The organism is Nocardia sp. NPDC051832 (genome assembly GCF_040681285.1).
Taxonomy (GTDB): Bacteria; Actinomycetota; Actinomycetes; order Mycobacteriales; family Mycobacteriaceae; genus Nocardia.
This window is the reverse complement of the sequence record NZ_JBFAYL010000001.1, coordinates 1832216-1889886: the sequence shown is the minus strand read 5'-3', so window position 1 is coordinate 1889886 and position 57671 is coordinate 1832216. Positions and strand designations below refer to the sequence as shown.

Annotated in this window: 50 protein-coding genes and 1 tRNA gene (2 of these 51 running past the window's edge); 24 read left to right on the top strand and 27 right to left on the bottom strand. The window is 67.4% G+C overall.

Annotated elements, in window-relative coordinates; translation table 11 throughout:
* A protein-coding gene (locus AB0M14_RS08450; protein ID WP_364991418.1) for an SCO2521 family protein crosses the window boundary here: on the top strand, window positions 1-879 show its 3' portion. The gene continues 195 nt to the left of window position 1, outside the view; 879 of the gene's 1074 nt are visible here — the last part of the coding sequence; its start codon lies off the left edge, out of view; it ends in the stop codon at window positions 877-879.
* An 11-nt stretch (window positions 880-890) separates the two neighbouring features.
* Here AB0M14_RS08450 and AB0M14_RS08445 read toward each other — a convergent pair whose 3' ends face one another.
* The 4 genes from AB0M14_RS08445 to AB0M14_RS08430 form a co-directional block, all read right to left on the bottom strand.
* Window positions 891-1724, bottom strand: a complete 834-nt coding sequence (locus AB0M14_RS08445) for a hypothetical protein (RefSeq protein WP_364990498.1) — start codon at window positions 1722-1724, stop codon at window positions 891-893.
* Between the two features lie 144 nt (window positions 1725-1868).
* A complete protein-coding gene (locus tag AB0M14_RS08440) occupies window positions 1869-2882 on the bottom strand; it encodes a YdcF family protein (protein ID WP_364990495.1) in 1014 nt (337 codons plus the stop codon).
* A gap of 168 nt (window positions 2883-3050) precedes the next feature.
* On the bottom strand, window positions 3051-3509 hold the full coding sequence (locus tag AB0M14_RS08435) for a GNAT family N-acetyltransferase (protein ID WP_364990492.1): 459 nt from the start codon (window positions 3507-3509) through the stop codon (window positions 3051-3053).
* 75 nt (window positions 3510-3584) lie between these two features.
* A complete protein-coding gene (locus AB0M14_RS08430) occupies window positions 3585-4304 on the bottom strand; it encodes an alpha/beta hydrolase (RefSeq protein WP_364990490.1) in 720 nt (239 codons plus the stop codon).
* Window positions 4305-4460: 156 nt separating this feature from the next.
* On the opposite strand from AB0M14_RS08430, the gene AB0M14_RS08425 reads away from it, so the two are divergent.
* Entirely contained in the window at window positions 4461-4856 is a 396-nt protein-coding gene (locus AB0M14_RS08425; protein WP_364990487.1) for a hypothetical protein, read from the top strand.
* A 6-nt stretch (window positions 4857-4862) separates the two neighbouring features.
* Here the strand turns inward: AB0M14_RS08425 and AB0M14_RS08420 are convergent, their stop codons facing one another.
* Entirely contained in the window at window positions 4863-5498 is a 636-nt protein-coding gene (locus AB0M14_RS08420) for an HD domain-containing protein (RefSeq protein ID WP_364990484.1), read from the bottom strand.
* Between the two features lie 94 nt (window positions 5499-5592).
* On the opposite strand from AB0M14_RS08420, the gene AB0M14_RS08415 reads away from it, so the two are divergent.
* The 6 genes from AB0M14_RS08415 (at window position 5593) to AB0M14_RS08390 (ending at window position 14555) form a co-directional block, all read left to right on the top strand.
* Complete coding sequence (locus AB0M14_RS08415) at window positions 5593-6543, top strand: GlxA family transcriptional regulator (RefSeq protein ID WP_364991415.1); 951 nt, start codon at window positions 5593-5595, stop codon at window positions 6541-6543.
* Between the two features lie 169 nt (window positions 6544-6712).
* Window positions 6713-8242 carry an NAD(P)/FAD-dependent oxidoreductase gene (locus tag AB0M14_RS08410; protein ID WP_364990481.1) on the top strand — a complete coding sequence of 510 codons (1530 nt, stop codon included), beginning with the start codon at window positions 6713-6715 and terminating at the stop codon, window positions 8240-8242.
* A complete protein-coding gene (locus AB0M14_RS08405) occupies window positions 8239-9801 on the top strand; it encodes an aldehyde dehydrogenase family protein (protein ID WP_364990479.1) in 1563 nt (520 codons plus the stop codon). Before AB0M14_RS08410 ends, AB0M14_RS08405 begins: the two co-directional genes overlap by 4 nt.
* A complete protein-coding gene (locus AB0M14_RS08400) occupies window positions 9798-11474 on the top strand; it encodes a GMC family oxidoreductase (RefSeq protein WP_364990476.1) in 1677 nt (558 codons plus the stop codon). Before AB0M14_RS08405 ends, AB0M14_RS08400 begins: the two co-directional genes overlap by 4 nt.
* Window positions 11471-13225: a long-chain fatty acid--CoA ligase gene (locus AB0M14_RS08395; protein WP_364990473.1), complete on the top strand. Its 1755-nt coding sequence runs from the start codon at window positions 11471-11473 to the stop codon at window positions 13223-13225. Before AB0M14_RS08400 ends, AB0M14_RS08395 begins: the two co-directional genes overlap by 4 nt.
* Before the next feature lie 55 nt (window positions 13226-13280).
* Entirely contained in the window at window positions 13281-14555 is a 1275-nt protein-coding gene (locus AB0M14_RS08390) for a VCBS repeat-containing protein (RefSeq protein WP_364991412.1), read from the top strand.
* Between the two features lie 65 nt (window positions 14556-14620).
* Here the strand turns inward: AB0M14_RS08390 and AB0M14_RS08385 are convergent, their stop codons facing one another.
* From AB0M14_RS08385 to AB0M14_RS08340, 10 genes are all read right to left on the bottom strand, one after another.
* A complete protein-coding gene (locus AB0M14_RS08385) occupies window positions 14621-15214 on the bottom strand; it encodes a hypothetical protein (protein WP_364990470.1) in 594 nt (197 codons plus the stop codon).
* An 18-nt stretch (window positions 15215-15232) separates the two neighbouring features.
* Window positions 15233-16180, bottom strand: coding sequence for an MlaD family protein (locus tag AB0M14_RS08380; RefSeq protein WP_364990466.1), 948 nt, complete (start codon window positions 16178-16180; stop codon window positions 15233-15235).
* A 20-nt stretch (window positions 16181-16200) separates the two neighbouring features.
* A complete protein-coding gene (locus tag AB0M14_RS08375; protein WP_364990464.1) occupies window positions 16201-17265 on the bottom strand; it encodes an MlaD family protein in 1065 nt (354 codons plus the stop codon).
* A complete protein-coding gene (locus tag AB0M14_RS08370; RefSeq protein WP_364990461.1) occupies window positions 17262-18362 on the bottom strand; it encodes an MlaD family protein in 1101 nt (366 codons plus the stop codon). The genes AB0M14_RS08375 and AB0M14_RS08370 overlap by 4 nt, the downstream gene beginning before the upstream one ends.
* The gene (locus tag AB0M14_RS08365; protein WP_364990458.1) at window positions 18359-19357 is read right to left on the bottom strand and encodes an MlaD family protein; all 999 of its coding nucleotides are present in this window, start codon (window positions 19355-19357) and stop codon (window positions 18359-18361) included. The genes AB0M14_RS08370 and AB0M14_RS08365 overlap by 4 nt, the downstream gene beginning before the upstream one ends.
* Window positions 19345-20370 carry an MlaD family protein gene (locus AB0M14_RS08360; RefSeq protein WP_364990455.1) on the bottom strand — a complete coding sequence of 342 codons (1026 nt, stop codon included), beginning with the start codon at window positions 20368-20370 and terminating at the stop codon, window positions 19345-19347. Before AB0M14_RS08360 ends, AB0M14_RS08365 begins: the two co-directional genes overlap by 13 nt.
* A complete protein-coding gene (locus tag AB0M14_RS08355; RefSeq protein WP_364990453.1) occupies window positions 20367-21398 on the bottom strand; it encodes an MlaD family protein in 1032 nt (343 codons plus the stop codon). The genes AB0M14_RS08360 and AB0M14_RS08355 overlap by 4 nt, the downstream gene beginning before the upstream one ends.
* Window positions 21399-21425: 27 nt before the next feature.
* Complete coding sequence (locus AB0M14_RS08350; RefSeq protein ID WP_364990450.1) at window positions 21426-22292, bottom strand: ABC transporter permease; 867 nt, start codon at window positions 22290-22292, stop codon at window positions 21426-21428.
* Window positions 22292-23146, bottom strand: a complete 855-nt coding sequence (locus AB0M14_RS08345; protein ID WP_364990448.1) for an ABC transporter permease — start codon at window positions 23144-23146, stop codon at window positions 22292-22294. The genes AB0M14_RS08350 and AB0M14_RS08345 overlap by 1 nt, the downstream gene beginning before the upstream one ends.
* Before the next feature lie 120 nt (window positions 23147-23266).
* Window positions 23267-24916, bottom strand: a complete 1650-nt coding sequence (locus AB0M14_RS08340) for a hypothetical protein (protein ID WP_364990446.1) — start codon at window positions 24914-24916, stop codon at window positions 23267-23269.
* 278 nt (window positions 24917-25194) lie between these two features.
* Between AB0M14_RS08340 and AB0M14_RS08335 the strand changes: the two genes are divergently transcribed.
* On the top strand, window positions 25195-26802 hold the full coding sequence (locus AB0M14_RS08335) for a GMC oxidoreductase (protein WP_364990443.1): 1608 nt from the start codon (window positions 25195-25197) through the stop codon (window positions 26800-26802).
* On the opposite strand, the gene AB0M14_RS08330 is transcribed toward AB0M14_RS08335, so the two are convergent.
* Entirely contained in the window at window positions 26766-27176 is a 411-nt protein-coding gene (locus tag AB0M14_RS08330) for a nitroreductase family deazaflavin-dependent oxidoreductase (RefSeq protein ID WP_364990440.1), read from the bottom strand. The genes AB0M14_RS08335 and AB0M14_RS08330 overlap by 37 nt on opposite strands.
* A 222-nt stretch (window positions 27177-27398) precedes the next feature.
* Between AB0M14_RS08330 and AB0M14_RS08325 the strand changes: the two genes are divergently transcribed.
* The 4 genes from AB0M14_RS08325 to AB0M14_RS08310 all read left to right on the top strand — a co-directional run bounded on the left by AB0M14_RS08325 (window position 27399) and on the right by AB0M14_RS08310 (window position 32430).
* Complete coding sequence (locus AB0M14_RS08325; protein ID WP_364990437.1) at window positions 27399-29132, top strand: hypothetical protein; 1734 nt, start codon at window positions 27399-27401, stop codon at window positions 29130-29132.
* A gap of 31 nt (window positions 29133-29163) precedes the next feature.
* Window positions 29164-30372, top strand: coding sequence for a VCBS repeat-containing protein (locus AB0M14_RS08320; RefSeq protein WP_364990434.1), 1209 nt, complete (start codon window positions 29164-29166; stop codon window positions 30370-30372).
* 4 nt (window positions 30373-30376) lie between these two features.
* On the top strand, window positions 30377-31228 hold the full coding sequence (locus AB0M14_RS08315; protein WP_364990431.1) for a hypothetical protein: 852 nt from the start codon (window positions 30377-30379) through the stop codon (window positions 31226-31228).
* 71 nt (window positions 31229-31299) lie between these two features.
* A complete protein-coding gene (locus AB0M14_RS08310) occupies window positions 31300-32430 on the top strand; it encodes a serine hydrolase domain-containing protein (RefSeq protein ID WP_364990428.1) in 1131 nt (376 codons plus the stop codon).
* 52 nt (window positions 32431-32482) lie between these two features.
* Here the strand turns inward: AB0M14_RS08310 and AB0M14_RS08305 are convergent, their stop codons facing one another.
* Both AB0M14_RS08305 and AB0M14_RS08300 read right to left on the bottom strand, forming a co-directional pair.
* The gene (locus AB0M14_RS08305; protein WP_364990425.1) at window positions 32483-33361 is read right to left on the bottom strand and encodes a cutinase family protein; all 879 of its coding nucleotides are present in this window, start codon (window positions 33359-33361) and stop codon (window positions 32483-32485) included.
* A gap of 181 nt (window positions 33362-33542) precedes the next feature.
* A complete protein-coding gene (locus tag AB0M14_RS08300) occupies window positions 33543-34790 on the bottom strand; it encodes an ATP-binding protein (protein WP_364990422.1) in 1248 nt (415 codons plus the stop codon).
* Between the two features lie 172 nt (window positions 34791-34962).
* On the opposite strand from AB0M14_RS08300, the gene AB0M14_RS08295 reads away from it, so the two are divergent.
* From AB0M14_RS08295 to AB0M14_RS08285, 3 genes are read left to right on the top strand one after another with little or no spacing between them, the layout of a single operon-like run.
* On the top strand, window positions 34963-35571 hold the full coding sequence (locus tag AB0M14_RS08295; RefSeq protein ID WP_364990419.1) for a TetR/AcrR family transcriptional regulator: 609 nt from the start codon (window positions 34963-34965) through the stop codon (window positions 35569-35571).
* Window positions 35568-36749 (top strand): NADH:flavin oxidoreductase, encoded by a 1182-nt coding sequence (locus AB0M14_RS08290; protein ID WP_364990416.1) that lies wholly within the window; start codon window positions 35568-35570, stop codon window positions 36747-36749. The genes AB0M14_RS08295 and AB0M14_RS08290 overlap by 4 nt, the downstream gene beginning before the upstream one ends.
* Window positions 36742-37560: an SDR family NAD(P)-dependent oxidoreductase gene (locus AB0M14_RS08285; protein WP_364990412.1), complete on the top strand. Its 819-nt coding sequence runs from the start codon at window positions 36742-36744 to the stop codon at window positions 37558-37560. The genes AB0M14_RS08290 and AB0M14_RS08285 overlap by 8 nt, the downstream gene beginning before the upstream one ends.
* 34 nt (window positions 37561-37594) lie before the next feature.
* Here AB0M14_RS08285 and AB0M14_RS08280 read toward each other — a convergent pair whose 3' ends face one another.
* Window positions 37595-38632 (bottom strand): DUF5996 family protein, encoded by a 1038-nt coding sequence (locus AB0M14_RS08280; RefSeq protein WP_364990408.1) that lies wholly within the window; start codon window positions 38630-38632, stop codon window positions 37595-37597.
* Window positions 38633-38737: 105 nt separating this feature from the next.
* Complete coding sequence (locus AB0M14_RS08275; RefSeq protein WP_364990405.1) at window positions 38738-38968, bottom strand: hypothetical protein; 231 nt, start codon at window positions 38966-38968, stop codon at window positions 38738-38740.
* Between the two features lie 8 nt (window positions 38969-38976).
* On the opposite strand from AB0M14_RS08275, the gene AB0M14_RS08270 reads away from it, so the two are divergent.
* The 3 genes from AB0M14_RS08270 (at window position 38977) to AB0M14_RS08260 (ending at window position 40556) form a co-directional block, all read left to right on the top strand.
* A complete protein-coding gene (locus AB0M14_RS08270; RefSeq protein WP_364990402.1) occupies window positions 38977-39825 on the top strand; it encodes an isochorismatase family protein in 849 nt (282 codons plus the stop codon).
* 194 nt (window positions 39826-40019) lie between these two features.
* The gene (locus AB0M14_RS08265) at window positions 40020-40283 is read left to right on the top strand and encodes a type II toxin-antitoxin system Phd/YefM family antitoxin (RefSeq protein WP_364990398.1); all 264 of its coding nucleotides are present in this window, start codon (window positions 40020-40022) and stop codon (window positions 40281-40283) included.
* 3 nt (window positions 40284-40286) lie between these two features.
* On the top strand, window positions 40287-40556 hold the full coding sequence (locus AB0M14_RS08260; RefSeq protein ID WP_364990396.1) for a Txe/YoeB family addiction module toxin: 270 nt from the start codon (window positions 40287-40289) through the stop codon (window positions 40554-40556).
* A gap of 289 nt (window positions 40557-40845) precedes the next feature.
* On the opposite strand, the gene AB0M14_RS08255 is transcribed toward AB0M14_RS08260, so the two are convergent.
* Window positions 40846-40927: transfer RNA gene (locus AB0M14_RS08255), tRNA-Leu, on the bottom strand.
* A 387-nt stretch (window positions 40928-41314) separates the two neighbouring features.
* Here AB0M14_RS08255 and AB0M14_RS08250 point away from each other — a divergent pair.
* Window positions 41315-50647 carry a fatty acid synthase subunit beta domain-containing protein gene (locus AB0M14_RS08250; RefSeq protein ID WP_364990393.1) on the top strand — a complete coding sequence of 3111 codons (9333 nt, stop codon included), beginning with the start codon at window positions 41315-41317 and terminating at the stop codon, window positions 50645-50647.
* 92 nt (window positions 50648-50739) lie between these two features.
* Entirely contained in the window at window positions 50740-51177 is a 438-nt protein-coding gene (locus tag AB0M14_RS08245) for a holo-ACP synthase (RefSeq protein ID WP_364990390.1), read from the top strand.
* Here the strand turns inward: AB0M14_RS08245 and AB0M14_RS08240 are convergent, their stop codons facing one another.
* The gene (locus AB0M14_RS08240; protein WP_364990387.1) at window positions 51178-51849 is read right to left on the bottom strand and encodes a Uma2 family endonuclease; all 672 of its coding nucleotides are present in this window, start codon (window positions 51847-51849) and stop codon (window positions 51178-51180) included.
* Window positions 51850-51865: 16 nt separating this feature from the next.
* Complete coding sequence (locus AB0M14_RS08235; protein WP_364991409.1) at window positions 51866-52486, bottom strand: TetR/AcrR family transcriptional regulator; 621 nt, start codon at window positions 52484-52486, stop codon at window positions 51866-51868.
* Window positions 52487-52759: 273 nt separating this feature from the next.
* On the opposite strand from AB0M14_RS08235, the gene AB0M14_RS08230 reads away from it, so the two are divergent.
* Window positions 52760-54076, top strand: coding sequence for a hypothetical protein (locus tag AB0M14_RS08230; protein WP_364990383.1), 1317 nt, complete (start codon window positions 52760-52762; stop codon window positions 54074-54076).
* A gap of 60 nt (window positions 54077-54136) precedes the next feature.
* Here AB0M14_RS08230 and AB0M14_RS08225 read toward each other — a convergent pair whose 3' ends face one another.
* Together AB0M14_RS08225 and AB0M14_RS08220 are read right to left on the bottom strand one after the other, a co-directional pair.
* Entirely contained in the window at window positions 54137-54907 is a 771-nt protein-coding gene (locus AB0M14_RS08225) for an ABC transporter permease (protein ID WP_364990380.1), read from the bottom strand.
* 19 nt (window positions 54908-54926) lie between these two features.
* Complete coding sequence (locus AB0M14_RS08220; protein ID WP_364990377.1) at window positions 54927-55871, bottom strand: ATP-binding cassette domain-containing protein; 945 nt, start codon at window positions 55869-55871, stop codon at window positions 54927-54929.
* Window positions 55872-56046: 175 nt separating this feature from the next.
* Between AB0M14_RS08220 and AB0M14_RS08215 the strand changes: the two genes are divergently transcribed.
* Complete coding sequence (locus tag AB0M14_RS08215; RefSeq protein ID WP_364990374.1) at window positions 56047-56778, top strand: TetR/AcrR family transcriptional regulator; 732 nt, start codon at window positions 56047-56049, stop codon at window positions 56776-56778.
* Here AB0M14_RS08215 and bcp read toward each other — a convergent pair.
* Complete coding sequence (gene bcp, locus AB0M14_RS08210; protein WP_364990370.1) at window positions 56775-57245, bottom strand: thioredoxin-dependent thiol peroxidase; 471 nt, start codon at window positions 57243-57245, stop codon at window positions 56775-56777. The genes AB0M14_RS08215 and bcp overlap by 4 nt on opposite strands.
* A 73-nt stretch (window positions 57246-57318) precedes the next feature.
* Between bcp and AB0M14_RS08205 the strand changes: the two genes are divergently transcribed.
* On the top strand, window positions 57319-57543 hold the full coding sequence (locus AB0M14_RS08205; RefSeq protein ID WP_364990367.1) for a DUF3618 domain-containing protein: 225 nt from the start codon (window positions 57319-57321) through the stop codon (window positions 57541-57543).
* Window positions 57544-57612: 69 nt separating this feature from the next.
* On the opposite strand, the gene AB0M14_RS08200 is transcribed toward AB0M14_RS08205, so the two are convergent.
* Window positions 57613-57671: the 3' end of an excalibur calcium-binding domain-containing protein gene (locus AB0M14_RS08200; protein ID WP_364990364.1), read on the bottom strand. It continues 235 nt past the right edge of the window; only the last 59 of its 294 coding nucleotides appear in the window; its start codon lies beyond the right edge, outside the window; its stop codon occupies window positions 57613-57615.

The window sequence follows — 57671 nt, the reverse complement described above, 5'->3', positions numbered from 1 at the left end:
ACCGACTTGCTCGGGCTGATGTCCGATGCCGGAGTCGCTTGGCGGGAACGGCCGATCCCACGTGCGACTTCTGCGGATGTCACCGAAGGAGTGGACTGCCAGCTGGCAACCGTGCGACAAGCGGGGATGCGAGCCATCGGTACGGTGGCGCTTCGTGCGATCGTCTACGGCGGGCGGGTGCTGCAGAGCTCCGCGCAAACCCGCGTGGTCCGAGCCGAGAGCGACAAACGGCGCCCCTGGGTCCACTACATGGACCGGCACGGGGTGCTCGAGGTGGTTTCCAAGACGACCACGACGACACCGGATGATCTGGTCGACGGGTTTCTGGCGAAGGAATCACTGCCCGGCGCTCTCGATATGAAAGCGATCTGCGATCGATTGCTCGGTCGGATCAGGATGAGCGAATCGCTCGATCAACGCGTTCCACTGCGGACGCGTTCCACTCGACTGCGCTGGGCGGCCCGCATCGGGCATCAGGATCGGCCGCGTCTGATGTTCCAGCTTGGTGCGGATCGGGTTCATACCGTGGTGATTTCGGTCCGCGATGAGGCTGAGCTTGCGGGAGTACCGCGGTTCTGTGAGGACCTCGGTGTGCACGATTGGCTGTTGACTCTCGGGTCCGCTGCGCTGGCCGACACCGGCCTCGAGGCCGCGGACAGCGGGCACCGCATGCGGGTGCTGGCGCCAGTGCTCACCCAGCTGGCGCATCTGTGGATGCCGGGTGCGCACGCTCCGGTAGATCTGCGTGACCTGTGGGATGGGCTGCAAGAGAACCCTGGGTTTACCCGGGAGTGGCAGGCGATATCCGACCAACTGCGTGACCGGATGTCCCTGGCATTGTTCGAGAGCCTCCGGGGCAACATGATCGGACCGGCGTAGCCGGCGGGTTATCAGAGCCGGAACCAGCGGCGCACCAGCAAGGCGAAGAACACGGAGACCAGGACGATTCCGGTGTAGGACTCGACAATCAGCAGGACACGGCCAGTGGTATTGACGCCCTCGAGGTCGTCGGAACCCACCGGGTTGAGCAGGTTGACCAGGGTCATGTGCACCGCGGTGCTGACCGGCAGCGCCGTCACCGACTGCAGCGCCAGGGAAAACGCCACCAGCAGCACGACCATCCACCCGAGCAGTCGGAACGGCCGGAACCCATAGCCGCACAACCAATCGGATAGATAGCCCGGCGTTCGATGCCACTTCGGGAATACGGTGTGCCGCCGGGCCCTGGCCAAGGCTAATCCACACCGGTCTTGTCCTGCGAAGTCTTCGTTGAGCCGGTGCAGTTCGGTGCCGCGCAGGAATGCCAGAGCAGCATGGGCGGCCAACCCCCTCGCGCGCAGCCCATGGCCGAGCGACTCGTAGACGCCGGCCAGCCGGGCGCTTTGCGTACGGCTCAATCGACGTGGGCCACGAAGTTCGACCTCAGCTGCGAACAGAGCGCTCAGCTGCGGCTTCAATCCTTCGACGATCGGAAGGTCCGGTTCGGTTGGGCCGGCGAGTTCTTCGTCTGCGGATTGATACAGCCGCCGGAAAACCATACGGTCGCCAACGGGCGGAATGCGTGCCCTTTCGTACTCGACGATCAGGGTCTCCACATGGGTGTTCAAGCTATCCAGCAACGACTTCTCATGGTGGTGCACCGTACCCACGCCGCCCTTCGAGAGGTACTGCGCTACCTCGGGTGCGTACGACTTCTCGGAGTATCGCTTGATCAGCTCGGTCATCGAATCTACATCTGGTGATGACTCCGCGTGTTCATCGAAACCGATCACCGTCGCGCCCCCTGGTGCGGCCATAGTTGCAGCCCGATCCGGATGCATCCAGCCTAAAGCGCTGGCGCGAAACGGGCTTCAGAATCGCGCTGCAGGTCACCCGAGTCGGGGCGTGCCACCGGTGACCAGAGCCAGGGCCAGCGGCAACGCCGCGACAACCACGCAGGCAACGACATTCGTCCACCGGTAGGCGACCAGAATCGCGATGAACTCCCGCAGCACCGCGCTCGGCAGGTAGTAGAGAGCGGTGTGCGCGCCGGTCACTTCCGCGTCGAGTCTCAGGCGGCGCGCCAGGATCGCGGTGCGGAGGATGTGAAAGTTGCTGGTTACCAGTACCATTCTCAGGTTTCGGCCGCGCTCGCCCAAGAGTCGTTGGATGAATAGCAGGTTCTCCCGGGTCGTGGTCGATTGTTCCTCCACTCCGACGCTCTCGGTGGGGACGCCGCGGGCGATGAGGTAGTCCGCCATCGCTGACGCTTCCGACACTGCTTCATCCGAGCCTTTGCCACCACTGGCGATGATCACCGGTCGCCGGCCTTGGGCGGCTTCCTCGTTGTAGATCTGGATCGCCCGGTCCAAACGAGCTGCGAGCAAAGGGGATACCCGCGCGCCGACCAGCCCGGAGCCGTGTACGACGATCGCGTCCATGCCCGGCTGGTAGGGCAGGCGACCGTAGAGCAGCGAGTACAGGACGAAGCCGGCGAAGACGAATCCGAAGTAGCCGATCACTACGAAGAGCATCGCCAGCACTACCGACCAGATGCTGCCGGTGGCGATCGCGACCCCGAGCAGCAAAAAGGGCACCAGCATGACGACACCGGGCCCGATCGACAGGAGGTTCGCCAGCCGCGCACCCTCACGGCGAGCCATCTGGACCGAGTTGGCGAGTAGCAACCCGGCCAAAATCAGTATCACCAGCGGTGATCCCACGACCAGCACACGCGTCAGCAGCAGGCCCGCGTCCACCTCGTCCCCGGACCCGATGATCCCCACGCCGGTGATCGTCAGTCCGGACAACAGGTAGATCCCATTGCTGATCCGCCGCCGGTCGAGATGGAACCGCAGCGCGAACACACCCAACAGCACCAGCCCGATCGTGAGCCAAATCACCCGGACACCCTAGACCGCGGTCGGATGGGCACGCGAAGCAGGGGAGTTGGGATCGTGATCGACGCCCGGTCCGATTGCGCGACCGTATGTCACTGGCGATATTCGAGAGCTTTCGGGTCAACGTGCTTGGTGGGGGTAGTCGAGTCAAGCGTTGGTGCGAAACAAGGTTCAGAATTGCGTGGCAGGCCTGTGTAGCGAGTAGGACAGCACGTCGCGGGGTTCGTCGGCTCCGGTGCCCGCGCTACGTCTGCTGGATCCACCGAAGTACTGGTCGTGATGTTCGAGCAGCACGAACCCGAAGCTCGTGAACAGGTTGTAGGCAGGCAGATTCCCTGGGTCGACGGCGAGCAGGACTTCGTCGGCGTCCGAAGCTTCCAGGCACGAATCCACGGTGCGCTGTAGCAGGTTCCGGCCGTGGCCCCGGCCGCGTCGATCCGGCGAGACGGCTATGCTGGCCAGCCACGCGTGCCTGTTTCCTCGCATTGTCAATGCGTAGCCAATCACTGCACTGTCGTCATCCGCTCCAGGCTCGATCGCGACCACGCAGTGCGAACTGTCTACGTCCAGCAATTGTCGTAAGACGAAGTACGGGTAGCGGTTGTCACCGAAAACGGCCGCTTCGATCATTTGGATGTCGGGAAGGTCGGCGGGCGTCGGCTCTCGGTACATGCCGCTCCTCGTGTTCGCGGACAGGTCTTTCGGTTACGAACCTTCCTGATACTGGCATGACGCGGCGACGTCCGCGATGAGACGCGAGAAGACGGTCGGCTGGGCGAGGGGAAGGTAATGGCCGGACCGTGGGATGACGAGTAGGCGGCCCTGCTCGCACGCGGTCAGTGACCGTTGCTCTTCCGCGCGGAGGTGATCGCGTGCGCCGTTGATGAGCCAGGTTGGGCCGGGGTAGCGCTGGAGGTTGCGTCGTAGGTCGAAGTCACGGAGGGCGGTGATGACGTCCGGGATGGCTTCGGTGGCGATGCCGCCGTTCTTGACGTCGCTTGCTACGCGGGGTGGGAGGACCGCGTCGAAGATCCGGCCGCTGATTCGAGCGCCGCCGTCGGGCCTGCGTGACAGTGCGTGGTGCATGAGGGCGAAGGGTGTTGTGTTGGCGCGGGTGGGTGAGGTGCTGGCGCCGGCCAGCACCAGGCCCGCGGCCTTCGACGGGTCCGCGGCCGCTGCCGCGCTACTCGCGAAGCCGCCGAGGGAGTGTCCGACCAGGACCGCCCGGCCGCCGACGCGATCGATCTCGGCGTGGATGGCCTCGATCGCGGCGGGCAGTGTGAAGTGCTCGCCGCGCCTGCTTCCATGGCCTGGCAGGTCGACTGCCGTGACCGGCCGTTCCGGGCCGAGTTGTTCACGGACAGCTGACCAGCATTGCCCGCTGAGCCGGATTCCGTGCACGAGAACGATCGGGAGAACTGACATTCCACACCTCCGAATGCAACGCAACGTTGCGTTGCAATCTAGCTCGTTGGCGTTGTGTCACGCAAGGCTGCGTTGCATCGACTGGGTGCTGCCTGCCGGGCGGTAACCCCATCAGGGACTAGGGTTTTCGGCAATCGCGCGATCAGGAGGACTGGAATGCGGAACTTCTTGCGAAACACCGTCGGCGTTGTAGCCGCCGTGGGGCTGGGCTCCGGGCTGTCGCTGATCGGCTCAGGTACTGCCGCCGCCGCGCCCGAGGGGTGCGCCCTCGACCGCACACCTACCGCCGCAACCTCACGCTGTGCCGGCGGTGACGGCGTGCACCGGGCGGGTGTGCGGTGCATCGGCATCATGCCGGCGATCCTCGGGCCGGTGGTGCTGCCGGTCCCGGGGCAATGGTCGGTGCCGGGACCGACTGTCGCACCGGGAATCCCGTCGACTGCCTCGTGTGCGGGTGCGCCGATGGAGTTGGGTGTAGTGATCGACGCCTGGTCCGATTGCGGTACGCCGCATCCGCAATGGGCGCATTACATCGACTGGCGCCGCTGCTGAGCTCAGTTACTCGGGCCAGTCCGAACCCTCGATGACGTCGACGAAGTTCGGTCGCCCGTAGCCGGGGGAGAAGCGTTCCAGCACATCGGCTTTCACATTCCCGAACGTCGAGGCCGGGCGGTGCGCGATGCCGTCGGTGAACGCGGACAGAATGCGGTTCTTGAAGTCCGGGCGGGGATGGGCCGCCACCACCGCATCGCGGGCCGCTGCCGAAATGTCGTGATACCCGATGCCGAGCACATCCAGTTCGACACCCGCCGTGACGAGGGCGATCTCGGGAGCCATGCGGGCCGGAATCTCCGGAGTGGTGTGCAAAGCGATTGCCGTCCAGACGAGTTCGGCGCGATCGTCGCCGATCCCGTGTGCGTGCAGGAACTTTCGAGCCTCGTCCGCTCCATCGATCTCGAAGCGCTGTGTGGCGTCCCGGTAACGTTCGGTCAACCCGAGATCATGGAACATCGCGCCGACGTAGAGCAGTTCGGGATCGAAATCCAGGCCACGGCGTCGCCCTTGCAGCGATCCGAACAGGAACACGCGCCGGGAGTGATCGAAGATCAAGGCAGAGGCTGAGTCTTGTACCAATTCGGTGGCCTCGCGGGCCAGGGCGCTGTCGGGGATGCGGATATCGGCGATCGTTGTCATGGCTTCGAGCTTCGTCCTGGCACGCCCTCCCGGGCCATGTCCATCCGGACGGGAACCCCACAGATTCGGCCATTAGTCTGATCGGGTGAGTCGCATGATCGCGGTGGCGGTATACGAAGGCGTCCGGCTACTAGATGCCACCGCACCGATGGAAGTGTTCAGTACCGCAACGGATTTGGGCGGCGACTACGAGCTCGTCCTCTGTTCCCCGACCGGCGCACCGGTCCGCGCCTCGGCGGGTACGAGCCTCACGGTGAGCGCGTCCTATGCGGACATCCATGGTGCGCACACCGTCATCGTTCCCGGTTCGAGCCGGTTGCCGCACGCGCCCGCTCCCCGCGAACTCGTCGACGTCATACCGGCTTTCGCCGCCTCATCCCGCCGCCTGGCCTCGGTCTGCACCGGAGCGTTTGCGTTGGCCCAGGCCGGGGTCCTGGACGGCCGCCGCGCCACCACGCACTGGCGGCACACGGGTGTCCTCGCCCGCGCACACCCGAACATCACCGTCGAGCCGGACGCCCTCTACGTCCGCGACGGCACGCTCTACACCTCCGCCGGCGTCAGCGCCGGCATCGACCTGGCCCTGGCATTGGTCGAGGAGGACGAAGGCGCGGACCTGGCCCGGGAAGTGGCACGCGATCTGGTGGTATTCCTCCAACGCCCCGGCGGGCAATCTCAATTCTCGGTTGCCTCGCGACTCCCGCGCCCCCGCCACGACCCCTTGCGCGCCCTACTGGACGACATCCTCGCCGACCCCGCCGCCGACCACTCCCTACCTGCCATGGCCACCCGCGCCACGCTGAGCGTCCGCCACCTCACCCGCCTGTTCCGCGAACACCTGAACACCACACCCGCGGCGTTCGTGGAGACCGTCCGCTTGGAGGCCGCCCAATCGATGTTGGAATCTGGGGAAACCGTCACCCAGTCCGCTCGGCGATCCGGGCTGGGCAGCGACGAATCCCTGCGCCGAATCTTCCTCCGGCACTTGGGCGTAAGCCCCTCCGCCTACCGCGCCCGGTTCCGGACCAGTCTGCCGGGCGGGTGATCGCCGCGGCTACTGCGCCGTCCGATCTTGGTAGTCAGCGGGTTCGGGCGGGTCGACACCACAGGTTGCTTGGCGCCGAAGGTCAATTACTTGGCTAGCGAGGAAAGGTTGATCGGGGCTCGCTCGGCATAGGTTCTGAAATGGAACTGTCGAAAGGAACTCCGTAGCGATGACGCCGTCTTTCCCGCACGCACTGCCCGAGCCCGATTTCGAGGTCGCCATCATCGGGGCGGGATTCGGCGGGCTGGGCGCGGCCGTCGAGCTGCGCCGCGCAGGTATCGATCGGTTCGTCATCCTGGATAAGAACAGCGATATCGGCGGAACATGGCACGCGAACACCTATCCCGGTGTGGCGGTAGATATTCCGTCTGTCTATTACAGCTTCTCCTATGCGGCGCCCAGGACGTGGTCGCGATTGTTCGCGCCGGGCGCGGAGGTGAAGGCCTACGCCGATCAGATCGCGGACGAGTACTCGCTGCGTCAGCACATCCGCCTCGAAACCCACGTCACCGGCGCGACCTGGGATGACGAAACGCATCGCTGGCGGATCGAGACCGGCGGCGAATCGTTCACCGCCCGCTTCCTGATCGGCGCGGTCGGCGGACTCGAGGTGCCGCGCATGCCCGACATCGCGGGGGTGGATGAGTTCGCGGGCAAGGTGGTGCACACCGCGCGCTGGGACCACGAGTACGACTATCAGGGCAAGCGCATCGCGGTTATCGGTACCGGAGCGACCGCGCTGCAATTGATTCCGGAGCTGGCCGAGCAAGCCGCACAGCTGTCGGTGTTCCAGCGCACCCCCATCTGGGTCGTCCCCAAGGTGGATTTCCCGATCGACTGGGGTCCCAAGCAATTGCTCGACGGCGTGCCCGGCCTCCGGCGGCTGGTCCGGCTGGCGGTCATGACAACCTTCGACACGGGTGTCTCGACCGCGGGGGTCTTCTACCGGGCGACCAATCCCCTGATCGGGCTGACCGGTCGGATCATCAAGCGCTGGTACGGAACTCAGGTCACCGATCCGGCGCTGCGGGCGCGCCTGACGCCGGACTATGCGCTGGGGTGCAAACGGCCGTCGGTGTCGAACAAATATCTGCGCACCTTCACCCGGGACCACGTGTCCCTGATCACCGACCCGATTCAGAAGATCACTCCGACGGCAATCGTCACCAGCGACGGCACCGAGCACGAGGTCGACGTGCTGGTCTGCGCCACCGGTTTCAAGGTGATGGAATCGGGTGCGACGCCGCCGTTTCCGATCCGGGGCCGCGACCACGAGCTCGGTGAATTCTGGCAGGAGCACCGATTCCAGGCCTACCAGGGTGTTTCGGTCCCCGGGTTCCCCAACTTGTTCATGATCACCGGACCGTACGGCTTCGCCGCCGCGTCCTACATCGCGATGATCGAATGCACGGCCCGGCACGCCCGGCGGGTCATCATGGCCGCCCGGAACCGCGCCGCCACTCTCGCCGAGATCCGGCCGGAGCCACACGAGCGCTACTGGCGCAAGTGCCTGCGACGTCATCGCAGCGCGCTGTGGCTCAACAACGATTGTGAGTCCGCCAACACCTACTACATCAACGAACACCATGACGTAGCCGCCATCCGGCCCACCACTCACGCCGAAATGTGGTGGAGCAACAAATTCTTCCCGTTGGAGGACTACAGCTACTGGACCACGCCGCCCGGACGGACGGCATGACGAGCTCGGTCGCAGACGATCCGGGCCGGAGCGGGATCGAGGTGCGCAATCCGGCGGACGGCCGCTTTGTCGCCCAGGTGCCCGACGAATCGGCCGAACAGGTCGCCGTGAACGCGGCCGGACTGCGCCGGGCCCAGCCGCACTGGGAGGCCAGCGGCGCGCGCGAGCGCGCGAAATGGCTGTTCCGGCTGCAGGATTGGCTGCTCGATCACCACGCGGAGTTGGCCGACACGGTGCAGTCCGAAAGCGGCAAGATCCGGGCCGACGCAGAACTGGAGGTTTTCGGCGCGATCGACCTGATCAAGTACTGGGCTGGTAAGGCGGAGCGGTTCCTCGCCGACGAGCGACCCGCACCGCACAGCCCCTTCGGCCGCGCCAAACGGCTTATGCTGACCTACCGGCCGTATCCGGTGGTCGGGATCATCACGCCCTGGAACTTTCCCCTGCTCAACTTGTGCTCGGACGCCATCCCGGCGCTGCTGGCCGGCGCGGGGGTGCTGGTCAAACCCTCCGAGGTCACCCCGCTGAGCGCGCTGGAACTGGCTCGTGGCTGGTCGGACATCGGTGCGCCACCGGTGTTCTCGGTGGCCACCGGCCGCGGTGCGACCGGCCGGGCCGTGGTGGCTGTCGCCGACTATGTGCAGTTCACCGGATCCACCCGGACCGGGAGGGCGATCGCGGCGGCCTGCGCGCAAACCCTCACCCCGCACAGCCTGGAGCTGGGCGGCAAGGATCCGGCAATCGTGCTCGCCGACGCCGATATCGACCGCGCCGCGGCGGGCATCGCCCATGGTGCGCTGTTCAATTCGGGTCAGGTGTGCGTCTCGGTAGAGCGCGTGTATGTCGAAGCGCCGGTGTACGACGCATTCGTCACAGCGCTGACCGCCGCGGTCGAGGGGATGCGCATGGGCCAGGACGGGCGGGACTTCGACTACGACATCGGGGCGCTGGCCACCGCCGGCCAGCGCGATCTCGTACAACGCCATGTCACCGAGGCCGTCGCGGCGGGAGCGCGAATCACGGTGGGCGGCAATGCCACCGAGGTGGGCACGTTCTTCGAGCCGACCGTGCTGGCCGATGTCGAGCAATCCATGTCCTGTATCGCCGAGGAGACCTTCGGCCCGACCATCCCGGTCGTGCGGGTGGCCGACGAGGAGGAGGCGGTCCGGCTGGCCAACGATTCGGTCTACGGCCTCTCGGCCACTGTGTGGACCGGTGATCGTCGCCGCGGCGAGCGACTCGCCCGCCGGTTGGAGGTCGGCGCGGTCAATGTCAATGACGCCCTGGCCAATACGTTCAGTTTCGCGCTGCCGATGGGCGGCTGGAAGGACTCCGGGATCGGCGCGCGCTGGGGCGGGGCCGCCGGAATCCGGAAGTACTGCCGGCAGCAGGCGATCACGGTGCCGCGCGGCCCCGCCCTCGCGCGTGAGCCGCTGTGGTATCCGCTCACCCGGCGGCGTTTCCGGGCGATCGCCGCGCTGATGCGTGTCCTCGACGCACGCGGCTTGCGCAAACTGCCGAAACCACTCGGCGGCAGGAAGTCCGGCACGGTGTCATGAGCGACGATTTCGATTTCGACTGGCTGGTCATAGGTTCGGGGTTCGGCGGCAGTGTTTCGGCGCTGCGTCTGAGCGAGAAGGGCTATCGGGTAGCGGTTTTGGAGGCCGGCAGCCGCTTCTCCGATGCTGACTTCGCCGCCGCCGCGGGCAAACCGCACCGGTACTATTTCCTGCCCGCGCTCGGCATGCGCGGCATCTTCCGGCCCACCCTCTTCAAGGACGTGCTGATCGCGACCGGCGCGGGCGTCGGCGGCGGCTCGCTCGGCTACGCGAATACCCTCTACCGGCCCACACCCGAGTTCGCGGCGCACCCGCAGTGGGCGCATCTGGGCGACTGGAATGCCGAACTCGCTCCGCATCTGGACACCGCGGAACGCATGCTGGGTGTGGTCACCTACGACCGGGACGACACCGCCGACCTCCTGCTGAAGGAGTACGCGGACACGCACGGCTACGGCGCCACTTACGCCCGCAGCCGAGTCGGGGTGTTCCTGGGCACGCCTGGGCAGCACGAACCCGGAAAGACCGTGCCCGACCCGTATTTCGGCGGCGCTGGCCCCGATCGCGCCGCCTGTGTCCGGTGCGGTGGCTGCATGCTCGGCTGTCCGCACAATGCCAAGAACACCTTGGAAAAGAACTACCTGTGGTTCGCCGAGCAGCACGGCTGCGCGATCCTGCCCGAGCGGATGGTCACCGATATCCGGCCACTGGGCAATCCGGACGGCAGCGACGGATACACCGTCACTTCGGTCCGTTCCGGCAGCTGGCTGCGGCGTGACCGGCGGACGCTGACCGCGCGCGGGGTGATCGTGGCGGGCGGCGCGCTCGGCACCAATCGGCTGTTGTTGCGCTGCAAGCTGTCCGGTGCACTGCCGAGGCTGTCCGACCGGGTCGGCCAACTGGTGCGCACCAACAGCGAATCGATCCTCGCGGTCACCGTTCCGGATGACAGCTACGATTTCGCCACCGGTGTGGCGCTGACCTCCGGCATCAATACCGACGCGCACACCCATATCCAGCCACCGACCTACGGCGCCAAGGGCGACATGATGTCGCTGCTCACCACACTCGCGACCCCGCACGGCAGCAGACGCACCCGGCCGCTGTATTTCCTGGCCACCGCCCTGCGCCGGCCCCGGCAGCTGATACGAGCCGGCCGGATCCGGCACGCGTCGCGCCGCAGCATGCTGCTCACGACCATGCAGTCGGCCGACGACTCGATCTCGTTGCGGGTGCGGTTCCGGCTGCCGTCCGGTTATCCGGTCCTGACCACGAAACCCGATCCGCGGCACCCGATTCCGAGTTTCATCAAGGCGGGCTACGACGCCGCCGGGTGGATCGCGGACAAGACCGGCGGGGTGGTGCAGGCCGCGGTACCCGAGGCGTTGTTCTCGATACCCACCACCGCACACATCCTCGGGGGCGCGCCGATCGGCGACAGCCCGGCCACCGGCGTGATCGACGCCCGGCACCGGGTCTACGGCTACACCAACCTGCTGGTGTGCGACGGTGCGGCGATCCCGGCCAACGTGGGCGTCAATCCGAGCCTCACCATCACCGCGCTGGCCGAGCGCGCCCTGAGTTTCCTTCCGCCCAAGCCGGGATCGGCAGTGGCGCAACCGATCCGGTTCGCCGACGCCGTTACCGCACCCGATTCCGGAGAACCATCGTGACCGTCACCGCCAAAACCCTCTGCGAGGCCTTCCAGTCCACGGCCGCCGTCGCTCCCTACGCGGTGGCGCTGCGCACGGCCGACGACACCGTAGTCGTCACCTGGGGCGAATACGCCGAGCGGGTACGCCGCCTGGCCGCGGGCCTGGCGGCGCTCGGCGTCCGTCCCGGCGACACGGTCGGTTTGATGCTGACCAACCGTCCCGAATTCCATCTACTCGACACCGCGGTGCTGCACCTCGGCGCGATCCCGTTCTCGATCTACAATTCCAACCCGCCGGAGCAGATCAATCAGGTGTTCGCCAATGCGGGGAACCGGATTGTGTTGTGTGAGAAGCAATTCGTGGAGGTGCTGACCGCCGCACAGGCCGTGGAACGACTGATCTGCCTCGACAAGGTCGGTGAGCTGATGACCGTGGCCGATCTGGAAGCCCTCGGAGATCCGGATTTCGACTTCGAATCCGCCTGGCGCGCTGTCGATCCCGAGGCGCCCGCGACGATCATTTACACCTCAGGCACCACCGGCCCGCCGAAGGGAGTGGAGCTGACCCACACCAATATCCTTGCCGTGCACAAGGCTGTCGATGCCATGGCCGCGCTCGGCCCGGCCGACGAGATGATCTCCTACCTGCCCGACGCGCACGTGGCGAATCGGATGCTGTGCCACTACGCGAGCCAGATCTTCGGGGTCCGGATCGCGACGCTGGCCAACCTCCGGCAGATCGGGGACGCGCTGAAAGCGGTACGGCCCACCATCTTCCTGGGTGTACCGCAAACCTGGTACAAGCTCAAGGCCGCGATCGAAGCGGCGGTCGCCGAACAGTCAGGCGTCAAGAAGGCGCTGGCGACCTGGGCATTGGACGTCGGCCGGGAGGTAGCGCGGCAAGCTTCCGCGGGCCGGCCGCTCGCGGGCTCGCTGCGGGTGCGACATGCCCTCGCGCAACGGCTGGTGCTGGCGAAACTTCGCGGCACGCTCGGTCTGGATCGTGCCCGCCTGGCCGTCTCGGGGGCCGCCCCGATCGCACCCGAGGCGCACGAGTTCGTGCTCGGCTTGGGCTTGCCGGTGCTGGAGACCTGGGGCATGTCCGAATGCGCGGCCGTCGCCACCTTGAATCCGCCGCACGCCTGGCGGATCGGCACCGTCGGTCCCGCCATCCCGACCTGCGAACTCGCGCTCGCCGACGACGGTGAACTGCTGATTCGCGGGCCGATGGTCATGCCGCGCTACCGCGACGCGCCCGAGCAGACCGCGTCGGCGATCGACGCCGAAGGCTGGCTGCACAGCGGCGATCTCGCCACGGTCGACCTCGACGGCTACTACCGCATCGTGGGCCGCAAGAAGGAGATCATCATCAATTCCGGGGGAAAGAACATGTCCCCGAACAATATCGAGGGCGCGCTGCGGGTGGCCTGCCCGCTGCTCGGGCAGGTGGTGGCGGTCGGCGATCGACTGCCGCACGTGACGGCGCTGCTCACCCTCGACCCCGACGCCGCGGCGGCCTACGCCGCCCGCAATGGCCTGGCTGACGCCGCTCCGGCCGCCCTCGCTGCCGATCCGGGTGTCCGCCGCGTCGTCGAAGCGGCGGTGGTACAGGCGAATGCGAGCCTCGCGCGGGTGGAGCAGATCAAGAATTTCACGATCCTGCCGGAGGTCTGGGAGCCGGGCGGCGAGCTGCTGACGCCCACCCTGAAACTCAAGCGCCAGCCGATTCTCGAGCGCTACGCCGCCGAAATCGCGCTGATGTACCCCTGAGCAACACAGATTCAGAACACCTTGTCACTACTGTCAGGAGAGTGAATTGCGCGGAATGATCCGGGCCGCCACGGTTTCGGTGCTCGGCGTGGCAACGATGGTGAGCGGCGGCCAGGCACACGCAGTGAACGCGATTGATTTCGCACCCGCGCAGTTCTTCGACACCGCTGCCGGTGCGCCGTTCTTCATCAAGGCCGCCGACCTGAATGCCGACGGCAATACCGATATCGTCACCTGCGATTCCCTCCAGGGCGGCTGGGGCGGCTTGTCGGTCCTGCTCAATCGCACCGCGTCTGGTTCGCTGAAGGCCGATTTCAGCGCTCCGTTCAATGTGGCGGGTGTTCCATTGGCCTTCGGCTGCAATGTGTCCGACGTCAATGGCGACGGTAAGCCGGATCTGATCGCCACCGATGCCTCCAAACTCGGCAACGGCGGCGTGGTGGTGCTGCTCAATCAGACCGAAAACGGCTCGGATACACCCAGTTTCGGAGCTCCGCGGCATTTCGCGGGCGGTCTGATGCCCGCGGTGGTGACACCGGCCGATATCAACAACGACGGTAAACCCGATTTGGTCGTCGGCGGAGTCGCCAACGCGTTCATCGGCACTACTCAGGTGCTGCTGAACACCACCGGTTCCGGCTCGGACACACCGACTTTCAGCGGGCCGTTCTTCTTCAACGGTGGCCTCACCACCGAGGGCATCGCCGCGGGCGACATCAACGGCGACGGCAAGGTCGATCTCGCGATCGGTGAGACCAGCTCCAACACCGTCACCTTCCTGATGAACTTCACTCCGGACGGCGCGCCGACGCCGGATCTGCGCCCGACCACCTACCTGTTCCCGTTCTCCACCTGGGTCGGCCTGTCGGATATGAACGCCGACGGCAGACCGGACCTCATGTCCGACGTCGGCATCCTCGGCAATCCGCTGGTCGGCATGTTCTCCTCGGTGAACCGCACACCCGCTGGATCTCCGAACCCGGCCTTCGCGACCCTGATCGACGGCGCCCAGGCGCATCAGGCGGGCGGGTGGGCCACCGAGAACACCGCCGTCGCGGATTTCGACGGCGACGGCGTCCCGGACGCCATCCTCACCAGCCCGTATCCGAACATCCGCAACGAGCTGAGCTTCCTGCGCAACGTCACAGCGCCGGGTGCGCCGGCGATTTCCTTCGAAGCGCCGGTCCTCATCGGTGACGGTGGCTGGGCCCCGAACTCCCTCGACACCGCCGATTTCAATGCCGACGGTAAGCCCGATGTGGTGTCCGGCGGCTTCCTGTCGCTGACCGGTCGCCAGTCATTGTCGGTGTTGCTCAACATCACTCGCTGAACGCGCCGCCCAGGGGCAGGGCCGGCATGCCGCAACGCATGCCGGCCCTCGTTCGTATCGAGTGGTTATTTCAAGGGCAGCGCGCCGTCCATGCCGCCGACGTCGGTGACCTTCCAGTCCGCGTTGCGGTCGACGGTCACGTTGTAGGTGACGGTGGTTTGCGCGCCCTCGGGGCTCTGGGCGTTGGTGGAGGTGACGTTGACGAATACGTTCACCGTGTAGGCCCCGTTCTGCTCGCGCTGCACTCGGGCCGCGATGGGGGTGCCGCTCGAGGTCCACTTCAGCGGGACGAGCAGGTCCTGAAGCTTCGGTGCGCTGGCATCGAATTTGGTGGCCAGGGCGGGAGCGGTGTTGGCCTTGAGCCGGATCACCCAGGCGCCGAAGTCGGCGAAGTCGACCTTGGACGCGCCGACCGCGTAGTCGGTGGCGACCTGTTCGGCGTGCGCCTGATCCGCGGCGGCGGCGGTGCGGTCGGCGAGCTCGTTACGGGCGGAGAGGAGATAGCCGCCCAGCAGGACCGACACGACGACCGGTACCGCTACGGCGCCGGACCAGGCCAGCGTGGTTACCGGGACGGCTACCGACCGGTTCGCTCGAGGCCCAGCGGATTCCGAAGCCGCTGTGTCAGTCACGTTGTCCTCGTCGAGGTCGGCGGTCATGGGTCCTCCTGAGGTTGGTTACTTCACGGCGATCTGCAGGTGCAGCGTGCCGTCGTCGGTGGTGGCGTGCAGTGCCTGAGAAATCAGGCTGCCCAGGTCCAGTTGTCCGACCAGCGGCGGTCCCTGCGCGAGCAGCGGCGCGAGCATCGGCCACAGGGGCGCGAATTCCGGACCCATCACGTCCAGGCGTGCGGTGGTCTCGCGCAGGAACGGCACCAAGCCAATGGTCTGACCGTTGTTCTCCAGGAACGAATCGGGTGCGTCGCCTTCGCGAATGACCCGGGCGATCGAGTCCGCCACCTCCGCGACCCGAGGGCCGAAAGCGGCCCACGGCCCGGACGCGCCGCGCAGCGCCGGTCCGGTCCACTCCATGTCGGTGGCCCGGGACTGCATGGACAGCAACATGTCCCGGATGACGTCGGTGCGGGCGAGCAGGGTCGCCGCCAGCAGGTCGGTGGACCGTGATAGCCGCGGTATCACGGTTTCCGTGCCGGACATGGCCGTGCTGAAGGTATCCACGATGGAGGCCAGCGCCTCCGGATTCAGTTGCCGCAGCAGTTCGGTGCTGGTGCGGGCGACATCCGGAATGGACCTGGGCGTGCGGACCTTGTCCGCTGCCACCGTCTGCCCGTCGCGCAGGTACGGTCCGTCCGCGGTTTCCGGCCGGAAATCCACCGACGCCTCACCGAGTCCGGACAGGCCCTCGATCCGGATTTTGCTGGCCAGCGGAATTCGGTAGTCGCCGTCGACCCGGAAGCGCACCTCGACCCCGGCGGGCACGTGCCGCACCGTGCGCACCTGCCCGACCTGTACTCCCGACAGCAGTACCTTCGAGCGTGGCAGTAGCCCACCGGATTCCGGCACCGTCATGGTGGCCTCGATCTGCTCGTCGAGCCAATCCACCCGCGCCACACCGAAAGTGAGGTATGCGCTGCCGATCACCAGGATCGCGAGGATACTCGCCACCGACGCGAGCGAACCGGGCTTCACCGCACCACCCCGATCATCCGCAGTGCCCGCACCATGGCTTCGACCTGCTCCTCCCGCGGCGGCCCGGACGCGCCGGCGACCTCCACCCGGCTGATATTCAGCTTCGGTCCCTGCGCCACGTACGGAACGATCTTGTCGCGCAACAGCGCGATCAGCCGGTTCATGTTGGACGGCGCGGTCAGATCCAGTGGACTGTCGCCGAACAGCAACGGCACGAAGGCCTTCGCGGCCGCGTCGCCGGCGTACAGCATGGGGGTCAGCCAGAGCAGTGACTCCGCGATGCCGCCGAGTGAACCCACGATGCCGAGGGTGTTCACCAGGGCTTGCACATCGGCGGGAATGTCGACCGCGCCGCGTTCGCTCAGCAGTGCCGCGAGCTCACGCGGATTGTCCATGACCGCGTCCAGGTCCTTACGGAAGGCGGCCAGGGCGGCGTCGAGAACGTGCTGGTTGGCGCCGAGGTCCTCGATATTGCTGCCGAGCCGGTCGAAGACGCGCGCCGTCTCCGACTGCTGCGCGGGCAGTGTGGCATTGGTCTGATTGATGATCTCCTGGACCTGATGCATGGCCCCGCCGCCCACGAAAGCCGACATGCCGACCAGCAGATCCTCCACTTGCAGCGCGGGTTTGGTCTGGGTCTGCGGGATGGTACCGCCCGGCGCGATGGTGTCGCCGGTGTCGTCGAGCGGAGTGGTAAGCCCGATGAAGATATCGCCCAGAATCGTGTTCTGCCGCAACTGCACCGTGGTCGACCTGGGCAGCCGGACCGAACTGCTGATGCGGACCACCGCGTCGATACCGCCCGGGCCCGAGGCCGAGGGATCCACCACAGACATCGAACGCAGAGTGCCGACCTTCGCGCCATTGGCGACGACCTTCGCCTGCGCGGGCAGGTTCAGCGCGCTGGCGAATCGGATGTGCACGTCGTAGCTGTCGCCGGAAACCGACGCGCCCGGCATCGGCACGGTGGCCGGATTGAATCCACAGCCGGCGGGCAGGGTCGCCGCCACCAGCAATGCGGTTCCGGCCAGTACGCGCCGCCCGCGGGATTCCGTTCTCATTGTGCCCCCGCGATTCCCAGCACCAGCGGCACCAAATTCACATTCGCCAGTCCGTTGCCCGCAGTGCGGCAACTGCCCGGGTGCAGCGCATTGGCCACGGTGCACAGTTGTTCGGCATTGTCTTGCGGCAGCGCCACCTCCGGCGCCCGGTAGGTGACCCGCACCTGCCCGGTCTCCGGATCGATGGCCTGCTGGAAGGTGGTGACCAGTGCGGGGATCAGCTCGATCAGCTTCTGCAGCCCGGAGATGCCCGCCCCCAGCATCCGCACCTTCGGAATGGCCGCGTCCAAGCCGCGCAGGACGGGCCGGCCGTGCTTGCGGAAGATCTCGTTGAACCACGGCAGGATCACCAGCAGCGAGTCGACGATCTGTACGGTGCGGCCCCACACCTGGTTGATGAACCCGATGCCCTCCTCGGCCTGGGTGAGGGCGATCTTGATGTCGGCCCAATTGATCGCCACACTCGCGGCGAGCGCACCGAACGCGTCGATCATCCCGCCCAGGTGGCCGATCGCCGCGTCGGGCGAATTCAGCGCGGCGCCAAGGTTTTTGATGAGCTGGTTCAGCTTGGCGCCGGTGTTCTCGGTGGCCCGATCGAACGTCGCCACGCTGCCGGCCAGCCGCGCCTTCTCGGCGGGATCGCCGTGTCCGGTGAGCTGATCGGCGAGACCGGAGAAAGCCTCCAGCGTCTCGGTGATGCTCTTGGGTGTGAAGGTCTTGGCGATGCAGGTGTCCGGCCGCCATCGCGTGCCGGATTGGTTGTCGCCGAGCACTTCCAGCGCGCGGTCGGCGACCAGGGTGTCCGAGACCGTGGTGGCGGTGACCTCGCCGCGCAGCGGATGGTCGGCGTCGACGGTGAAATCGACACGCGCGCCGGTGCCTTCGGGGGCGACCGCGGTCACGGTACCGACGGGCAGACCGAGCATGGTCACGTGGTTGCCCTCGTACAGGCCGACCGCGTCGGGCATGATCGCGCAATAGGACAGGGTCTTGCGCAGCGGATTGAACGCCACCAGATAGGCGGCCAGGGTCAGCGCCGCCACCAGCGCCACGGCGGACACGGTGACGAAACCGGGTGATCCCAGAACGCGTTTCACGATCGGCACGCCTTTCCCGGCAGCGGGACGCACACCTGAGACTGATCGATCACTACGCCCTCGGCCGGGGTGATCGAGGCCGACAGCCGCGCCTTGATCACGCCGAGGTTGTGCAGCGCCTGATCGAAGCGCCGGCCCAGATCCTCGAGCTGCGGCACCGATTCGGCCAGCCTGTCGGCCAAGGGCTCCAGATGGATGTCCCAGGTGGGTTCGATGGCGGCGATCCGGGACAGCAGCTGGCCCGTGACCCGCAGGGACTCGGCGATCTCGGCCTTCTTCGCCAGACCGGCGGTTTCGAGGCCGCCGATCTCGCGAATGAAGGTACCGACCAGACCCCGGTTGTCGTTGATCGCGGTCAGGTACTCGTCCATCACCGTCAACGCCTGTGAGACGCCGGCGTTCTGCCGGTTCAGCATGCCGACCAGGGTCTCCATGGCATTGCCGATGCGCCGCAGGGATTCCGGGCTCCCGGCCAGCGCATCCTGTAGGGCGCCGAAGTTCTGGCGCAGTGTGTCCCCGTTCACCTCGGTGATCGGGGTCGCGGCGTCTTGCAGGGTGCGGATCAGGCTGTACGGCAGGCGTACTCGCTCCGCCGGAATCGGAGTGCTGCCCAGCGGTTTCGAACCTGCCGGGAACGCCGCGATGTAGTGGCCGCCGACCACGGTCAGCATGCGCACCTCCAGTGCGGTGGCGTCACCGAGGAAGACCTCCTTGTCGATGCGGAAGCGCATCCAGACCCGATCCGCCCGCAGCTCCAGTTCCTGCACCCGGCCGACATGAATACCGGCGACCCGGATCTCGTCCCCGACCCGCACCGAGCGAGCCTCGGTCAGCTCGGCGGTGTAGGTGGCCTTGCCGAGGGGCAGCACATAGATGACGCCGACCGCGACCAGCACGGCGACCAGGGCGAACACACCGAAGAGCCCGAAGGTGAGTTCGCGCCTCGCGGCGGTGGATCGGGACACCGGCTGCTCCGCCCCCGTCAGTTCTTGCATATCGAGATCCTCTGGCCGGAGATGAGCACGGAGAACGGCGCGGGCACCTCGGCCTGCCCATTGCCGCAGTGCATATCGATTAAGCTCGCGGTGCTGCTGGTCGCGGGCGGCATGAGAGTGGCCAGCGATTGCAGCAGGCCGGGCAGGCGGCCCAGCGCGTCCAGCGCGTCGTCCGGGTTCGGGAACAGCCGCCCGATGTCCAGCTCGAGATCCGGATTCTCGCCCTCGGTGAACCCCAGCGTCGCCAGCAGAGCGTTCAGCGGCGCCAGCGTGGACGGCGCGGCAGCCGCGAAGGCGAGCAGGCCGTCCAATTCCTTACGGAAGGAGGTGAAGACGTCGGCCAGACCGTTGAGCAGCGTGATCAGATGCGGCGACTTGCCGCCGATCTGGCCCGAAATGTGCTGCAGGTTCGCCACTATCAGGTGCAGCACCGCTTGCCGGTCGGAGACGTAGCGGCTCAGCTTCTCGAAAGCGTCCAGTGCCGGGCCGATGCCGTCGCCGTTGCCTTCCACCACGGCGAGCACGCTCTCGGTGAACTGATTGAGCGCCCCGGGGGAGAACTCCGCGAGTACCGGCTGTAATCCGTTGAACAGCTGGGTGATATCGAAGGAGGGGATGGTGTTGTCGACGCCGATGGTGGCGCCGGATCGCAACAGGTCTCCAGGACCGTCGGGTTGCCTGACGTCCAAATATCGCTGTCCGGTGAGGGTTTGGTACCGAATGGCCAGGGTGCTGCTGTGATACACGGGGCGATCCCGCTGCACGGTGAACTCCACCGTGGCCTGTGCTCCGTGTAGTTCGATGCCGACCACTTTGCCCACCTGCATGCCGTACATTCGCACATCGTCGCCGGTCTTCAGGCCGCTCACATCACTGAAAACACCGAAGTAGCCGGTGGTTTCACCAGCCACCGGCCGGACGATGGCGCTGATGACCACCAATAGCAGCGCGATCATGGCCGTGGTGAACAGCCCGAGTCGCACCAGCACCGCGCGCGTCGTACTCTGTTTCATCGTTCCCCCTCCGGCCGCGCGTTGGTCAGCTCCTCGAACGCCTGCTGGCCGAGCATCGGAATACCAATGGCAGGAACACCTTTCAGAGTGACTCCAACGTTCACCGTCGGTCCCGCCGACGTATCGGCGAAGAGGCGATGCAGCCGCTCGAGGGTCTCGGTCAGCTGTGTCCGCGAAGTCGCCGGAGCCGGGATGGTGTCCGCCAGCGCCTGGACGGTCGGTGCGAGCTGGTCGGTGGCCGCGCCGAAATGGGTGCCCAGGACCGACACGGTCTCCGACAGCCCGCCGAGCACACCGGTGCGCAGCATTTCGATGGCGGCGTTGTAGCGGTCGCGCTCGGTGATGAAGACCTCGATATCGAGCACCGCCTTGGCCAATTTGAAGGTGGCCGAGGTGAATTCGCCGAAGCCGTCGAAGAATTCGCTGTACTGCCCGAGCAGGAAGGACATCGGGTACTGCTGCGTGTCGGCCACGACGGTGTTGAGCATGAGCACCGCTTCCAGCATCGGCGTGAACGCCCGCAGATCGGTGTTGATCTGCCTGAACAGGGCGGTCAGCTCCGGCGTGAGCACATCGGTGGCGGTGCTGGTGAGCTGGCGCAGCAGCGCGCCCATGGTCACGTCGGAGACCTTGCCCGCGAGATCGATCTGCTGCCCGTCCCGCAGCGGGCTGCCGCCCGCGGACTTGCGCAGCGCCACGGTGCTCACGCCGAAGAGGTTCTCCGGCGCGTAATCCACCGTGAGCGCGTCGGTGAGGCCCTCGATCTGGACGCGGTCCAGGTCCAGCGTCAGCTGCTGGCGGCCCTGCGCGATCGGAGCCACCTCGGTGATCTTGCCGACGGCGACGCCGTCGAAACGCACGGCGGCGCCGGCGACGATGCCCTCACCGATCAGCTCGGTGCGCAGGTGCACCCGGATACGGTCCTGTGGTGCGCGATCGGCGCAACTGCTCCAGGCGACGACGATCAGCATCAGGAACACCGCCAGCAACGCGCCGGCGGTTCGAGCTCGGTTCCGGGTGATAGTCACGCCGGGCATCGCATAGTTCGGCACGCCTCACCCCGGGAATTCGATAGCGGAATTGATGCCCCACAGCAGCAGCGTCAGCACCATGTCCAAGCCGATGATGGCGACGAAGCTGGCGCGTACTGCCCGGCCCGCGGCGATGCCGACGCCTTCCGGGCCGCCGGCGGCGAAAAAGCCGTAGTAGCAATGGATCAGGATCACCGCGACACCGAACACCAGAATCTTGAGGACCGCGGCGAGAATGTCGTAGCCGCTGGCGAACTGGAAGAAGTAGTGGTCGTAGACGCCGTCGGCCTGGCCGTGCAGCAATACGATCACCGCCGAGCAGGACAGATACGACAGGATGAGCGCGATCAGGAAGGTCGGGACGATCGCCGCCGCCCCCGCGATCACCCGCGTGGTCACCACGAACGGAATCGACCGCAGCCCAAGGGATTCGAGGGCATCGATCTCCTCGGAGATACGCATGGATCCGATTTCGGCGGTCATCCGGCACCCCGCCTGGGCGGCGAAGCCGATGGCCGCGGCGATCGGCGCCAGCTCGCGCGTATTGGCGAACGCGGACACCACGCCCGACATCGCGCCGAGCCCGATCAGGTCCAGCGCCGCGAAGGCCTGGATGCCCACGCCCGCACCGATGGCCACACCCAGCACCACCAGCATCGGCACCGTTCCACCGCCGACGATGAATGAGCCACGGCCCCACGTCATATCGGTGATGGTGCGCAGCGTCTGGCCCCGATAGCGCCGCAGCGTCAACGGAATTCCGGACAGCGCCTGCCAGAGGAACCCGAGCGCGAACCCGGCGTTCTCCAGCGGCGAGAGCGCCTTCTCCGGATGACGCGCGAGTTTGCCGACGGTGCGTAAACCCTTGGGAACGTACGGGGTAGCGGTCATCACGCCACCCGCATCGGAAAGAACATGGTGACCACCTGGGTGATCAGCAGGTTGACCACGATGATCGAGGCCACCGACAACACCACCGCCGCGTTGACCCCGTCGGCCACCCCGCGCGGCCCGCCGCGCGCCTCCAGTCCGCGCTGACAGGCGACGATCACCACGAGGAAGCCGAACAGCACCGCCTTTGCCAGCGAAATCCACACATCGGTGAGCACGGTGAACGCGCCGAAGGTGGCCCAGTAGCTACCTGGCGTCACGTTCTGCGCGCCGATGGCCACGAAGTATCCGGCCACGATGCCGACGAAGATGATCAGGACATTCAACAAGGGCGCTACCAGCACCATGGCCGCGACTCGCGGAATCACCAGGCGTTGCACCGGATTGATACCCATGACGCGCAGCGCGTCGATCTCCTCGCGCACCGTCCGCGCCCCGAGGTCGGAGGCGATGGCCGAAGCACCCGCACCGCCGAGCAGCAGACCGGTGGCGATCGGCGCGCCCTGCTGGATGACGCCGAGTCCGCCGGCCGCCCCGATCAGCGAATCCGCACCGAGCTGATGGATCAGATTGCCCACCTGTACCGAGACGACCACACCGAACGGCACCGCCATCAGGATGGCCGGCAGCGCGGTGACGGTGATCAGATACCAAGCTTGGTGCAGCATTTCGCGCCAGGGGAACCGGCGCGCGACGATATCGCCGAAGCCGCCGCGGAGGGCCTCGACGGCGAGTTCGACGGTCCTGCCGAAGGTGCGCACGCTCGCGACTGCGACATCGGTGAAGTTCCGGCGGACAATCTGCAGTGCCGTGGTCGGCTCACCCCGCGCCGGAGCTGTCGACTCTGGCCGCATACCCTGTCCTCCCTGATACGCCGCGGCGATACCGGAAGTCGACCGGGCCGCGGCTTTTATGCAGGTTATGCAGTGTCCGCGCCCAGTCCCATGACAGCGCCAGCCAGGCGATTGACGTTTTCAGCCCGCGCCCGCCCGCACAAAGTCGGCCAGGGCCGCGGCGATCGGCTCCGGACTGCCATCCGCGCGCGGATGCGCCCCCGCCGCCACATCGCAGTGCAGATAGCCGGGAAACCAGTGCACATGCTGTGCGGGGAACACGTCCCAGCGCGCGAGCACATTGGTGAAACTGGATTCGCCCATCAGATGGATGAACGGCAGTCGGGCCGCACCCCGTTCGTGCTTGATCGCGGCCAGCGATCCGGTGCGGCAGCCGCCCAGGGTGGCCACGGCGTCGAGCTGCTGGCGGGTGGGGAAGTAGTCCTCGAACACATTGAGCCGCCCGCCGGCCAGGATCTCGGCCAGTTCCACGATGCTGACCACCTCGCTGCGCGCGGTCGCCGCGGGAATCCCGGTGCGCGTGAATTGTGCTGGGGCGTCGGCGGTTCCGCACCGGTCGTAGTCGCGCCAGCGATAGAGGGTGTCGACGGAGGTCGGGCTGTAGCGCGGTGCGGTGCCACAGACCGCCTTGTACAACGCACTGAGGGGGGCCCGCTGGCCGGCCTCGAAACTCAGCGGAAAGGTGCGGGGCGCGACCGCGTCGCTGTCCAGCGTGCCGCAGCTCATCGAGAGGATCGCGAAATTCATCGAGGTGTGCGCCCCGCTCAGCAGCCCGAGCAGTGCCTGGTTGGTGAGCCGCAGGTCGCGGTAATCGGGTGTCCGAGTGAGGAATTCGCGCCAGCTGCGGGCCGTGGACCCGCGTACCGCCTTGGCCGCCGACCCGGTGTCCGGCAGCAGCCGCAAGATGTCGGATTCCTCGTGCGGAGCGAGCGTGGCCGCCGCTCCCACCGCGGCGACGAGCGCGAAGATTTCAGCATTGCCCCAGCCGCCCTTCATGATCGCGGTACTGCGCGGCGCCAACCCGCGGCGCATGGCGGCCGGCGCGCGTTCCACGGTGCGGGCCAGGGCGGTGAGCGGTTTGGCCAGCCGCGGTCGCTGGTGCAGCCGCAGCGGATCCAGGTGCACGACGGTGTCCAGCGCGACCAGACCGGCGATCTGCTCGTGGCCGGGGCGACCGTCGAAGTCCCAGGCGGCATAGGTCCCCGCTTGTATGCCGCCCAGTGAGTGCCCGCCGAGAAACAACTTCCGCGCCCGGCTGTCGGGATCGGGAAGCTCAGCTACGAGCACGGCGTGCGCGTCCTCGACCGTGCGAGCCATACCGAATTCGGCCAGATAGCCGAGATCGCGGTCGGAGTGGAAACCCGCGAAGGTGCGCCCGCCGATCGCTCGGCCACCCCAGTAATAGTCGAAAGCCAGGCGATAGTCGCCTTCGGCCATGGCGACCTCGATGGCCGAATGGTCCTCCACGCCGTTGGCTCGGCGGTCCAGCACCCACACTTCGGCGCGTACGCCGCCGGCTCGCAGGTTGCGAACGGTGTTGCGGGCCAGCGGTTGCAGCGAGCGGGCTCCGGCGATCGCCCCGGGCAGCAACGCGACCACAGCATCCGCGGCGGCGGGGTCATCAGGTGTCTCGGCCAGTTTCACCCGGAGGTGCCGCAGCTCATCGCACTCGGCCGGGTGTGCTGGAAAACCGTCGGGCAGCGGTATCCGATGGGTCACCATGCTCAACCGGATGCCGTCGTCCAGTCCCAGGACCTCTTCTGTGCGCATTGCCCGAACCTCTCGTCGCTTCGCTGCGTGGGCGCAGCGGCAACAGACTAGGAAGGTTTCCTCGCCAAGGCTCTGACCGGCGGAAACGAGTCGGAAATAGTCTATCTATCGACTACTCATGTCAAGTACTGGGCAGTGCCGCTAACTGCCTGAATCGGTCGGACAACCGCGGCGGAGACCAGGCTGAAAGTATCAATCGTTCGTCCGTAGCTGTGCTGGCCGTATTTACGTGATCCCGGATACCGTGCCCGGAAATCGGCAGCGCGGAGGGTTACGACGTGGACAATTCCCAATCCGGGAACGGTGGGTTCGACTTCGATTGGATCGTTGTCGGCAGTGGTTTCGGAGCCAGTGTCTCCGCGCTGCGCCTGTCCGAGAAGGGATATCGGGTCGGCGTGCTCGAGCAGGGCCGCCGCTTCGAGGACGCCGATTTCGCCGAAAAGGCTACACAGCTCACCAAGTTCCTCTGGCTACCCGCCGTCGGCCTGCGTGGAATTCTTCGGCTGGCTCCCTATAAACACGCCATGGTGCTGGCGGGAGTGGGCGTAGGCGGCGGCAGCCTGGTCTACGCCAATACGATGTACCAGCCACACAGCGACGACTTCTACAAACATCCGCAATGGGCCGAATTGGCGGACTGGCGTTCGGAATTGGCGCCGCATTTCGAGACCGCGAGCCGAATGTTCGGCGTCGCGGCCTATCGGGACGCGCGACCGGTCGACGGGCTCATGCGCGAGCTGGCTGCCGAACTCGGTGTGCCACAGGGCTATCGGCGTACCCCACTGGCGGTGTATTTCGGCGAGAATGGAAAGACTGTGCCGGACCCGTATTTCGACGGTGCGGGTCCGGCGCGCACCGGCTGCGTGCGGTGTGGGCAGTGCATGCTGGGCTGCCGGTACGGCGCGAAGAACAGCCTGCCCAAGAACTACCTGTGGCTGGCGGAGCGGGCTGGGACCACGGTGCTGGCCGATCTGAAGGTCTTCGACATCGCGCCGCTCGGTGGCGGAAGCGGCGAACACGGTTTCCGGCTGCGCGTGCGGCGTCCAGGTTTATGGCCCGGCAGCACAAGGGAATTCACCGCACGCGGCGTGGTGGTCGCAGCCGGTGCGCTGGGCACCAACGAACTGCTGGCCGCCTGTAAGCGCAACGGCTCGCTGCCGGAGTTGTCGGACCGGCTGGGCGAGGTGGTGCGTACCAACGACGAATCCATTCCGGCCGCCACCACCGGGGTGCGCGGCGCGGATTATCGCGGCGACGCCGCCATCACCTCGAGCATCTTCCTCGACGAGCACACACATTTCACCAACAACACCTACGGCGACGGCGGTGGTCTGCTGGCGCTGTCCTACGGCCCCGCCACCACTGCGCGCACGACCCCCGGGCGCTGGGCCCAATTCCTGTGGGCCTATCCGGGTTATCTGCTGAGCCTGCTGCGGCGCGGACCTTGGTCACGGCGCACCATCATCTTCACAGTCATGCGCGGCACCGACGTAGCCCTGCGACTACGCAAGGGCTTCGGACCCGGCGGATTGCAGACCGAGGCGGTGCGGGCGCAGTCCGATGGCGAATCCGCCGTGGACATCGCGCGCCGGGTGGCGGCGCTGGCGGCGCGGAAGATGAACGGCCGCCCGCTCGCCTCGCTCGGCGAAACCCTGGGCTCGGCTCCGATGACCGCGCATTTCCTGGGCGGTGCGGTCATCGGAGCCGATCGCGAACGCGGCGTAATCGACCGGCACCACCGGGTTTTCGGCTACACCAACCTGCTGGTGTGCGACGGCGCCGCGGTGCCGGCGAATGTGGGCGTCAATCCCAGCCTCACGATCTGCGCCATGGCCGAGGCCGCCATGGCTCACGTGCCCTCGACCACGTCGGCCACGAGAACGTGAACCAACCGGGTGTAGCGCCGGACCCGCCGGGGCAACGCCTCGGCCTCCGCCGCGTCGAGCACCCGGGGATTCCGGAACGTCAGGGTGGTGCGGCGGTAGGTCGCCGCGCCGCCGTCGGCGGCGAGCACGTTACGAACCCAGTCGGATTTCGTGCCGTAGGGGAGCGGAATGAACACCGAACCCGCGTCGTAATGAGCGAGCACCGGATTCGAGAACGGCTTTCCGGATTTTCGGCCGATATGGTGCAGCACGCTGTACGGCGGAATCTTTCCGGCATAGAGGCGCGCGAAGCGGTTGACAACGGCACGGTTGAAAGCGGGTAACCACGCCGGTGCGATACCCCTGGACTCGATATTTCCCTTGCTGCGAACCACGCAACCCTCCTGACCTAGTGCGGCGAAGGTCCGAAACTATTCCGTGCGCAGCGCGCGGCGCCACGTCCTGAGCGGACAGAGTGGTGATAGTTCCCGCCAGCCGGTCCTTGTCCGCAAACATCAAACTGATGGCGTCTAATGGCGCGTTCCGGGCGTCCGTCGGGCTCTACCGTCTGAGAAAGTGCAGCTCCGCTTCGCGCGTCACATTCAGGAGGATCCCGGGTGAGATTTCCCCGTCGACTAGCCCGTGCCGTCGTCACCATGTCCGCGGCGGCCCTCGCCGTGGCCGGCGGCGGGCTGACCCCGGCCGCGGCCGATCCGGATTTCAGCCCGCAGCCCCCGGACCCGGCCTACGTGCTGAACCAGGTCATGGAGATTTTCGGCGGTACCGCCCGCGATGTCCTGTACCCCGGCATGCTCGACTACTTCGTCAAGGCCGGCATCATGACCGCCGTCGGCAACTGGACCGACGCCTTCGAGGATCTCACCAAGCCGGAGACCTTCAGCGCGCCGGACTCCGGGGCGCGATTGGCCGCGGCCGGGCAGAAGATCTTCGACATGCTTGCCCACGTCGAACCGGCCGGCATCGGCTTCCCCCCGCATCCGGACTACCTGCCGGACTGGAACCACGACGGTAAGTTCGGCATCGCCGACACCGCCGGACAATTTCTGCCCGGCTTCGAATCCGACGCGGTGCTGGACGGCGAATACGACAAGCCCCAGTTCAACAGTGCCAAGTTCCGGTACCCGTGTATGCGACCGGACGGCAACGTCTGGTACGAAACCACCTCCGGCGCTTGCGCTCCCGGCGATTCCGGCGCGGACTTCAAGCTCGGCGACGTGCACAAGTTCCGAATCATCAACTCGCGCGGCATCTCCATGGCAGCGCTGGCCTGGATGCCTTACGGCGCAGCCGATTCGGAGGTCAAGTACCCGGTGGCGGTCGGTGCGCCCGGCGCGGCCGAGGCGATGAACCACATCGGCATGTACGCGCAGTCGGCGGCCAAGGAGGGCTTCCTCGCCGTCACCTTCGGGCAGTCCGGTCAGCCCGACAGCGGTGGCAATGCCCTGGATATGGTGCTCCCGCTGCTCAGTGTCGAGAACTGCTTCGCCCCCGGTTCCTGCCGCGACGTCCAGGACGCGGTGCGCTGGGTGTTCAACCAGCCCATCACCCCGGTCATCGATCTGGGCAACGAGCTCAACAACATTCTGATGGTGCCGCGCGCGAACCGGCAGAACCCGGCCTACGAATCGGCGGGCGGCAAGAACATCAGCAACCCGTGGCTCGAGAAGATGGATCTGGACTGGGTCAACCTGTTCGGTCAGTCCGTCGGCGCGGTCGGCACCTCGAACTATCTGAATTGGCAGGTCAAAGGCCACGGCATCGACGGCCGTCCGCTGCCGCGGGTGGCTTCGGCCTCGGTGATGTCGGGCTACACGGCGCTGGCCACCGACGTGCCGTTGCAGATGCAGACCGCCGACCTCGATATTCCGGGCCTGTCCGGTTACGGCATCACCAACTTCTACCAGCCGTTCTTCAACCCGACCGACGGCCCGTTCGGCACCATGGACCGCCACCACAACATCGTGGCGGGCGGCACCAGCGCGCCGGTCCAGACCATCATCTACGAGAGCGGCAGCCACGGCGATTCCATCAACTTGGTGGGTATTCCGCGCAACATCAAGTCGCCCGCGCTCTCGGTGGATTACTCGATGGCCTGGTTCAACTGCTATGGCCGCCCCGACAAGGACGAGGCCGCCTGCGATTCGCTGGCCAAGCCGAGGGACGGTCTGTCCCGGGCCTTCGCGAGCGAGTTCTCACCTGCCGGTATCCAGGGGCCGACCCTGTGCCTGCGCGTGCCCGACCGCGCCTCGATCGGTCAGATGCTGCGGCCGGAGTGGTTCATCGACGCTCTCAACGGCCGCCCGCGCTACACCTGCGCCGTCCAGGGCTGACCGGACCGCGCTGTCGACGAAAGGTTTCATAATGTCTGGAGCACAACGGCTTTGGGCTGCCGGTGCGGTGCTCGCGCTGTCGCTCGGCGTGGTGACATGCGGAGCGGCGTCCGCCGCCCCGAGCGGGTCCAGTTCCGGCTCCTCGGAGGGCGCCAACCCGCTCTTCCGGGAATCGGTGCAGTACAACGTCGGCGGGCTCGGCCCGGCGTTCGGATCGCAGACCATGGCCGCCGCCGACTTCAACGGTGACGGAATCATGGATGTGGCCGCCAGCGGCATCGTGGACGGTGTCGGCATCCTGTTCGGCGACGGCACCGGCCGTTTGCGCCGAAACCAGTTCGAGCACACCGAAGTCGGTGCGAACGCGGTACAGCAGGCCGACCTCAACGGCGACAACGCCCCGGATCTGGTGGTCAGCAACTTCCTGAGCATCTCGGTGCTGATCAACGACGGGCAGGGCTTCTTCCGGACCGATCGCAAGTACGCGACCGATTTCAATCCCGACGTCACCTACCGCACCGGCGGCATTCCGTTCGGTGTCGCGCTGGCCGACTTCGATCGCGACGGCGCGGTGGACCTCGCCGTCAACAACTTGGTACCGGCCCCCGGCGGCGTGGGCATCATGCGCGGTGACGGTCAGGGGCACTTCGCCGCACCGCAGTGGCGCGGCGTCGGAATCGGTAAGGCCAGCGTGCTGGCCGGTGACGTCGACAACGACGGCTACGCCGATCTCGCCTTCCATGATCTGGGCACCTCCGGGGTGTGGGTCATGCGCAACGACCGCAACGGCGGATTCCACGCTCCGCGTTGGAATCTCGCGGCGCTGCCCAGTGAGGACCTGAAGCTGGCCGATGCGGACGGCGACGGCAATCTGGATCTCGTCACCGCCAATATCGCGGGCTTCAGCGCCGGAGTGCATTGGGGCGACGGGCACGGCAACTTCAGCCCGCCGCAGCTGGTCGGGCCCGCGGCCGCGCCGTGCGCCGTCGCGGTCGGCGACTTCGACGGCGACGGCATCCCGGATATCGCTGCCGGGCAATATGTTCCGTCCACCGCCATGATCTTCAAGGGCAACGGCCGGCGCGGTTTCGACTATGTCGAGCAGCACACCATCGGGCTGGGCCCGCAAGCGATGGAGTCGGTCGATCTCACCGGCGACGGCCGTCCCGAAATCATCAGCATGAGCAGCGTGTCCGAGGACGTCGCGGTCATGGTCAACCGTAGTGGCGAAAGAGGCTGAACCAGTGCGCAAATCGATTCTCGCGGCGCTGCTCGCGCTGGGCACTCTGGTGGCCGCGGCGACCACCGGGGCCGGCGGCGCGAACGCGCTCGAGCCGACGCTGTCCTTCGGCACCAGCTTCGGCGGCACGAGCGTCAACCATTTCACGACGGTGCCGAGCGGTGCACTGTTCGACGGGGACATCGTGACCCTGACACCGGGCATCAACGCCGGGATCATCGGGATCCTGGCCGACGCGACGCCACTCGACAACACCTGCGCCACCGGCACATTCGTGTTCGAAACCAAGGCGGGGGCCAAGGAGAACGTCCCGGTCGGCACGTCCTGCGGCCTCCCGTTCCCCTACTTGGCGATCGCGGCAAAACGGTCGGGGGACTACGCCGAGGTCTGTGCGGTCGTGGAAGTGGCCGCGCGGCAACCCGGCGCCCCGGTGCAGCGCACCGAGAACTGCTTCCGCTTCCCGAACGACGCGACTGTTGCCGCTCCGCCGTTGATCCCGCCGTTCAACTTCAATGCCCAGATCCTCGGGTTCGATTTCAAGCACACCAATCAGTTCCCGGCCGGTGTCACCTTCGACGGGGCCACCTGGGCGGTGAATCCGGAGTGGAACATCCTCACCATCGGCTGGCTGGCCGATATGGCTCCGTTCATCGACGCGCACTGTGCCGAGGGCTCGGTGGTGTTCGAGACGAAATCCGGTGAGCAGGAGGTACATCCGCTCAGCCGGGCCTGCTCCAACGGCTACCTCTACGGACTGTTGTCGGCGAAACCCGCCAAGGAGTACCGGGCGGTGTGCATGTCCTCGGCGACCGTGGGTGACGGCGGGCAGCGGGCCTGCTTCCGTTTCATCAACTGAGCGCCGCGCACCTGCCCGGAAGGAGAAGAGAACTGCGTATTCACGGCCACGTCGAGGACGGGTACGGCAAGGTGGTCGACGCCTTCCGGCGCAACTTCGCCGAGCGAGGTGAGATCGGCGCGGCGGTGGCGCTGTACGACGGGGACCGCCCACTGGTCGACCTCTGGGCGGGACTGCGCGATCGCAGGCATCGGCTGCCCTGGGACCGCGACACCATCGCGCCGGTCTACTCCTGTACCAAAGGCGTCACCGCGCTGGTGGTTGCCACGCTGGTCTCGGCCGGACACCTGGATTACGACGAACCGGTAGCCCGCTACTGGCCGGAATTCGGCGCGCACGGCAAGGCCGCCATCACGGTGCGCCAGTTGCTGGATCATCGCGCCGGATTACACGCGCTGCACGGTCCGCCGTTGGCGATCACGGATCTGGCCGATCTCGATCGTGTCGCGCTCGTGCTGGCCGAGCAGCGGCCGGCCTGGACGCCGGGGACCCGTCAGGGCTATCACACGATCTCGTTCGGGCTGTTCGTGAACGAGTTGGTGCGCCGGACGGATCCGCGCGGACGCACTGTCGGGCAGGTGCTGGCCGCGGACATCGCGGGTCCGCTCGAGCTCGACTTCGCCATCGGGTCGGCGGAGCCGCGCCGCCTGGCGCGGCTGGCGGCTCTGGTGCGCACCGGCGGCTTCGCCGTCCGGCACGAACGAGATATGGCCTGGCAGTTGGGTGTCGAGCTGCTCCTTCGCCGTGGTGAGTTCTATCGCAGCACGCTCAGTCCGGATCTCGGGATGCCCGAGGATTTCGACCGGCCCGATCTGCTGGGCGTGGAGGTGTGCGGCAGCAACGGCGTCGGCAACGCCAGATCCCTGGCCCGCCTCTACGCGGCGGCCGTCGCCGCGGTCCCGAAACTCCCTATCCGCGAAGAGGTCCTGCGCCGCATCGCCGAGCCGGGTGACGCCGCGGCCCGCGATGCGGTGCTGCGCGTGCCCACTCGCTATCACCTGGGTTTCCGCCGGTCCTGCCCACGCTTCGCCTTCGGCTCCGCCGGGCACCGCGCCTACGGCGCGCCCGGCCTGGGCGGTGCCCTCGGCTTCGCGGATCCGGCCAGCGGGCTCGGCTTCGGCTATGTGCCGAATCGACTGGGGCTCAGCATCAATGCCGATGTGCGGTGCCGGGCGCTGTTCCGAAGCGCCTTCGGCGACTGACGCGCTCGGGCCGGTGGACGCGCCCGTGCCGCACCGGCCCGCTGTCAGCTGTTCAGCCCACCTGATCCCGCAGCCAATTGTGCAGCCATTCGGTCGCGGTGGTGCCGTTCTCGTCGACGGGGTACTGCGGGTAGGACTGGTGCACACCGGATTCCACGAACTCCCTGACCTGGCGCAACCAGGTCTCACTGGCCGGTGCGCCGGGCGGTGCGCCCAGGATCGCGGTACCACCGGGGATGAGCGCCTCGGCGAGAATCGTCTGGAGGGTCAGCCCGTAGTCGCCGAGGCGGCTGGGATCCGGCGCCGACAGCTGGGTCAGAAAACCGGCGAAGCGCCCGGCGAGGTCGTCGGTGGGCACCGAGCAATACAGATCGCCCAGTGCGCAGAAGGTGCGCACTTTGGGGCTCAGCCAGCCGAATCCGCCGAATCGGATCCCGCCCGCGCCCGCACCCGGCACCGGCTGACCCACCAGCGCGTCGGCCGGCGACCGGCGCGGATCGGCCAGCAGCCCGACCGCGACGACCCGGTCCGGCGTGACCACTCCCAACCCGGTGCCGATCTCGGCGGCCAGGTCACCCGCGGCGTCGGCGCCCTGGCTGTAGCCGAGCAACGCGAACCGGGTTGCACCACAACGGTTCGCGATCTCCCGAACGAGCTCGCGGGCACCGTCGACCGCTTCGCGCTTGGAGCGCCCGTACACATCGCCCTCCCACGGCAGGGCGGTCGCGGCGTAGCTCACGAACTCGCTGCGCACTCCCCGGGGCAACCCGCGGGTCACCAAGCCGAGCATGCCTTCCCGCGGATCCTCCCTGGAGGTTTCCCAGGTGCCGGGCACCGCGATCACCGACAAATCCGGGCACTCATCTGGCGCCGCGTTCGCCGCGGGCGCACCCATCACGGACACCGCCCCGACCGCAACCGCCGCGGCCACACACCACAGCCGACCACCACGTCTGCGAAACACTTCGACCCACACTCCTCTCCACGCGGGGCCAGCCACATCGGCCCCGCACAGCGGTGAATCACCGTACGTCAGGCCGACGACGCGCCGCCAGCGCCTGGCAACTCCTGTCAACCATTTGTCCGTATGCGCAGGGCAGGCGGCGCCCTGGTTACGACGCGGGCGTGCTCCACAATGTGCTGATGGGAAGGCATGCCAGTCGGTCGCCGAAGGGCAGTTGCTGGTCGCCGCAGTAGAGGACATATCCGGCGTGGAAGCGATCACCGAGGCGGCGTTGCAATATGCGGAGGGCGCGGAAGTCATCGGTGCGGACAGTTTCGGCGGCCTTGACTTCGATGCCGATTATCCGGCCGGCGTTGTCCTCGAGGACTGCATCGACTTCGTAGCCGTCGCGATCGCGGTAGTGGTGGAGCTGGGCCATGGTGTGGCTCCAGGTGAGTTGCCGGGTGAGTTCTCCGAGGACGAAGGTCTCGATGAGGCCACCGGTGACAGCGTCGTTGGCGATCCCGGTCAGCAGGTGTGCGGCAAGACCAGAGTCGGTGAAGACCAGCTTGGGGGTCGATATCGCGCGTGACGTCGCGTTGGTGGACCAGGCGGGGATGAGCCGGATCAGGTAGATGACTTCGAGTAGGCCGACGTAATCCCGCACAGTGGTCAGCGGGATGGCGAGGTCGGAGGAAAGCCGGCTGTAGTTGAGCAATCCACCGCTCTGGGCCGCCAGGGCTCCAATGAGTCTGCGCATGTCGGAGATTCGCTGGATGTCGGCGACCTGATGGACGTCGCGGCTCATGATGTCGTCGAGGTACGACTTGAAGAACTGGGCCCGGCGGCGTGGTGCGTCTCGGCGTACTGCTTCCGGATAGCCGCCGTGGGCAGCGAGTGCGAGGTAGTCGCGGCGTCGAAGCTCGGAGAATTCGCTGCGGATCTGGTGACCGTGGGTGAACGCGGCGTCGATGAATCTGTCTGGTGTGCCGGCGATTTCGCCTTGAGAGAGCGGGAAAAGTTCGATGGTTTCCGAGCGGCCGGGTAAAGCGTCGGGCAGCGTGCTGAGACCGAGCAGTCGGGCTGATCCGGTCAGCAGGAACCGGCCCGGTCTGGGGTCGCGGTCGACGATGTTCTTGATTGCCAGCCACAGATCCGGGACGCGCTGGACTTCGTCGATCAGCATGGTGCCGGGAGTGTCCAGGAAAGCGATCGGATCGGCGATGGCCGAGGCGCGGGTTCGCGGGTCGTCGAGGTACCGCCTAACAGTGCCAGGCCGATCGCGCAAAGAGCGCTCCGCGAGTGTGCTCTTCCCGGTCTGGCGGGCACCGTTCACGATGACGACGCGAGTATCTGTAAGCGCCTCTTCAACCAGCTCGGAGGCCCTTCTGGGCAGGTATTCCGCACCTTGGCGCATGCGCCTACGGTAGCAGGATGCCGATGATCTGCCGACAATTAGGCCGATAATCTGCCGATATCCTCTCCGACACTTTGCCGACATTGATTCCGATGATCTGCCGACCCTTGCAACCTCAGCTGATAACCATCAGTGATTGAAACAGTGATGGAAACAATGATTTAATCGCCGTGTGCCTGCCCAGAACCTCGCCGAGTCGCCCCTTCGCCAAAAGCTGATCGATGCCACCGAGGAGATGCTCCTCACCACGTCGTACGAGGATCTTTCGGTCCGTGCGGTCTGTGCCGCCGCCGATGCCAACGTCGCGGCCGTCCGGTACCACTTCGGATCGAAGGCCGCGTTGGTCGCCGCAGTCCTGCAGGACCGGCTCGGCCCTTTGTGGACCGACCGGCTCCGTGAGCTGATGGCAGATGCTGACGGCGCGGACGTGGCCACGTGTGTCCAGGCGATCGTCGCGCCGCTGCGTGACCTGGCGGCAGACCCGGTCGGTCAGGTGCGACTGCATCTGTTGACGCGAATCTTGTTCGTTCCCGGCCCGCAACCGTGGACGGATGAGTGGTTCGCGCTCAGTCCCTTCGTCGAGCTGGTCCGCCGTGCGTGTCCGGAGATCGGTGGCGAAGAGCTCGCACGGCGATGGGTGCTCGCCTTCCGGCTCATCCTGCTCGAGTTCGGCAATCCGATCGTCCGGCGTTCGGCTCCGGCCGAGGACGAGGTCGATGCGATGGTCCGGTTCGTCGTTGCCGGCCTGACGGCCGAGACCAGCGAGGCGCGGGCGCGGTGAGCGGCATCTTCACACCGGCCGACCTCGGTCCGCTGCGTCTGCGGAACCGTGTGCTGAAGGCGGCGACGTTCGAAGGACGAACACCCGACGCGGTGGTCACCGATGAGCTGATCGACTTCCACCTCGCCTACGCCGAGGGTGGGGTGGCCATGACGACCGTGGCCTATTGCGCCGTGTCCGAGGCAGGGCGCACCGACCGGCATCAGATCTGGATGCGCCCGGAAGCGGTGCCCGGCCTGCGCCGACTGACCTCGGCGGTACATGCCACCGGGGCCCTGGTCTCCGCGCAGATCGGCCATGCCGGCCCTGTCGCCAACGCCGCCTCCAACCGGCTACCGGCGATCGCGCCGTCCCGATTGTTCAGCCCACTCGGGATGGCGGTGGTCCAGCGACCCGAGGTGGCGGATGTCCGGGGCATCGTTCGCGCGCACGCCGAAGCGGCACGGTACGCCGTCGAATCCGGGTTCGATGCCGTCGAAGTGCATTTCGGCCACAACTACCTTGTGAGTGCGTTTCTGAGCCCACTGCTCAATCGCCGGCGTGACGGCTACGGCGGCGACACCCTCGCACGCGCTCGCTTGGCGCGCGAGATCTCCGAGGCGATCCGCCGCGAAGTGGGCGATCAGGTCGCGGTCATCGCGAAGCTCAACATGGACGACGGGGTGCCGGGTGGATTGCGACCCGACGAGAGCATCCGCGTCGCCCAGCTGCTCGAGCAGGATGGGCACCTCGACGCTCTCGAGCTGACGGCGGGGAGCTCGCTCCTCAACCCGATGTACTACTTCCGGGGGGCCGCTCCGCGTCGTGAGATGGCCGCGGTCATGCCATCCCCGGTCGGCGCCGCCATGCGCCTGGTGGGGCGCGCCTTCCTTCGTGAGTACCCCTACGAGCCGATGTATCTCATGGACACGGCTCGGCTGTTCCGCCGTCAGCTTGCGATGCCCCTGGTCTATCTCGGCGGCGTGACGGACGCCGCGGGAATGGACGCTGCCCTCGCGGCCGGGTTCGAGTACGTCGCCATGGGGCGGGCGCTGCTCCGCGAGCCGGACCTGCTGCGTCGAGTCGCCCGGGACTCGGCGGTCCGGTCCGCCTGCATCCACTGCAACAAGTGCATGCCGACGATCTTCACCCGCACCCACTGCCCCCTCATCCCCGTTCAAGGAGATCGACATGCGTGAACTCACCGGCCGGGTCGCGGTCGTCACCGGCGCCGGCGGGGGGATCGGCCGGGGGATCGCGCTCGAGCTCGCCCGTCGCGGGTGTGCGGTCGCGGTGGTCGATGTTCGGCGCGAAGGGGCCGAATCCACTCGGGACCTGTTGCTCGACAGCGGGATCGACGCGAGCGCCCACATCGTCGACGTCTCGGACGCCGATCAGATGACGGCCCTGGTCGGTGCGGTGGTCGCGCACCATGGGGCGGTGCACATCCTCGTCAACAACGCCGGTGTCACGTCCGCGGGTTCCTTCACCGAGGAGTCGCTCGAGGATCTGCGCTGGATCGTGGGTATCAACCTGTGGGGTGTCGTCCACGGCTGCCACGCCTTCCTGCCGGTGCTCGTCGAACAGGACGAGGCGCACATCGTGAACGTGTCCAGCATGGTCGGCATTCTCGGCCTCCCGCACAACGCGTCCTACGCCATGACCAAGGGCGCGGTCCGGTCGCTATCGGAGGCGCTACGCGGTGAACTGGTCTCCACGAACGTCGGCCTCACCACCGTCTTCCCGGGTGCGCATCGCACCGGCATCACCGACACGGCACGCGGAAGCCATCGAGACCTGTTGTCCCAGATGGGTTCGTCGCGGCTCGCGCCGATCGCCATGCGATCGCCGGCGCGCCTGGCACACCGCATCGTCGAGGCCATCGCGAAGGACAAGGCCCGCGTCGTCGCCGGCCCGGACGCCCGCGCCATCGACCTGTGGACCAGGCTCGCCCCCGGCCGCACCCGCCTGATCGGCAGGTTCACGGGCAGGATGGTAGTCGACCGATGAGCCGCAATCCGCTGCCGATGGTCTCAGACACCAGCTATGTGGGATTTGCGTCGGTCCGGTCGGTAGCCTTCCATTCCGGCCAGTGCGGGAATTGTTGCCGCCGGACCGGATCGGTGATGCCGCCCCAGCAGCTGAGATCGCGGGCAGGCCAGCCATTCCGCTCCGCGCCGGCGATGTAGACAGACTGATAGAACTCGAGCGCGGACCCCACAGGGTCTGCAGTGGCACGCGCGGCCTCGTAGGGGTAGTAGGCGCTGTGGCCGCTGCCGGAGGAAACCCATTGTGCGCCAGCGGGTTTGATGGCTTGTTCAGTGAGCTCGGCGGGCTCGGGGGCGGCGTAGGAGTAGAAGGTGGGCTCGGGGACTTTGTCGTCGCCGAACCAGAACCCCGAGGAGATGTCCTCGCGGGAGTAGGCCTCGCGGGTCACCGGATCGATGCTCTCGCCCATCTCGATCTGACGGGGCGAAAGCCGTTGCACGGCGATGTCGAAGGTATGCCAGAACAACTGCACCGGGCTGATCCGCCCGGAAAAGCTGGCGCTGAATTCCTCGAGGATACGTCCGACCTGGCTCTGCACACCGAAGGCGCGTTGTGCGAGATCCGGCGCGTAGTGGGCATGTTCGGTGTCCTCGGCGAAGGGGCGGTGGGTATCAGGCAGGTCGTAGGGGCGGGGCAGGGCCAGGGCGACGTCGATGCCGACGTCATGCAGGGCGGTCATCGACGCGGTGTAGAAGCTGGCGACCGATTGCCCGGGCAGTGGTACCACCGCTTGGGCGCCGTGGTCGGTGGCGATGCGCAGTTCGTGGTCGAAGAAGTCGAACGCGCAGGTGAAAACCGGGCCGTTGCGTGCGGTGCCGAGGGGGAGCGTAGTCCAGCCGCGGGCGGTGAGCCGCAGCGTGGTATGCCACCAGTGATTGCGCCGGATTCCCTTGGCCAGCGCTACTTTTCCGATGATCTGGGAGAAGCGGTGCAGGGTTTCCTTGGTGGGTCGCCAGGATTCCAGTGGAATCGCGGGCAGGGGTTCGGCGCGGACGTTGCCGGACGATCCAACTTGTGCCGCGGTAGTCGTCATAGCCGTTCCCTCCGCCGGAGATCCCATGCTTCGGTAGGTAACGCTATGTGATCGGCAGACCGTCGCGGGCACCCTGATCAGTGCCCCGGGACTGTCTTCGGGTGGTCAGCCGCCTTGGAGGCGTACCTCCGAGTCCAGGAGGGAGGCGAACTCGCTCAGCGCGGTCTCGTCGGGGTCGGCTCCGATCCTGTCGATGACCTGCGCGCGGTCGATCAGGACCAGGCCGGGTTCATCGCCGCCGGCGGTGATCTGCACGCGGCCTTCGACCAGTACCAGGTGAGCGTTATCGTCCGCGGCCAACAGTCTCCGCAGATCCGAAGCCGTGACAATTTCCATGGTCGATATTGTCGCTGTCGCCGGAAGCTCAATGCCCTACGCGGCCACTGTCCGGCGCGTCGGCCGGCCGCGGCCGGCACGGCGGTCGTGCACAGCGACAGGCGGCAACGAACCACGCCGACAGCCCACGCCCTCGGATTTGGCAGCGAACCACCCATGTCAACTTGATTGCGGGGCCGTTGTGGGCACAGCGTCTAGCCTCGGCCTTCGACGATGCGAACCGGGACAAGCCGAGCAGAAGTGAGGTAGCCATGCCCGAAGCACGGATTCCGATCGACGCATTGAATGCGGCGGACAGCGTGCTGCTCCTCATCGACTATCAGCCGCACATGTACAACGGTATGAGCGGCCGCGATCGCGACGGTGTGCACCGTGCGGCTTTGGCCTTGACCACGGCTGCGGCGATTCTCGAGGTTCCCACGGTGTTGACCGCGCTGAATCCGGCCTCCAATGGCGACTTTCGGGCCGATATCGCCGCCGCCGCGCCCGGCAGCGAGATCATCGTGCGGAAGGTTCCGGGTTTTGATTCGCTTGCCGATCAGGCCACGCTGGATGCGGTGCGCGCCTCGGGCCGTCGCAAATTGGTGCTGACCGGGCTCTGGACGTCGATGTGCATGTCTTTCAGTGCGCTGCATGCGTTGCGGGAAGGATTCGAGGTCTACGGCGTCTTCGACGGGGCGGGGGATATGTCGGCCGAGGCGCACGAGTGCGCGGTGTCGCGGATGACCCAGGCCGGTGTGGTGCCGGTGACTTGGATGCAGGTCGTCTCGGAGTGGATGGACAACTGGGCCAATCCCAAGTCGGGCGAGCTGATTTCGAAGGTGTACGCGGAATTCAACGTGACGATGGGTATGTAGCCCGAGGCGTCGGTCATGACAGCGTTTCGCGTGCTCGCGCTCGCGGGCAGTCTGCGCCGGGAATCTATCAGCCGCGGTCTCGCTGAAGCCGCGGTGCGCGTAGCGCCGCCCGGCATCGAGGGGGGATCCAATCACGCAAACCCGGTTTGGAGCATGTTGTACGATATGTCGTACAGCCTGCGAGAGGATCAGCGATGGCCAAGGCCCTACCGATTTCCACTGTGCGCCAGAACCTGTTCGGGTTGGTGCAGCAGGTCAACGACGACCATGACACCGTGACCGTGGTATCTAAGACCGGCGAGAACGCGGTGTTGATGGCCGAGAGTGATTACAACTCGCTGATGGAAACTTTGTATGTGCTCCGGACGCACGGCGGTGTGACCCTGCTTCAGTCTGCCGAGGACGCACGCGCAGGTCGCACCGATGCACACGGCCTCATCGACCCGGACGAGGAATGACCCGTGCCGGACCGCAAACTCACCTTCACCGCACAAGGCTGGAAGTCCTACACCGGGTGGCTCGCCACTGACCGGGCCGTGCTCAAGGGCGCGAACAAGATGATCAATGCCGCGTTGGGCGACCCGTTCGCTGGTATCGGTAAGCCGGAGCCGCTTCGCCACCAACTTGCCGGGCATTGGTCGCGCCGCATCACCCAGGAACATCGGCTGGTCTACTTGGTGACCGACACCGAAATTGTTGTAGTGCAGGTAGGTACACACTACGAAGACTGAGCGCCCTTAGGAGAACTGCCGTCGGGCCCGCCCCCGGGGCAAGGCTCGGAGATCAGATCGTCGATCAGTGACTCTTCGTGGACTGCCGGCCCCGTGTGCGACATGCCGGCCGCGGACGTCACCGCTTCGATAAGGGGTGAAGGTGGCACCGAGGACTTCGTCGAGTGCTGCCCGCGGGTGGATCGCGAGTTGCTGACAGTTGCCGGCGACCGACGATGAGGACGCGGTCGCCCAGGAGCGGGCCGGCGCGTCGCCGCAGTCGGAAAGCGGCGAATCCGCCGGGTTTGTGTGCGCGAGAGGGGACTTGAACCCCTACGTCCTAAGACACCAGAACCTAAATCTGGCGCGTCTGCCAATTTCGCCACTCGCGCTTGATGGTACGACCGTCCAAACTCTACCGGCCTTGACCGGGATCGCGAAGCTCTGGATGGGCGTGGCGTACTCGTGAGTAACCCGACCTGGGATTATAACGATTAGATAACTGCCAATATGAGGAGCACTCATGTTTCGTACGTGTTGGTAACCGATAGACCTGCGGGTTCAAACGTGAGTGGGCCTCATGTTTCTCGGCATTCTGGTACGGGTGTGCAGAAATACTCGGGGGTAGGGGGCGGGTGGGGAGGGAAACGTGAGGCTTTCCTCATGATTTTGTGCAATCCTCGCCGTAATCAGGCCTAGAGGTTGAGCAGCACCCTGCGTACCGGAGGGAGCGACGTGTCCGTGGGGCATGTCGCCAGGAGTAAGGAAGTCGAAGCGTCTTGACGATCAACGAGAGCACTGAGACCGGGACCGGACCGAACGCGAAGGTGGGCGCCCAGCGGGATGTGCGGGCGCCGTTGGTGGATCGTCTGCTGAGCGGTACTCCGTACGCGCTGGCATTCGGCGGGCAGGGCGCGCAGTGGCTGGGCGAGCTGGAGGAGATCGGGCGCGACAGCGCCCTGGAGCCCGAGCTGACCGCACTGGTGAACGAGGCGGCGACGCTGCTGGAACCCGTTGCGGCGCAGCTGCTGGTAGTGCGACCGGTCGGTTTTGACCCGGTCGGCTGGATGCTCGAGGACGAGCTCGCCGATGACGAGACGTCGTCCGCGCCGTCGGAGCACGTACTGCGCTCCGCCGCGGTATCGATGCCTGGTGTGCTGCTCACCCAGATCGCCGCGCTGAAGGCACTGAAGTTGCAGGGGCTGGATCCGGCCGAGCACGCGCCGGTCGCTGTCATCGGACATTCGCAGGGGCGGCTGGCCGCCACTGCCGTCGAGTCCGCAGGCGCGCGCGATGCCGAACTGCTCGCGATCGCCCAATTGATCGGTGCCGCAGCCGGTTTGGTCGCGCGTCGACGGGGGCTGATGCCGGTGGGCGAGCGCTCGCCGATGGTGGCGGTCTCCCATGTCGACCCGGCGCGGCTGCGCCAGGTCGTGGCCGAGGTCGGCGCGGGCGTGGACCCGCTTGCCGCCGCGGTGGTTTCGATCGTCAACGGCCGCCGCCGCGCGGTGCTGTCCGGCACTCCGGCACAGCTGGAGCGAGTGCGCCAGCGCTGCGCGCAGATTCACGACGAGCAGGCCAAGGCGCGCGACTCGAAGGTGCGCGGCGGTTCGGTGTTCGCTCCGGTCTTCGAGGACCTGACGGTCGACGTCGCGTTCCACCACCCGGCCCTCGGCGACACCGTCGAACTGGTCAGCGGCTGGGCCGAGCAGTGCGGGCTGGACGCGGCGCTCGCGGGCGCGCTCGCCCGCGAGATCCTGGTCGACCCGATCGACTGGGTCGCCACCGTCGACGACGCGGTCGCCACCGGCGCGCAATGGATTCTGGATCTGGGCCCCGGCGATCTGCTGAGCCGGCTCACCTCGGGCTCGCTCAAGGGCACCGGCGTCGGCATCGTCGCCGCCGCCACCCGTGCGGGGCAGCGCAGCCTGCTCACCCCGGGCGCCGCGCCCGAGGTCGCGCAGCCGTGGACGGCGTTCGCGCCCAAGCCGGTGCGGCTGCCGAACGGGCGGATCGTGGTGGAGACCGCGTTCACCAAGCTGACCGGTCGTTCGCCGGTCCTGCTCGCGGGCATGACGCCCACCACCGTCGACGCGAAAATCGTCGCGGCCGCGGCCAATGCGGGGCACTGGGCGGAGCTGGCCGGTGGCGGTCAGGTGACCGAGCAGATCTTCGCCGACCGCGTCGCCGAACTGAAGACGCTGCTGCACCCGGGCCGCGCGGTGCAGTTCAATTCGCTGTTCCTCGACCCGTACCTGTGGAAGCTGCAGCTCGGCGGTAAGCGCCTGGTACAGAAGGCCCGGATGGCCGGCGCCCCGTTCGACGGCGTCATCGTCACCGCCGGTATCCCGGAGCTGGACGAGGCCGTGGCGCTGATCCACGAGCTCACCGAGGCCGGTATCTCGCACGTCGCGTTCAAGCCGGGCACCGTCGCCCAGATCCGCGCGGTGCTGCGCATCGCCGACCAGGTCCCGGACTACCCGGTGATCATGCACATCGAGGGCGGCAAGGCCGGCGGGCACCACTCCTGGGAAGACCTGGACGACCTGCTGCTGGAGACCTACGCCGAACTGCGCAATCGCGCCAACGTCGTGGTGTGCGTCGGCGGCGGCATCGGAACCCCCGAGCGCGCCACGGAATACCTGATCGGCGAGTGGGCGACCCCGTACGGCTATCCGGTGATGCCGCTCGACGGCGTCCTGGTCGGCACCGCCGCGATGGCCACCTTGGAGGCCACCACCGCGCCCGAGGTCAAGCAGCTGCTCGTCGATACCCCCGGCACCCCCGACTGGGTCGGCGCGGGCACCGCGAATGGCGGAATGGCTTCCGGCCGTAGCCAATTGGGCGCCGACATCCACGAGATCGACAACGCCGCCTCGCGCACCGGCCGCCTGCTGGACGAGGTCGCCGGTGACGCCGAGGCCGTCGCGAAGCGCAAAGACGAGATCATCGCGGCGCTGAACGCGACCGCCAAGCCGTATTTCGGCGATGTCGCCACCATGACCTACCAGGACTGGCTGGAGCGCTACGTCGAGCTCGCGGTCGGCCTGGACCGCCGCAAGGACTTCGACTGCGGCAGCGACCTCGGCGACGCCATCCGCGAGGCCACCAGCTCGGTGTGGCTCGACATCACCTGGCGGGACCGTTTCGCGGAGATGGTGCGCCGCACCGAATCCCGCCTGCACCCGGCCGACCGCGGCGAGATCCCCACGCTGTTCGCCTCGGACGACGCCTTCGAGCGTCCGGTGGACGCGCTGTGCGCCCTGAAGGAGCAGTACCCGGCCGCCGCGCAGACGCTGCTGCACCCGGCCGACGTGCCGTTCTTCGTCAGCCTGTGCAAGATCCCGGGCAAGCCGGTGAACTTCGTGCCCGTCGTCGACGGTGACGTGCGCCGCTGGTGGCGCTCGGATTCGCTGTGGCAGGCCCACGATCCGCGCTACTCCGCCGACCAGGTCTGCGTCATCCCCGGCACCGTGGCCGTCGCGGGCATCACCCGCGTCGACGAGCCGGTGGGCGAGCTGCTCGACCGTTTCGAGCAGGACACCGCGTACTCCCTGGTCCGCGCCGGCGTGGTGCCGGTCGCCGTGGACGCGCGCCGCGTCGCCGGTGTGACCGCCGGTCCGATCGACACGGTGCTGGCCGCGCCGGATGTCGAATGGGCGGGCCGCACCACCATCAACCCGATCCACCGCCTCGGCGATCTGGACGAGTGGACCGTCGACGGGAAGGGCGCGGTGCACCCGCGCACCGGCGCCACTCTGGTCGAGACCACCGGCCCGGAGGCCGACCACTCCTACGTCGAGCTGAATGTGCCGCTGCTGGGCCGTGATTCGGTCACCATCCGGATCACCGTCCCGGCCTCCAGCTTCAACGGCGGCGCCCCCGTCATCACCGAGGCCGACGCCGACGCCGCCATGTCCGCGCTGCTCGCGGTCGCCGCGGGACAGTCGCTGCCAGAGGTAAAGGGCGGCACCGCGCACCTCAACATCGCCTGGACCCCGGATCTCATCGCCGACCACGCCGGAGTCACCGGTTCGGGGATGCCGGCCACGCTGAGCACGCTGGGCCGCACCGTGCCCGATGTGCTGGTGGGCGCCTGCTGGCCCGCCGTCTTCGCGGTGCTCGGCGCGACTCGCACCGCCGACGGTGCGAGCGTGATCGAGGGCATGCTCGATCTGGTCCATCTCGATCACCAGATCGAGCTGGCCGAATTGCCTTCCGACACCAGCGTTCTGGTGGTGCGCGCCAAGGCCGGCGAGACCGTCGACACCGACATGGGCCGCGTCGTCGAGGTCCGGGTGAAGATCACCGGAATGCTCGACAAGCCCGAGACCGGCCTGTCGATGCCGACCGTCGCCACCCTCACCGAGCGGTTCGCGATCCGCGGCCGCAACGGCGCGGGCGAGCTGTCCGATCCGCCGCGCGCGGCGGGCAGGCTGTCCGGCAGCGCGGTCGACACCCCGCGTCGCCGCCGTCGCGATGTCACCATCGTCGCGCCGCGCACCATGCACGCCTTCGCGCATGTCTCCGGCGACCACAACCCGATCCACACCAGCGACTCGGCCGCCAAACTGGCCGGGCTCGGCGGTCCGATCGTGCACGGCATGTGGCTCTCGGCCGCCGCGCAGCACGCGGTGTCCGCGGTGGATCCGGAAAGCTCGGTGCCCGCCCGCACCATGACCGCCTGGACCACTCGCTTCCTGGGCATGGTCCGTCCCGGCGCCGAGATCGACGTGCGCGTCGAGCGGGTCGCGGTGGACGCGGGCAGCGAGATCGTCGAGGTCTCCTGCCGCACCGGCGGTGACCTGGTGATGACCGCGACCGGTCGCACCGCCGCCCCGAAGACCGTCTACGCCTTCCCGGGCCAGGGCATTCAGCGCAAGGGCATGGGCCTGGACGCGCGCTCGCGGTCCAAGGCCGCCAAGGAGGTCTGGGAGCGCGCCGACAAGCACACCCGCGACGCGCTCGGCTTCTCCATCCTCGCGGTGGTGCGGGACAACCCGACCTACCTCAAGGCTCGCGGCATCGAACACCGGCACCCGGACGGCGTGCTGCACCTGACTCAGTTCACCCAGGTCGCCATGGCGGTCCTCGGTGTCGCGCAGGTCGCCGAGCTGCGCGAGGCCGGCGCGTTCGTCGAGGGTGCGATGCTGGCCGGTCACTCGGTCGGCGAGTACAACGCGCTCGCCGCCGTCGCCGGGGTGCTGCCGCTGGAGGCCGTGCTCGAGGTGGTGTTCCAGCGCGGCTCCGCCATGCACGAGCTGGTGCCGCGTGATGCGCAGGGCCGCAGCGACTATCGGATGGCCGCGATCCGTCCCTCGCAGATCGGGCTGCCCGACGCCGAGGTCATCGGGTTCGTCTCCGGTGTCGGCGAACAGGTCGGCGAGTTCCTCGAGGTCGTGAACCTGAACCTGCGCGGCTCGCAGTACGCCATCGCGGGCACGGTCGCGGGCCTGGAAGCCCTGGAGACCGAAATCGACCGCCGCCGCGAAGAATTCGGCGGCAAGCGGGCCTTCATCCTGGTGCCCGGCATCGACGTGCCGTTCCACTCCACGGTGCTGCGCAAGGGCGTTCCGGAGTTCCGGCACAAGCTCGAGCAGCTGCTGCCCGAGGTGCTGGATCCGGAAGTCCTTGTCGGACGCTACATTCCGAACCTGGTGCCGCGGCCGTTCAACCTGGAGCGCGCCTTCCTGCAGGAGATCGCGGAGCTGGTGCCCTCGGAGCCGCTGAACGCGGTGCTCGCCGACTTCGACAGCTGGTCGCAGCGCCCGGCCGAACTGGCCCGGGTGGTGCTCATCGAGCTGCTGGCCTGGCAGTTCGCCAGCCCGGTGCGCTGGATCGAGACGCAGGACCTGCTGTTCACCGACACCGCCCACGGTGGCCTCGGGGTCGAGCGGTTCGTCGAAATCGGTTTGGGCGCAACGCCTACCGTGGCGAACCTGGCCAGCCAGACGCTGAAGCTGCCGGACTTCGGCGGCGTCACCGTCGAGGTGCTCAATATCGAGCGTGAGGCGGCGGTCGTGTACTCGACCGACACCGATCCCGCCCCGGTCGACGAGCCCGTGGAGGAAGCAACCGAAACCGCCCCGGTCGCGGCGCCTGCCGCGGCGGCCGCCCCGGTCGCGGCGCCTGCCGCTGCCTCCGGTGGCCCCCGCCCGGACGACATCGCGTTCTCCGCCGCCGACGCCACCCGCGTGCTGATCGCATTGTGGACCAAGCTGCGACTGGACCAGATCGGCCCGGTCGACACCATCGAGGGCCTGTGCGACGGCGTCTCCTCGCGGCGTAACCAGCTGCTCGTCGACCTCGGCGCGGAGCTCTCGCTCGGCGCCATCGACGGCGCCGCCGACGCCGACATGGGCGCGCTCTCGGCCACCGTCGAGCGCCTGGCCCGCACCTACAAGCCGTTCGGCTCGGTGCTGTCCGACGCCATCGGCGACCACCTGCGCAAGGTCTTCGGCCCGTCCGGCAAGCGGCCCGCCGCCATCGCCGAACGCGTCAAGAAGGTCTGGGAGCTGGGCGACGGCTGGGCCAGCCATGTCACCGCCGAGGTTTCGCTCGGCACCCGCGAGGGCGCCAGCGTGCGCGGCGGCTATCTGGGCGGACTGGTCTCCGGCGCGCTCGGCGACGCGGCCTCCGTGGACGCGGCCATCGACGCCGCCGTGCAGGCGGTCGCCGCCCGGCGCGGCGTCGCGGTGTCGCTGCCCTCCGCCGGTGGCGGCGGGGGAGCGACCGTGGACGCGGCCGCCCTCGGCGAGTTCACCGAGCAGATCACCGGACGCGGCGGCGTGCTCGCCACGGCGGCCCGGGTGGTGCTCGAGCAGCTCGGCCTGGCCGAGCAGATCTCCGCCCCGGAGGCCACGACCGACACGCTGGTGGATCTGGTCTCGGCCGAATTGGGTTCGGACTGGCCGCGTTTGGTCGCGCCCGCGTTCGACGCCAAGAAGGCCGTGCTGATCGACGACCGCTGGGCCACCGCTCGCGAGGACCTGGCCAAGCTGTGGCTGGACGTCGATACCGCCGAAGTCGCGGTCGACGGCTACCTCGGTGCGGGCGAAGCCGTTGCCGCCCAGGCGAACTGGTGGCGCGAACGCGCCAAGCACGAGGCCCGTTCGGTGCTGGCCGGCGTCTACGGCCGGATCGCCGAGGCCGCGCTGGACACCGGCGACGAGGGCCTGTGGTCCGACGACATCGCCGTGATCACCGGCGCCAGTAAGGGTTCCATCGCGGCAGCGGTCACCGGGCGGCTGCTCGGCGGCGGCGCGACCGTCGTGGTCACCACTTCGAGCCTCAACGACGACCGGCTCGCGTTCTACCGCAAGCTGTACCGCGAGCACGCCCGGCACGGCGCGGCGCTGTGGGTGGTTCCGGCCAACATGGCGTCCTACCAGGACATCGACGCGCTGATCGACTGGGTCGGCACCGAACAGGTCGACAATGCCGGCGGCGCGAAGATCAAGACCAAGGACGCGATGACCCCCACCCTGCTGCTGCCGTTCGCGGCGCCGCGGGTGGCGGGCGACCTCGCCGACGCGGGCGCCCGCGCCGAAATGGAGATGCGGGTCCTGCTCTGGTCGGTCGAGCGGCTGATCGGCGGGCTGTCCAAGCTCGGCGCGGATCACGACGTGGACGCCAAACTGCATGTGGTGCTGCCGGGTTCGCCCAACCGCGGCATGTTCGGCGGCGACGGCGCCTACGGCGAGTCGAAGGCCGCGCTGGACGCGGTCGTCGGCAAGTGGCGGGCCGAGAAGTCCTGGTCGACGCGGGTCACCCTGGTGCACGCGCTGATCGGCTGGGTGCGCGGCACCGGTCTGATGGGCGGCAACGACCCGATGGTCGCCGCCGTGGAGAAGGCCGGCGTGCAGACCTGGTCCACCAGCGAGATGGCCGACGAGCTGCTCAAGTGGTGCACCTCGCGGGCCCGTCAGGTCACCATCGCCGGACCGCAGCAGATCGACCTCACCGGCGGACTGGCGCGGGCCAAGCTGGACCTGCCCGCGCTGGCCAAGCAGGCCGCCGAGCAGCTGGCCGAGGAGACCGTCGAAGACGATGCGGCAGTGACCATTCCGGCGCTGCCCGCGCCGCCCACCCTGAGCTCGGCGCTGCCGGTGCCGGAGTGGGGTGAGGTCACCGCCGACCTCGCCGACATGGTCGTCATCGTCGGCGCCGGCGAGCTCGGTCCGTACGGTTCGGCCCGCACCCGCTTCGAGGTGGAGGTCGACGACGAGCTGTCCGCCGCGGGCGTGCTGGAGCTGGCCTGGACCACCGGCCTGGTCACCTGGGAGCACGATCCCAAGCCGGGCTGGTACGACGCCGACTCCGGTGACTTCGTGCCGGAATCGGAGCTGGCCGAGCGCTACCACGACGCCGTGGTCGAGCGCTGCGGCGTGCGCCGGTACGCCGACGAAGGCGCGATGGTCGACAACTCCTCGCCGCTGATGACCTCGGTGTTCCTGGATCAGGACCTGTCGTTCACCGTCGGCAGCGAGGCCGAGGCGCGGGCTTTCCACGCCGCGAATCCGGAGCAGACCATCATCACCCCGGTCGCCGACGCCGGCGACTGGACCGTTACCCGCAAGGCGGGCACCGAGATTCGGGTGCCGCGCCGGGCCAAGCTGTCGCGCACCGTCGGCGGTCAGATCCCCACCGGCTGGGACCCCACCATCTGGGGTATCTCCGCCGACATGGCCGCCTCGGTGGACCGGGTCGCGCTGTGGAACATCGTCTGCACCGTGGACGCGTTCCTGTCCTCGGGGTTCAGCCCGGCCGAGCTGATGAGCTGGGTGCACCCGTCGCTGGTGGCCAACACTCAGGGCACCGGCATGGGCGGCATGTCCTCGATGCGCTCGCTCTACATCGACAACCTGCTCGGTGAGCCGCGCCCGAACGACATTCTCCAAGAAGCGCTTCCGAACGTGGCGCTGGCGCATGTCGTGCAGTCCTACGTCGGCAGCTACGGCGCGATGGTGCATCCGGTCGCGGCCTGCGCCACGGCCGCGGTGTCGGTCGAGGAGGGCGTCGACAAGATCCGGCTCGGCAAGGCCGAACTGGTGGTCGCCGGCGGCTACGACGATCTCGGCATCGAGGGCATCGTCGGCTTCGGTGACATGTCGGCCACCGCGGACTCGGCGGCGATGAGCGCCAAGGGCATCAGCGATCGCTACTTCTCCCGCGCCAACGATCGCCGCCGCGGCGGGTTCGTCGAATCGCAGGGTGGCGGAACGGTACTGCTGGCTCGCGGTGACGTGGCCCTGGAGATGGGCCTGCCGGTGCTCGGTGTGGTCGCCTACGCGCAGTCCTTCGCCGACGGCGTGCACACCTCCATCCCCGCGCCCGGTCTCGGTGCGCTGGGTGCGGGCCGGGGCGGCGCGGATTCCCGGTTCGCGGTCGAACTGCGCAAGCTCGGCGTCGGCGCGGACGACATCGCGGTGATCTCCAAGCACGACACCTCCACCGCGGCCAACGATCCCAACGAGTCCGAGCTGCACGAGCGCCTCGCCACCGCCATCGGACGCTCCGAGGGCGCGCCCATGTTCGTGGTGTCGCAGAAGAGCCTGACCGGGCACGCCAAGGGCGGCGCGGCCGCGTTCCAGCTGATCGGCCTGTGCCAGGTGCTGGAAAACGGTGTGGTGCCGCCGAACCGGAGCCTGGACTGCGTCGACGAGAAGATGCAGGCGTACCCGCACCTGGTGTGGGCGCGCGAACCGCTGCGCTTCGGCGAGCGTTTCCCGCTCAAGGCCGGCCTGGTCACCTCGCTCGGCTTCGGGCATGTCTCCGGCCTGCTCGCGATCGTGCACCCGGAGGCGTTCGTCCAGGCCATCGCGCCGGGCCGGCGCGAGGAGTACCAGGCCAAGGCGCAGGAACGGCAGCTCAACGGCCGCCAGCGGTTCGCCGAGGCCATGTGCGGCGGCGCTCCGCTGTACGAGCGTCCGGCCGACCGTCGCCTGGGCGCGGACGGCACGCCCGCCAAGCAGATCCGTCAGCTCGAAGCCGACGTGCTGCTCTCGCCCACGGCGCGCCTGAGCGAGAACGGCACCTACCGCGCCGACGGATTCGGCTGCGGCACCGGCGCTGTCATCGTGGGCCAACTGGACGAGGGTGCTACCTCGTAGTGAGTTCTGCCACTACGCTGCACTGAGAAACCGAGGGGCAGCCGCTGCGAAGCGGCTGCCCCTTCTCTCGACATTTGAGGAGCCACAACGCAGTGACAGTTCTGGGTATCGGTTTGGACCTGGTGACCATTTCGGAGTTCGCCGAACAACTTGAACGGTCCGGAACCACTATGGTCCGGGAGAGTTTCACGGCGGGGGAGCGGCGCTACTGCCAGAGCAAGCCGACCGATTCGGCCCGTCACTACGCCGCCCGCTGGGCCGCGAAGGAGGCCGTGATCAAAGCCTGGGCCTCCACCCGTTTCGCGCGCTCGCCTCAAATCGGCGACAACCCCTACCCTTTGATCGAGGTCGTCAACGACGCCTGGGGCCGCCCCAGTATCAAATTGCACGGACTCGCGGCGGAGTTCCTGCCGCGAGTAAGGGTGCACCTCTCGCTGACCCACGACGGCGACACGGCCGCTGCGATGGTCATCCTGGAGGATCCGGGCGAACTCGCCGACATCATCGAGGGGCGCAGCGCCACTCAGTAGTCAGAATTCCAGTTCATCCCAGGGGATGTGAATCGGGAACGGCACCGAGATGCGGATGCCGTCCGGGTCGTCTTCGGGTTTCCACTCGGCGATCTCGACGTAGTGCACGGGCTTCAGAGGTGTGATACCGGAAAACAATTCCTCGGTGTAGCTGAGCAACGCGGAAACAGTGACGCGGGCAATACCGCGGGGTTCGCGCGCGAGTTCGACTTCCCAGTACATCGAGATTCCGGCGTCGGCGTACCGGGCCTTCTTGGCTCTGATTTCACTCTCGGTGTTCGAGGGCGACAGCACCTCGCCTACCAGCACGACATCGTCGAAATGGACGTACTCGAACTCTTTCGGCAGGCATCGGTAGACCACGAAATCCGGGGTGACGAAGTCATTCTTATGGCTGCGATCGAGGAACACATTCGTTTCGCTATTGGCGATCCAGCACTGCTCCGGGTTCGTGGATCTGTGCTCACGAGCGCTTCGGTCCAGTCCGTACCAGAGACGGTTGCGGAACTGCTGATGTTCGGGCGTCCCGGTGCGCATCCAGACGACGCGGCCTTCCCAGAGCTCGATCTGGCCTGCGATGTGATCAGGCAGCTTGACTAGCTCCTCCCAGGTCATGTACTCGGGAAGATCCGGTCGGCCCTTATCGTCCAGCGTCATATGCGGAATCGACATAACTGCATGGTAGCCCTCAGCGACCGCTGGCGGAACGGGATTCCTTCTCGGCCACAAGGAGATACGCGACCATCAGTCGCTTCAGCTCCGACACAGCGTCCTTGTGACTCTGCTCGTCCTGCACCGAGAAGTTCAGCATCGAGTACACGACGTGCACGAGCACCTCGGCCATCATGGTGCGCCGGGCGCGGGGGGTGCGCGGAGTCAGTGGCCGCAGCATCTGCGCCACTACTTCCGCGAACTCCTTCTCGTGGATCGCTCCGGTCGCCCGCGTCGACGGGGTCGACTGCATGGCCAGCCAGACCTCGCGCCGGGACGGGTCGGTCATCCAGAGGCCGGCCATGTGGTCGACGAACTGGTTCATGTGCCGCAGCCAGTCCAGGGACGGGACTTCGCCGTGGAAGTCGGCGAGTTCCTGGGAGACCGCCACCAGGTCTTGACGATTCAGCTCGCAGACGATCACGTACTTGTTGGCGAAGAACTGGTACAGCGTGCCGATGGGCACCTCGGCGCGGGCCGCGACCTCTTCACAGGTGAAGGATTCGAAGCCGACTTCGGTGAGCAATTCCCGGGATGCCTGCAGCAAGGCATCGAACTTTCGCTTGCTGCGCTCCTGCGTAGGCCGGCGGCGCGGCATGAGTTCCTGCGGGTCGTCCTGCAACTCCAACGCGGGGTCCAGGTGCCGCTTTGCCCTGGCCTCCGTGTGCACATCCACCGCTCCAGGCTAGCGCTACCGACACGCGCACGACACGCGCATGCGGTCTGCGTGTCCAGGTCTTGTCACATTTCACCACCCATCCGTGCCCCGGGACAGTGCCGAACACATACCGAGCGCGCGTGGCAGTTTCATTTTCTCGAGGCCAGGCGTGCGTTGACCGAGGTTCAGGGTTCAGACCGGGAAGGCGTATCTGTGGTAGCTCGATCTGTGGTCACTCTCGGCGTTTCCACCGAACGCGGTGCCGTGCACGCGGTAGCGCTGGCCGAAACCGGCGAGCGGCTACCGGAGCGCGTGCTGCTGCACCGGGTGGCGAAAACGCAGGGCGATAGCAAGGCAGAGGTGGCGGCGGCCGTGCACGCGGCGATGGACGACATCGCCGCGGAGCTCGATGACGATCTGGAGATCGCGGGGGCCGCCGTCGCTTATCGCGACGCGGCCGAACGCCGCGCCATCGTCACCGAACTCGCTTCCGGGCAATGGCATACAGCGTCGCTGGTGTCGGCGAAGGCGGCGCATCTGTCCGTCGCGGGCGCGATGACCTGGCTGAGCGAGTTCGACGATCTGGTCATCTGCGAGGTGGTCCCGGGCTTTCAGGCATTCACCCTGATCGACCGGTACCGCAGCCGCGTGCTGGCCGCCACCGGTCAGGCGGGCGGCGCGACGGCGGATTCGCTCGGCGCGGCGGTCACCGCGGCGTGGGATCAGTTCGAGGCGGCCGCGGTCCGCCCGGACGCGGTGGTGCTGATCGGGTCCGCCGCGGATGCGCCCGCGGTGCGGGCGGCCGTGGACGGCTTCGGCGCACCGGTGCTGCCGTGCCGGATCGCGGAGGTCGCGCCGGCGGTCGGCGCGGCGTTGTTCGCGATGGCCGATATCGGCGGTCTCGCCGAAACTGTCGAGCAGGCGCACCCCGTGCGCGGCACCGCGGCGGTGTTCGCTGCGGCCAGCGTGCTGGCCGGCGGGCTCGTCGTGGGCGGCCTGTATGTCACCAATTCGCGCGCCACCCCCGCGGTGGTCGCGGATACCCGGCTCGGCGCCGACAACCGGATCATCGTGGACACAGGTTCCTCGTCCCCGGATACGGGTTCGGCGAGCGGTTCGTCGGCGGGCATCTCGGTCGAGCCGGCTATGCCGCCGGTGGCCGAGGCCGCGGGGCCGATCGCGGGCACCGGCGCGGGGCCGCAGCCGACGATCGTGGTGCTCGACACCCCGACGCCGACGGGTTCGCAAGCGCTGGTCGGGTCGCGCTGGGGTCAGACCAAGCCGGAGACCCCGATGCCGCTCGAGGAGCTCGGTGCGGCGCACGAAGCCGAACCGGCGCCGGCCGCGTTCCTGCCGGGTTCCGGCATCCCCGGCGGGCAGACCGCCAGGGCCGGTGCGCCCAACAATTCGCTGCTGTTCCCGGGCGAGACGCCGCCGCCGCCCGCGTTCACCCCCGAGTCCTACCGCTGGTGGGACAACCACGTCCGGATGATGATGACGTGGGCGACGCAGCAGATCATGCCTGCGTGAGCTGAGTATCCGAAAGGCCCGGCGCCACAACGGCGCCGGGCCTTTCGCGTGCACGGGAGCTCAGTCCTTGGTGCGCCGCCGGAACAGTGCGGCGGCCGCCAGATATCCGGCCAGCGCGATCCCGGCGCACCACAGCACGGCGAGCAGCGCGCTGTTGCCGATCGGCGTGCCCATCAGCAGTCCGCGCACGGTTTCGATGACCGGGGTCACCGGCTGATTTTCGGCGAACCAGTGCAGCGCCGTGGGCATCGACTCCGGCGGCACGAACGCGCTGCTCACATAGGGCAGGAACATGAAGATGAAGGTGAACCCGTTGGCCGCCTCCGGATTCTTGGCCAGCACGCCGAGCGCCGCGGCCACCCAGGACAGCGCGAAGATGAACATCGCGATGACGCCGAGCGCGCCGAGCCAGTGCAATGGGTCGGAGGTCGGCCGGAAGCCGAGCGCGACCGCGACCACGATGACGATTCCGGTGGTGATCATGTTGCGGAGCAGGCTCTCCACCACATGTCCGGTGAGTACCGCGGTCCGCGAGATGGCCATGGTGCGGAACCGGTCGATGATGCCGTTGGTGAGGTCGGTGGTGAGGCTCGGTGCGGTGATGCCGGCCCCGAATCCCGCGCACAGCAGGATGATTCCGGGCACCACGTAATCGATGTACGGACCTGGTCCGACGTCGATCGCGCCGCCGAAGACGTAGACGAACATGAGCAGGATCACGATCGGCAGCGCGATCGTCATGATCATCGAGTCGGGGCTGCGCAGCGTGTGCCGGATATTGCGATCGAGCATGGTGCCCGCGTCGACGGCGGACCGGGTGAGTGTGGTCATGTCTGGTTCCTTGGGTCGGTCACGCGGCGGTCTTGGCCGGATGACCGGTCAGCGCGAAGAAGACGTCGTCGAGATCCGGTACATGCACGGTGACCTGTTCGACGGCGATATCGAGTTCGGCGAAGCGGTTGAGCAGCTTGCGCACCTCGTCCGCGTGCCCGTCGGAGGGCACCTGCAGGGTCAGCTGCTCCGGATCCGCCTGCCCGTCGACAACCTGTCCGGCCGCGGCGAGCGCGTCCGGTCCGCCGAAGCGCAGCAGCAGGTGCCCGCCCGGCGCGAGCCGTTTGAGTTCGGCGGGTGTGCCCTGGGCGACGATCTTTCCGTTGTCCAGCACCGCGATTCGATCCGCGAGCTGGTCGGCCTCCTCCAGGTACTGCGTGGTGAGGAAGACGGTGGCGCCGTCGGCGGCGAGCCGCCGGATGACCTGCCACAGGTCGCGCCGGCTGCGTGGATCGAGGCCGGTGGTGGGTTCGTCGAGGAAGATGATGCGCGGGCGGCCCATCAGGCTCATGGCCAGGTCGAGGCGGCGGCGCATGCCGCCGGAGTAGGTCCCGGCGCGCCGGTCGGCGGCCGCGGTGAGGTCGAAGCGTTCCAGGAGCTCGGCGCTGCGCGCGCGGGTTTCGGCGCGCTCCAGGTGCAGGAGCTTGCCGGTGAGCCGCAGATTCTCGGTGCCGGTGAGCACCTCGTCGACGGCGGAGTACTGCCCGGTGACGCCGATGAGCCCGCGCACGGCGTCGGCCTCGCGCAGCACGTCGTGGCCGAAGACACGGGCCTCGCCCGCGGTGGGTTCGCTGAGGGTGGCGAGAATCCGGACCAGCGTGGTCTTGCCCGCGCCGTTCGGTCCCAGCAGGGAAAAGATCGTTCCGGGGGCGACCTCGAGATCGATGCCGTCGAGCACGGTGTGCGCGCCGAAGGACTTGCCGAGCCGGTGGACCGCGAGTGCGGGCGGTGGGTGAGGGGACATCAGGAAGGCTCCGATCCAAAACTGTGTATGCACTAAACTCAGTTTATAGGGTAAACAGTTAATGTGCGCAAGGGCAGACTTGGAGCGGGGACCGCGTGCGCGGCCCGGATTCGTGGCGCGCAGGATTGGACGCACGCGCCGGTGGCGCGTGGTGCAGGAGAGGAGTGCGGAGTCGATGGCGACACCTGGGGATGCGGCGATACCGAAGTCGCTGGCGCTGTTGTGGGGGCTGGACGCGGCCGGGGAGCGCGGCCCCAAGCGCGGGCTCAGCCTCGACCAGATCCTGGATACCGCAATCGGAATCGCCGACGCGGAGGGCTTGGCGGCGGTCTCGATGGGGCGCATCGCCAAAGAACTCGGCTTCACCGCCATGTCGCTGTACCGCTATGTCGACAGCAAGAAGACCTTGTTCGAAATGCTGCTGGACCGGGTCATCGGACTACCGCCGGAGACGGTGCCCGGCCGGCCGTGGCGGGACGGCCTGCGGCGCTGGGCGCAGGCGGAGTACGAGAGCATCGAGCGGCACCGATGGTGGCTCGACCTCACCATGAACGACCCGCCGATGGGGCCGAACAATATGGCGTGGCTGGAGGCCGGGCTGGCCGCGCTCGACGGAACCGCGGTGCCGCCGCCCATCCGCATGCAGCTGGTGATGAACCTGACTTTCTACGTCATGGGCCGGGCCCGGGTGGGTCGCAGCATCAACCCGGACGAGGGGGAGGACGAAGACTACGACGCGGTGCTCGCGCGCCTCATCGATCCGCAGCGCTTCCCCCACGTGGTCGCGACCTTCGCCCAGTGGCCCTACGACGAAGACGAAATCGACTGGCAGCAACTCGATTTCACCTTCGGCCTGGAGCGGATGCTGGACGGCTACGAAAGCTTCATCCGCTCCTTCGAGACCTAGACGGACAGATCCCGCCGCAGCTTCGCGACGTGCCCGGTGGCCCGGACGTTGTACTGGGCGACCTCGATCTTGCCGTTCTCGTCAACCAGGAACGTGGAGCGGATGACGCCGACGACGGTCTTGCCGTACATGGTCTTCTCGCCGAAGGCGCCGTAGGCGGACAGCGCCGTCTTGTCCGGATCCGACAGCAGCGGGAAGGTCAGTTTCTCGGCGTCGCGGAACTTGGCGAGCTTGGCCGGCTTGTCGGGGGAGATGCCCAGGACCTCGATGCCCGCACCCTCGAGCTCGGCGAGGTTGTCGCGGAAGTCGCAGGCCTGCTTGGTGCAGCCCGGCGTGCTCGCGGCCGGGTAGAAGTACACGATCACCTTGCGGCCGCGGTAATCGGCGAGGGAGACCTCGGTGCCGTCGGCATCGGGCAGTGTGAACGCGGGGGCGGTATCGCCGGGGGAGAGTCGTTTGTCGGTCACGTCGAGCACGGTAACCCAACCCGCCGACAGCAGCCCGATACACTCGTCTGCAAATCCGAAGGAGGACACAAGAGTGGCGAAGGATACCGAGCGGATCGAGCGGGAGATCGAGCTGGCCCGCACCCGGCTGGCGAGCACGCTCGACGAGATCGCAGTGCGCGCCGATCCGCAGCGGATCGCCGATGACACCAAGCACATGGTGCTGGCGAAGCTGAACGAACCCAAGGTGAAGTACAGCCTGATCGGCGCGGGCGCGGTGGTGGTCGGCCTGGTGCTGGTCAAGGTCTTCCGCCGCTGAGCCGGAACCGCAAGCGCGGCAACAAAAAACACCCGGTGTGAAACACCGGGTGTTTTCGTTTGAGCGGTATCAGACCGTCGGGCAGGCGAATCCATCGCCGTCCGGATCCAAATGCGGGCCGTAGCCCT

Coding starts and splice junctions, on each gene's coding strand:
- AB0M14_RS08320 (WP_364990434.1), top strand. CDS start 29,164: ATGTCTGGAGCACAACGGCTTTGGGCTGCCGGTGCGGTGCTCGCGCTG.
- AB0M14_RS08400 (WP_364990476.1), top strand. CDS start 9,798: ATGAGCGACGATTTCGATTTCGACTGGCTGGTCATAGGTTCGGGGTTC.
- AB0M14_RS08415 (WP_364991415.1), top strand. CDS start 5,593: ATGATCGCGGTGGCGGTATACGAAGGCGTCCGGCTACTAGATGCCACC.
- AB0M14_RS08410 (WP_364990481.1), top strand. CDS start 6,713: ATGACGCCGTCTTTCCCGCACGCACTGCCCGAGCCCGATTTCGAGGTC.
- AB0M14_RS08420 (WP_364990484.1), bottom strand. CDS start 5,498: ATGACAACGATCGCCGATATCCGCATCCCCGACAGCGCCCTGGCCCGC.
- AB0M14_RS08285 (WP_364990412.1), top strand. CDS start 36,742: ATGCGTGAACTCACCGGCCGGGTCGCGGTCGTCACCGGCGCCGGCGGG.
- AB0M14_RS08240 (WP_364990387.1), bottom strand. CDS start 51,849: ATGTCGATTCCGCATATGACGCTGGACGATAAGGGCCGACCGGATCTT.
- AB0M14_RS08300 (WP_364990422.1), bottom strand. CDS start 34,790: ATGCGCCAAGGTGCGGAATACCTGCCCAGAAGGGCCTCCGAGCTGGTT.
- AB0M14_RS08220 (WP_364990377.1), bottom strand. CDS start 55,871: ATGTCCCCTCACCCACCGCCCGCACTCGCGGTCCACCGGCTCGGCAAG.
- AB0M14_RS08345 (WP_364990448.1), bottom strand. CDS start 23,146: ATGCGGCCAGAGTCGACAGCTCCGGCGCGGGGTGAGCCGACCACGGCA.
- AB0M14_RS08425 (WP_364990487.1), top strand. CDS start 4,461: ATGCGGAACTTCTTGCGAAACACCGTCGGCGTTGTAGCCGCCGTGGGG.
- AB0M14_RS08435 (WP_364990492.1), bottom strand. CDS start 3,509: ATGATCGAAGCGGCCGTTTTCGGTGACAACCGCTACCCGTACTTCGTC.
- AB0M14_RS08340 (WP_364990446.1), bottom strand. CDS start 24,916: ATGCGCACAGAAGAGGTCCTGGGACTGGACGACGGCATCCGGTTGAGC.
- AB0M14_RS08375 (WP_364990464.1), bottom strand. CDS start 17,265: ATGAGAACGGAATCCCGCGGGCGGCGCGTACTGGCCGGAACCGCATTG.
- AB0M14_RS08235 (WP_364991409.1), bottom strand. CDS start 52,486: ATGCCGCGCCGCCGGCCTACGCAGGAGCGCAGCAAGCGAAAGTTCGAT.
- AB0M14_RS08350 (WP_364990450.1), bottom strand. CDS start 22,292: ATGACCGCTACCCCGTACGTTCCCAAGGGTTTACGCACCGTCGGCAAA.
- AB0M14_RS08445 (WP_364990498.1), bottom strand. CDS start 1,724: ATGACCGAGCTGATCAAGCGATACTCCGAGAAGTCGTACGCACCCGAG.
- AB0M14_RS08360 (WP_364990455.1), bottom strand. CDS start 20,370: ATGAAACAGAGTACGACGCGCGCGGTGCTGGTGCGACTCGGGCTGTTC.
- AB0M14_RS08405 (WP_364990479.1), top strand. CDS start 8,239: ATGACGAGCTCGGTCGCAGACGATCCGGGCCGGAGCGGGATCGAGGTG.
- AB0M14_RS08280 (WP_364990408.1), bottom strand. CDS start 38,632: ATGACGACTACCGCGGCACAAGTTGGATCGTCCGGCAACGTCCGCGCC.
- AB0M14_RS08275 (WP_364990405.1), bottom strand. CDS start 38,968: ATGGAAATTGTCACGGCTTCGGATCTGCGGAGACTGTTGGCCGCGGAC.
- AB0M14_RS08265 (WP_364990398.1), top strand. CDS start 40,020: ATGGCCAAGGCCCTACCGATTTCCACTGTGCGCCAGAACCTGTTCGGG.
- AB0M14_RS08430 (WP_364990490.1), bottom strand. CDS start 4,304: ATGTCAGTTCTCCCGATCGTTCTCGTGCACGGAATCCGGCTCAGCGGG.
- AB0M14_RS08365 (WP_364990458.1), bottom strand. CDS start 19,357: ATGCAAGAACTGACGGGGGCGGAGCAGCCGGTGTCCCGATCCACCGCC.
- AB0M14_RS08225 (WP_364990380.1), bottom strand. CDS start 54,907: ATGACCACACTCACCCGGTCCGCCGTCGACGCGGGCACCATGCTCGAT.
- AB0M14_RS08385 (WP_364990470.1), bottom strand. CDS start 15,214: ATGACCGCCGACCTCGACGAGGACAACGTGACTGACACAGCGGCTTCG.
- AB0M14_RS08215 (WP_364990374.1), top strand. CDS start 56,047: ATGGCGACACCTGGGGATGCGGCGATACCGAAGTCGCTGGCGCTGTTG.
- AB0M14_RS08390 (WP_364991412.1), top strand. CDS start 13,281: ATGATCCGGGCCGCCACGGTTTCGGTGCTCGGCGTGGCAACGATGGTG.